Consider the following 57,671-nt stretch of genomic DNA (forward strand, 5'->3'; position numbering starts at 1 on the left):
CTTCTCTTCAACGTCTAATTAGATTAAATAAATTTTAATTATTCGATTGGTGATTAATTTACACTTTCCCGTTTACTTTGTCAAACATCTTTGGAAAATAATTTAATCCTTATTGGTATTACTTGGTCCATTAATGACTTCCCATGTGACGGTTCCTGTGTATTTTCCAGCTTGATTGTTGGCAGCAGTTGGTTTTAACAAAAGACCAGTTTCATCGGTCCAATTCTTAGCTAATTGTGAGGTTGTAACGTCGTCATATGAATTGCTATCGGAATCAATTTCCTGAGGTGTATTGGATAAGGTTAAAGGATTATCAGTAGCATTTTTCTTATAGATTAAATCGCCATTGAACTTAGATCCAGTACCATTGAGGTACATTCCATTGGTAGATGCTTGTAAAATCCAAGGTGATTTGAGACTAGTTACATTTAAAGTAAATGGGGTTGCTCGGTGAATCAGAGGATTAGTGACTTGATAATTAATATTCTGAAATGCTAAATCATTTGAAACTTCCAACTGCAATTGCTGATTGTTTCCAGAAGTATTATCAATGTAAAATTTTGGCGAACTGGTTGATTCAATGGCATTAGAACCAGTGAAAACAGAAGATTTAGGATCAACTGTGATCAAGGTGTCGGTCTTATTAACGGCTGTGCCGTCAAAATTAATATCAGCACTAGTGTATTGATTAGGATTATTAGTTGCATCAACGAAAGTACCTAAAGAATGAGCTAGTTTATGTTGTAATTGATCCTTATCTTCAGTTTGCCAATCGAGTGGGATTGTTTCGGTTTTATCGTCACTTTGTCCGGCATTGGTATGATACGTGATTGTTCCAGGCTGGGTAAAGTTAATATCGGCATTTGGTAAATCTATTTTAGAAACAATATCATTCCAATTTTGGTGACTGGAATCAGGATCAAATTTTAAATTATAATTGAAAGTTAATTTATCATCGTTAAAAACGATACTGTTAGGAACAGTTGTAGTGTCTTTGTCATCAGTAATAATTTGGTCATTTAAACTATGATCGACTATTCGAGAGCTAACTGTAGCTGTGGCTAAAGCGGGAATAGATTCGAAAATGGCCATCTTACTGTAAACACTATCATTGTCACTATTAGCGCCGGTTAGTCCCCAATATACTTTAGTATTACCACCGGTCAGATTAAATTGGGTTGGGTCCACTGGGATTGAATCATCAACTTCGGAATAATAGGAAGAAGCTGATGTATTGGTTGAACCATCAGGCATTTTATCGTTAAATTTATAGTTGATTGAGGCTGGAGTACCTCCTGTGACAGGCATACCATCTTTAGTAGGTACTCCATTAGCATCACGAGCGGGATCCCAAACGAAAGTTACATGGTGCCAATAGATTGGTTTATTGTTACTATACGATCCATCGACTAGACTGGCAGCCTTGGCATATGCTTGTACAGCAGCCATCGCTTTTTTACCACTGGAGAAATAGGAATAATCTCCATTCTTGGAACTAAGCAGTCCAAGTTGATAGGTTAACGGATTACCAGGATAAGTTGTTGAAATCATTCCATAGCCATAACCACCACTGTTACCTTGACGTAAAGAGTATTGTCCTAAGGGCCTTTGCGCAATTAAATCATTATAACCTGGGTAGTCTTTTGAAATATTTCTACCGAAGGGATCAGATGTATCAACAGTGTCGAATCCGTTAAGCGTATAATCAGTGACACCTGTGGCGGTACCCGAAAAATTATAATCAGGACTTGTTTGGAAGAGATTAATGGGGCTGTTTAATGAACTTCCGGAATCAGTATCATTACGTTGCGTATCAAAATCTAAAGCAATACTATTTTGAATGGCAGTTTTAGCAACGCCGTCGGGAGAGGGCAACTTTGCGGATTTATAGGTTTTCGTTAGGCCATACAATCTATAAATATATGGAACAGTAGATTGGTCATATCCTAATGAACCCAAAGCTTGATATCCAGCACCTAAAGCACGACTTTGATTAGACGAATTCTTGCGGTTGTCGTTGTGAAGTACCAATGAGATACCCTCACCATTTATTGTAGGGTCAGCAATATTTCCCGAACCAAAATAAAGCCAGGTGGAAATGGTCTGCTTTTTTGAAATATCAATATAATTGTCTTTATTCATTTCTGACCAGACAGCACCATACATACCGTCTTTGACATCAGTATCACGCTTGGTACCTTGTGCTAAAACAACAATATCCGAATTGTCTGAAGAGATCTTTGCAGAATTATGCATAAAAGGATAATTTTCATCTGCTGAAGCTGGTTTCATAGGGTCAAGGATAGAAAAATATTGACCGACAGGAACACCATCGGGGGCTTGAGCCATAGCTGCTGAGTCATCAGAATCGGCAAAAACAATCAATGAATTAGAGGATGATAAAACCATTAATGTAACAAATGATATGATGATGGAATAAAAAATATTATAATTAATATGTTTTCTCATTATAATTCACCTCTTAAAAGTAATACTGATTGTATCTTTCAAGAATAAATTATAATACGATAAAAGGATGATTTAAATCTAATATCAAAAGAATAATTATTAAATAGTGATATTTATTGAACTGCGATATTAACTAATTCCATATAATTGTTAAATAAATATCACTTATCATTAATTAAATATTCTGTATACAATATTAAATTGGCCATATATCAAATTAGTTATAAAAAAGCTCAGAATAACTTAAAAGTCATTCTGAGCTTTTGAAAATTAGTTTTAATCGACTGTAATATCCACTGGATATTTAGGGGTTTTACCTTCCAACATATTTAAATTATCAGTCAATGAATCAAAAATCATGTTGTGAACGGCAGTTGTCGTATAGAAAGCAGTATGTGGTGTGATAATGACATTATCACGATTAATCAAAGCTTTAAATTGAGGATCCTTAACATCGTCAATACTAGTAAATTTCTTTTGGAAGACGTCGTTTTCACTTTCCAAAACATCTAGCCCAGCGCCACCAATTTTGCCACTATCCAATCCAGCAATCAGAGCGTCTGTATCAACTAGGCCACCACGAGCAGCATTGATAAAGATAACCCCATCTTTCATTTTAGCGATGGCAGCAGTATCAATCATATGAACATCCTTTTTAGCCAATGGTGTGTGCAGTGTTAAGATGTCTGCTTGTTTCAAAACTTCATCTACAGAGTTAACATAGATTCCCAAATTTTCGAGGAAGGGATTAGGTTTAATATCGTAGGCAACTACTTTGGCACCCATCGCCATCATGATACGGGCAACGACGGAACCGATATGACCAGTACCAATGATACCAACAGTTTTACCATTGATTTCTTCACCAATAGTAGGGAACCATCTGAAATCAGCATTGTCGAATTTTTTATCGAATTCTGGTACACGGCGGAGCAAACGTAACATCAAGCTAGTCGTGTGTTCAGCAATCGCATTAGGTGAATAAACAGGAACGTTAGTCAATGAAAATCCCAAATCGCGGAGATCCTTAAAATCAAAGCCGTCCAATCCAACATTACGCACTGAGATTTTGGTGATGCCAAAATCTTGGAGCTTTTGTAATGATGTACGTGAATAAGGTTGTGTTTGAAGTAATACAACGCCGTTATACCCCTTGGCCAACTCAACTGTTTCATCGTTAAATATTTGATCAGTATAGTCAATTTCGACATCGGAATGAATGTTACTCCATTCTTTTAAATAACCTTTTTCGTCTTCTCGCACTCCGTATAAGTAAATCTTCATAACAATCCCTCTTTCTGATTTATTAGAAAATAGTTAGAAATATTAGTTTTCTCTAATAAAATGATTGATATTAAGTTTAACGCAATTCTGAATAAAAGAAAGGGGTATTTTTTAAAATGGAAAAATAAAAAGGGTAGGACGATTAAACGTCCTACCTCCTACCCTTTACGAATTTAAGTTAATCTGTATCATATTTATTTAGCACATAGATCGCCATGACAACAATGATTGCACCAATAACTTCTGCGAAGTTAACAGCATAATGTAAGAAAATAATACTCAAAATCAAAGTTGTAGCGGGCTGAACCGCATCAGTAATACTGATAATTGCAGCAGTTGTATATTTAGTACTCATAACCATCAATAAGAAGGCCATGACAGTACCAAGTAAAATGACGGTTCCGATACCTAAGATACTAGTAGTAGTCATCTTAGGTGGATTGACCCAGATGGGACTGAAAAAGTTGGAAATAATTCCAGCAATCAACATACCCCAACCGGTAATAAGAATCCCATGATATTTAGCAATCAAAGTTTGTGGAATCGTAACATAAAGTGCTGCGGTTAAACCACTACCAACACCCCAAAGAACTGAAACAAGTGGAATCGATAAGTGACCGATATCCCCACGAGTAATCATTAAAACCACTCCGATAAGAGCTAAGATAAATGAAATTACGTCAACTCGTGAAGTTTTCTTCTTTGTGAACATGATGGCACCGACCATAATGAAAAGCGGTGATAGATACTGTAGAATCGTAGCTGTTGACGAATTACCAGTTTTGATAGCGTGAAAGAAAGTGAACATATTAGCTAACAAACCAAAAATAGCGAAACAAACTAAAGTTAATAAATCCTTCCAATTTTTAAAAACCGCGAAAAACTCTTTGGTTGGCAAGATAATCAAGCCAACGACTAATAGAATAATTCCGGCAAAAGTAGTTCTTGTAGCAATGAACCACATCGCTGGAATGTTCAGATTTTTAGCAACAATTTGTAAAACTGTACCTGAAATTCCCCAGAGAGCAGAAGCACAAAATGCTAACCAGAAACCTCGATTAAGAGTTTTCTTGGCTAACTGCTTACCTTCATCCATTAAATATATCCTCCTAAAAACCAATAGCATTATTATACCCGTCAGTATTTAGTTTTGATATTATTTTTTTTAACTTATGGAAAACATATACTAATGGTATGGAAATAAGTTTGGGTTGTTACTACATTTGCATCCATTGGTATATACCATATTTAAATAATTATGAACGGTCTATTTTGATGATTTTGACTTGATAGGAACCATCCGGAGAAGTGACAGTGACAATATCATTAACTTGATGATCGTCTAAAGCTTTACCGATCGGTGAAGTGAAAGAAATTTTCTGTTGGTCAAGGTTAGCCTCTTGTTTTCCTACCAATTGATAAGTTAGTTGTTCATGGTCATCCATAAATTCAATCGTGACAAATTTACCAATATCCAATTTGTCATTGTCAGCTGGTTTGACGACATCGGAATAGTGTAATTGTTTTTGTAAATAACGTAGCCGACTATTCAAACGACCTAACTCTTGTTTGGCGGTGGTATATTCAGCATTTTCAGAGCGGTCACCAAGGGCCGCTGCTGCTGCTAAGTTTTTTATTTTGCTAGGACGGATTTTTTTTAAATCTTTTATTTCCTGCTCAATGGCTTGGTAACCAGCAGGTGTCATTTTATTAAAAAATGGTTCCATATAATAAAACCTCGAATAATTGAATTTGGTAATAGTATTTAGTATAAATCTAATTTAGAAATAAAAGGAGTGGTTGATGTTTGGTTATATGGTTCACTGCCATCTTCCACAAAAAAGCTGATTGGGCTGGAACATAGTGGGCACGACTTGAAGCCTCTTTTCAAGAGTCTTCAAGTTCGGCCTTTCACGTAAGTTAGCAAAGTACGCTAACTAAGTGAAATTTCACTATTTAGCCCATCAGCTTTTTTGCTCCAGATTAGGGTATTAGTAATTTAATATTCGTTATCAATATGATCTGCAAAATAATCTTTAGCAACCATTATAATTAGAAGTTTGATAGACTGTTATTTATGGTACTTACGAACAACAGACATAATATTTCTAAAAAAGATAAAATATTATAGTAGAAACTAGTCTGGAGCAAAAATTAGGATTGGCTCAGTGGTGAATGTATTTTGACTGAAACGGCATTCTTAAATACCAAATAAAATAAAATTAAAAAAACGTCTATCAATCAAAATATGATTGGTAGGCGTTTTAAGGTTAATAATCAAAACTGATTATAGGTTTTCATCCATATTGAATGTAAGTTTAGAAATGTTAATACCCTTTGTATAAAGGTCAGCAAATAATTGGTGAGCCTTGTCTTGCATTTCTTTAACAACTTTTTGGTTACGGTCAGTTAAGAACTCAACTAATTCGTCACCAGAGTAGTTCTTAGCAAGTTTATCAGTTTCGGCAACTGCCATGCGAAGATCTTGACGAACTTCTGTTAGGTAGTCAACATCGTCTTGAATGAACTCTGTGTAGTTAGATTCAACAAGAACTGATAAAGCATTATACATCCAGTAAGCATCCTTGAAGTTGAATGATAATGAAGCATCGTTATAACTGTCATCAGTAGCATTCATGTTTGTGTAGAATGGAATATATGGTGTAAATGTAGGGAAACCAATACATAGCCACATAATAGCAGCAAATTCTTCAGGAACGTCGTTTCTGATTTGAAGAACATGTGAGTTTTGAGTTCTGTTCAAACCGATTGGACGATAACGGTGTTTGTCTTCATCTGAAGCATATGGGCTATATGGATCGTAAGGTGTTTCGTTGTAGTGTGAACCTAGAACGTATTCAATATCGTCAACAGAGATCTTGTGGTTAGTTGTTCTGATAAATGGAATATCAACATCTTCTGGATCTTGGTCGATTTCTGGATTGAAGTATTTTTGACCGAACCAAACACGTGGTGTGTTGTAGTGACGATCTTTTAAGTTGTCTGAACCAAAGATATGTCTGAAATCAAAACCAGTTTTATCAGTGTTCAAGTGGTTGGCTTCAACAAATTCTTGGATGCCTTCCGACCACATGAATTGTGATGGGTCATTGAAGTCAACTTGTTGGATAGAAACACGGTTAGCACAAACGGCATAACTGTCATCAGGAATTCTTTGAGCTACCCAGTGGTGACCAGTAACGATTTCCATGTACCAAACATCGTCTTTGTCACTGAATAGGACAGAGTTACCAGCAGGTGAACCAAATTTTTTGATTAATTCACCAGTACGTTCAACCGCACCCTTAGCTGAATCAACGAAAGGTAGAACCATACGAACGATAACATCTTCGTCCATACCATCTTTTTCGTATGGATCACAAGCAAGCGCACGTTCGTTACCGTAAGTACTTTCAGTAGCTGACATGGCAACGTTCTTTCCATTAATACCACTTTCGTCGTAGTAACCGAATTTCTTGTAATCAACGTTAGGAACAGCTGGCCATTTGTAGCCATTTTCGGGGATTTCAGATTCAAAGCCATTCAACCATGACTTAACCTTGCGGCCCTTTTCACCCTTAACAGCGGGGTTCAATACGAAACTATGTGGGGCAACAGCAAAGAATGTATCGTCATTTCTGGCGATCATTGTTGAGCCGTCTAAACTGGCGTTTTTACCAACTAAAATAGTAGTACAAGCGTCATCCAAATGATTTTTATTCATCTCTTAGAATTCCTCCTATTTGTATTAAGTCCATTTTAGCATATCTAAACTTTTGAGTTACTCAAACTTGACCATTAATAACTTTCATAAAAAATGCTATAATTTTCTAAACAACAGGAGGGGCAATAATGGATCTTGATACAAACAATAAAAGCGATTCTTTCATGAAGAATTTGCTATTAGGATTTCAGCATTTATTAGCCATGTATTCAGGAGATATTTTAATACCGATTTTAATCGGTGCATCCCTTGGTTTCAGCGCTAAAGAAATGACTTACTTAATTTCAGTCGATATTTTTATGTGTGGGGTCGCTACACTCTTACAGATTAAGCGGACACCACTCACTGGGATAGGCTTGCCAGTTGTTCTAGGGTCAGCTGTCGAGTATGTAACGCCGTTACAAAATATTGGACATCATTTTGGGATAGCCTATATGTATGGCGCTATTATCGCTGCTGGTGTTTTCATTATGTTAATTTCAAAAATCTTTGCTAATTTAAAACGATTTTTTCCAACTGTCGTTACAGGTTCATTGATTACATTGATTGGATTCACTTTGATTCCGGTTGCTTTTCAAAATATTGGTGGTGGTAATGTAGCTGCTAAAAGTTTTGGTGATCCAACTAATTTGATTCTAGGATTTTCAACGGCTTTGATAATTGTCATTATTAGTATTTGGGGTCGAGGCTTCATTAAACAAATTGCGATTTTAATTGGTATTGTTGCAGGATATTTGATGGGAATCGGAATGGGACAGATCGGTTTCAAAACCGTTGGATCAGCACATTGGTTCCAAATTCCGCAACCATTTTACTTTGCTACGCCAAAATTCGAATGGTCTTCAATCTTAATCATGTTGTTGGCTGCAATTACTTGTATGATCGAATCGACTGGGGTTTATTATGCTTTAGCAGAATTAACCGGTGATGATTTGGATGAGAACGACTTGCAACGTGGTTATGCTTCAGAAGGTTTAGCGGCTATCTTGGGTGGTATCTTTAATACTTTCCCATACTCAACTTTCTCGCAAAATGTAGCTGTTGTTCAATTGTCTGGCATCAAAAAGAATAAGCCTGTTTACTTCTCAGCGTTTCTCTTGATCATCTTAGGTTTGATTCCTAAGGTTGGAGCAGTAGCTGAGTTGATTCCTAATGCCGTTTTAGGTGGTGCCATGTTAATTATGTTTGGTACTGTTGGTATTGAAGGTATCAAGATGTTGTCGAAGGTTGAAATGAACAACAATAACATTATGATCATGGCTGTTTCAATCAGTCTAGGTCTTGGTGTAACTGTTCAACCAACTTTACTTCATTTCTTACCATCAACTATTCAAACTATTTTAAATAATGGTTTAGTTGTCGGAAGTTTTTCAGCAATTATTCTTAATTTACTACTTAATCCTAATAAAAAAACAGCTTAATAGTTTTCACAAACTTTGGTCATATTTTCATCACATTTAGTACGTATACTTATCGATAAATTAGATAAGCGTACGTATTTTTTTTAGACAAAGGAGTGAAAAATATGACTGAATATAAATATATAAGCATTATCGTCAACAAGTTTGAGCAACCATTTGAAATAAAACTAGCAACACCTAATCCTGACTTGATTGACCAACGTGTTATCGACGATGCCGTTGCTAAGATTTCTGGGAATATTAAAGAATATGATGATGTTTTTTCGTTAGAGAATAACAATTCATTATTAGCTAAATTTCAAGATGGTGAAGAAACTGCATTGATGATTTCAAAGACTTTCCAAGAAGTCTATGAACAAACAATCATGGCTGAACAAATGACCCATCATTACTTTAGTTCGTACTTTAATGGAAAGTACGATCCAATCGGGTTATTGAATGGTTGGATGATCGATAAAATTTTTAATAAATATCTTTTGTCACTATTAAGTGTCGAAGGAATCGATGGTGTTTCGCTACGTTGTGGTGAAGATGTCCGTTTGGCCAGTCGTCCCAATATTGATTTTAGATGGAGAGTTGCAATTAAAGATCCCCAAAATTTGGATATATTATTAGCTACTTATTTCTTGCAAAATGGTGCCGTTTCAACTTCAAATGAGATGCGGAGTTTAAGAAAAGAAAAAAGTAATATAGAGCAGGTTACAATTGTTAGTAATAGTGCTTTGGATGCTAATATTTGGTCTTCAGCCGGAATTTCTGCAGGAACAGCTAAGTTTCCTGAGTTCATTTCTAAATATCATTTAACTGGTATGATTGTTGACAAGTATGCCGGAATGGAAAACTTTCGGGACGGTTTCTCAGATAAAATAGCGATGCCTAAGTGAGGTGCATAACGATGTTATGCATCTCATTTTTTTGTGTTGATTTTTCGCAGTTTAGTCATAAATAATTCAAATATTATCTTTATACTCGTATGTATAATAAAAGCAAATTAATAAAACAAAATATTAAATGAGGCCCATTATGATGCAAATTAAAAAATACTTATTTCCTAGTACAACGATTAACCAAATGAATATGAATTTTAAAATAGAAATTGCAACGACAAATCCTGATTCATCAATAATGGAACAATTAAATTCGGCCAGTGATGGTATTGCGGAAATGTTGGCTGAAGTTGATCGTGATTTTTCATTATTTAAATATGATTCATTGGTCTCAAGATTTCAACGTGGCGATAATGAACCTTTAAGAACATCAAATGATTTCAAACTGATTTACGATTCCGCCATTTTGGCTGAGCAAATGACTGCCGGATTATATATGCCATATTTTGCTGGTAAATATGATCCTAGCGATTTAGTTAAGGGCTGGGCAATTGAGCGAGCTTTTGAAGAATATCTGGAGCCATTATTGAAAAATCAAAATATTGATGGAATTTGGTTAAGTGGTGGTGGTCAAATTAAAGTCGCAACCAAGTCAGGTTCTGACTTTAGATGGTCAATAGATATTCGCGATTCAGAAAAAGAGAATGAAATTGTAACGACATATTATTTAAAGAATGGTGTGATTTCTTTACAAGAAAATATAATTGATGGTAGTTTGCATAAAAATCAGAGTGGTGTAAAACAGGCCATCATTGTTGGAACTAATTTAGTTGAAACAGCTATTTGGGCATTAGTAGCTACATCCAATAAAGCAGAGAAGTTTTTGCCATTTGTGGAACGCTATAATTTAAGCGGCATTTTGATCGATAAAGTAAATGAACCATTGAATTTCAGTAAAGGTTTAGTTGTTAGTTCTAAAGAGAAACTTTCATAGAGATAAACAAAAAACGAAACAATGCGTAGTGTCTTCCGTCCCAAAATAATAACCACGGTAATCAGTATTTTGATTACCGTGGTTATTATTTTGGGCGAAAGCTGAACATGTTTGTCCTGCTTTCTTATTAGAACTTAATTATGATTTATTAGTCTTTCCAATCTTCAACGGAATCTTTGTAACCATCGGGGTTACCACTCCAGAAGAAGTCACCATACCAGAGACTACGTTTGTCAGTATCTAAACCATTAATTTCTTCAATGTCATCTTCATTGAGTTCGAAGTCATAGACATCAGCATTTTGAACGATTCTTTCTTCGTGAACTGACTTAGGAATTGTGATAATTCCACGTTGTAAGTCCCAACGAAGGATAACTTGGGCAACTGATTTGTTGTACTTGTCAGCAATTTGTTGAAGACGTGGGTCTTTCAAGACTGATCCACCACCAAGTGGAGACCATGCTTCAAGATAAATATCATGCTCGTCACAGAAGTTTTTGATATCGACTTCTTGGCATAAGGGATGGAATTCCATTTGGTTCACAGCCGGTTTGATAGAACCATGTTTGAGAATATCTTGTAGTCTTTCAATGTTAAAGTTTGAAACACCAATAGCACGAGCCTTACCTGATTTGTAGATAGTTTCAAGGGCACGCCATGTATCCAAATAAGTACCATCAACTGGCCAATGGATCAACAAGAGATCAACATAGTCAGTTTGTAAATCTTTTAATTGACCTTCAAAGTTATCAAGAACCGATTGATAGCCTTGGTCACCATTAAAGATTTTAGTTGTCAGAAAAATATCTTCACGTTTAAGACCGTTGTCAGCGAAACCTTGTTGTAATCCTTTACCAACACCGGGTTCGTTACCATATTGTTTAGCAGTATCAATGGCCTTATAACCGTGTTTTAAAGCCCATTCAACGGATTGAGCAGCTCCAGAATTATTGACCTTCCAGACACCCATACCGAGTTGGGGCATTTTAACACCATTGTTCAAAGTTACAGTAGAATCTAATTTTAAATTCATTGTCTAACTCCTCCTATATAACTATAATTTTAACTCAAATATAATTGTGATACTTGGAAAAAAACTCGTCATTTGGTATAGTTCAATTGTATCCGCTGTCATTAAAGGCAGTTTCACGTACTCGGGGAAGGTATATCGCATAATAATGGAAAATGAACTTACAAATATTAATGAAATTAAAACAAAAATTGTCAATCTATCGGCAACACTAAGTCTACCTAAAGGTACGGAAGCTTTTATTAGCGATATCCATGGAAATAATGATAATTATTTAAATATTATTCGCAGTGGGGCTGGAAATATCAGTCGTAAAGTTGAAGAGTTATTTAATGGTCGCCTGACGACCCTAAATCAGAAAAAATTGGTCTGTTTAATTTATTATCCAGAAGAAATTTTAAATAAGAATAATCAGGAAATTACAGATCAGGATGAATTTGAACAGTGGCATATGGACACAATCAATAGTCTGATTGAAGTTCTGCGTTATGTGTCTAATAAGTATCCTAAGGACATTGTCGAAAAGGCTTTGGATACTAAGTTCAGAGATGTTATTGGGGAATTATCCTCCGCTGATTTGAAGGCTGAAGATAAGCAGGCCTATTATCGTGAAATGATTAAAAGTATTGTTAAGTTAAAAATGGGTGATAGTTTTATTATCGCTATTTGCCACGCTATTCAAAAATTAGCTATCGAACGAATTCATATACTGGGTGATGTTTATGATCGAGGATCACAACCAGATAAAATTATTCAACATTTGAATGAAAGTTGGCAAAATTTTGATTTTGAATGGGGTAATCACGACATACTATGGATGGGAAGTTTAGCTGGTTCTAAATTATGTATGTTAAATTTAATAAGAATCAGTGCTCGTTATCATAACCTTGATTTGCTGAAAGAGGCCTATGACATTGATTTAACGTCAATGATGAAATTTGCCAGCCATAGTTATGTTCCATTAAGTAATTTTGAATCAAAAGTAAATATTGCTGGATCAACTAATGAAGCACAGAATTTAGATAATTGTATTCAACAAGCTGCGGCCATTATGCAGTTTAAACTTGAGGGGCAGGCTATTAAACGTCGACCAGAGTTTGAAATGGATGATCGTTTGATGTTGGACAAATTGAGTTTAGATAAGAAAACCATCACTATTGATAATAAAACTTATCCAATAAAAAATGGTTGTTTTCAATCGATCAATCCCGCTAATCCGTATCAAATAACTCATAGTGAACAGACGGTTATCATTGATCTGATCAATCAATTTACCCATTCTAATAAGTTGAATGAGCATATGTGGTTTATGTTGGATAATGGTTCAATGTATTTGAAACATAATGGTAATTTGTTGTTTCATGGTTGTATTCCAGTAGATTCCAAGGGCAATTTTAGCAAGTGGCAGATGGACGGACGTGAATATTCGGGTAAAAGTCTATGTGATTATTTTGAATATATTTTAAAAGACGGTCTGAGACATCCGACAACTGGTGATTGCTTTAATTCTGATTTGATCTGGTATCTTTGGTCAGGAAAAAATTCACCATTATTTGGCAAAGATAAAATGGCGACTTTTGAACGCTATTTTATTGATGATTCTAAGGTGCAGCAGGAACAAATGAACCCATTCTTTGAATTGAGTAAAGAGGAATGGTTTGCGGATAAAGTTTTAAAAGAGTTTGGTCTGAACAGTCGAGGACATGTGATTAATGGTCATACCCTTGATGCGGATATTTTACCGATTAGGGCAAATAAAAAAATGGTAACGGTTAATGGTTTAGCTGAAAATAATGATATTGGTGGTTATACATTATTATTTGATTCCTATGGGATGTGGCTAGTAACATTAAAGTCATTTATATCACGGCAAAAGGTAATTGAAAATATGTCGGACGTTGTTTTGGATAAACAGATTGTGGAGCATTCATCTGAAAGAAAAACTGTCAGCGATACCGATTATGGTAAGAAAATAAAAAAGCAGATAGATAAACTATCTGCTCAATTGAATTTATAAATTATGAGGAGACCGTGGGGTCTCCTTTTTTTTGTAAAAATATTATTTGGCTTCTTTATCTTTTTTCCAATCATCCTTTTTTTCATCCCAATTTTCGGATAAAGCATACTTGGGCAAGATTAGATTGAGAATAATACCAACGACTGTGGCAACACCAACACCGGTAAATTGGAAAGTTCCAACTTGAAGATAAGCATTACCGATACCGATAACCAAAATAACTGAGGCAATCATTAAATTACGTTTTTCATTAAAATCAACTTTGTTGTCAACTAAGATTCTCAAACCACTGGAAGAGATAACTCCGAAGAGGACAAAACTGATACCACCAATAACGGGTCCAGGGACTGTTTGAATCAGAGCACTCAATTTACCAACGAATCCGAAGAGGGCAGCAAAGACTGCAGCACCCAGAACAACATAGACACTGAATATCTTATTAACAGCCATAACACCGATATTTTCACCGTATGATGTGATAGGAGGACCACCAAGGAAAGCGGCCACGATTGAAGCTGTACCATCACCAGCTAGAGTTTTGTGAAGACCGGGATCTTTGAAGAAATCACGGTGAGTTAATTCATCTAGCACCATGATGTGACCCAAATGCTCAGCCATTGTAACAAAGGCAATTGGCGCAAAACTCAGAATCGCTCCCCAATAAATTTGTTTAGGCATGTAGTTAACAAACATTAAATCGAAAGCGGGTAATTTTAACCAAGGGGTTGAAATTACTTTTGAAAAATCAACGATACCAAGGAAAACAGAAAGGACATATCCACCGATGATACCAAGAAGGATAGCGATATTACTCCAGAAACCTCTTAGATACATATTCAATAATACGGTTAGAAAGAGGGTGAACATGGCAACTCCAAAATATTTAAGATCATAGTGCGAACCGTTCATCATGGCATTGTTGGCAGCACTTCCGGCTACTGACATACCAATAACGATAACGATAGGTCCAACAACGATTGGTGGCAAAGCTTTATCGATCCAATCGGAACCGACAAATCCAACAATCAATGAAACGATTAGGTACACACAACCAACCGCAATAGTACCTTGAGCGACACCAGCGTAACCAACGGTCTTCATCAAAGCGACCATCGGTACAATAAATGAAAAACTGGAACTCATATAGGCTGGAATTTTTCTGTGGGTGATTAGAATATGAATAATTGTTCCGACACCAGAACTGAATAGTGCAATACTAGGATCGAGTCCAACAAGTAATGGCACTAAAACGGTGGCTCCGAACATTGAGAATAAGTGCTGTAATGATAAGAAAGCCCACATACTTAGTGGTGGTTTTTCGTAGACATCCAAGACTGCGTCTGGATTACGATAATCTTTGCTATTTGGATCCAAAGAAAACATCTCCCTCAATTAATTTTTTGCAAAAAAATAGTCCTCTATCCCGTGTATGCGAAATAAAAGACTGAACGTGTTTCCTTATTAGCCTCACGGGACCAATGTTTAAAGGATCATATTTGATTACTTTCAATATAATTGAGTTGCAATGCAAAGTCAATAATGAAATACTAAAAGATGTAAATTTAAAGCGCTAACAAAGAGGAGATTTCTATGGTCGAACTATATATTGTAAGACATGGTGAAACGGATACCAACTATGAGGGACGTATCAATGGTATGTCTACTGACAAGCCGTTAAATGCCAAAGGTATTGCTCAAGTTGAAGAATTAGAAAAACATATTGATGTGAATAAATTTGATGAAATTTATTCAAGTCCTATGAAACGTGCCATGCAAACAGCTGAAATTTTAAATCAAGGTGTTCACGAAGTTCACCAAGATAAACGTCTTTATGAAGCTGATTATGGGACTTGGGATGGTCTTAAAGAAGAAGATCTGCGTGATAAATATCCTGATGCTTTTGACGAAAATCGTTATTTATTACCTAACTATACTAAGTATGCCAAAAATGCTGAAGAATACGACGATGTTTACAAACGTGTTGAGGACTTCATGGATGACATGGCAAAAAAGGGTGATAAGAAGATCATGGTCGTTTGTCATGGCTTTATCAGTCGTTCATTTGTCAAAGGAGTAACTGGTGCACAAAATATTTCTAACATTATCCAACCAGATAATGCTGGAGTTTCAAAATATGTAATTTCAAATAGTGGTACTAAATATTTAATTTATTATGGACGTTTAAATAACATCGATTAAGAGGTGTAATCTATGGGACTAACTAATAAAGTACCAGAAGAAGATGTCCAAACGACCTTCAATAATATTGCTGGCAATTATGATAAATTGAATTCAATTATGAGTTTAGGTACGCATCAAAAATGGCGTCAAGCTGCAACTGATCGAATCAGTGTTAATCCTGATAAGATTTTGGATCTATGCTGTGGGACAGCTGATTGGACCATTATGTTGGCTAAACAATACTCTCATACTAAAATTATTGGGATGGATTTTAGTCAGGAGATGCTCAAGCACGCTCAACATAAAGTCAGTGAAGCAGGAGTGCACAATGTTGTTTTAGAATCTGGGGATGCGATGAAGTTACGCTATCCAGACAATAGTTTTGATGTGGTGACGATTGGCTTTGGCTTGAGAAATGTTCCTGATGCAAATAAAGCTTTAGCAGAAATCTATCGAGTTTTAAAACCTGCTGGACAATTGATTTGTTTGGAAGCTTTTAAAGTCGAAACACCGATTATTAAAATTGGCTGGAAACTTTATTTCAATCAACTAATGCCACTCATGGGTAAGGTATTTGCTAGAAGCAAAACTGAATATCAGTATCTTGATGATTCAGTAAATAAATTTGTCAGCATCAAGAAGTTGGCTAAGATGATGCAACAGACAGGTTTTAGAGATATTGAAGTTGATGGATTAATGTTTAAAGCGGCCGCTATTCATTCAGCTGTAAAATAGGACAACAAAAAAGAACACCCGGGGAAGGTGTTCTTTTAATTTTTAGGGGATTAAATATATATGTTATAGGGGGATGAGATGAGATTTCTTATCTCTCATCTACAAGTAATACTATACTGGATAAGTGTGAATCATTTATATTGAAAATGTGAAGAAATTATGAATTTTGATTTTTTTCATAAAAAGACTAATATTTTTAGATGTAGCAAGCTAACAATTAAAAGCAGGAGTGATAAAAATGTCTAATATCAGAGATGTTGCCAAACTTTCCGGTCATTCGGTTTCAACCGTGTCTCGAGTAATCAATAATCGTAGTTATGTTGCTGAAGATACTAAAACCGATATTTTAAATGCTATGAGGGAATTGGACTACCATCCCAATGATGTTGCACGGGCTCTTAGTACAGGGCAAACCTTTACGGTAGGAGTTGTTTTGCCATATATAAATGTTCCTTACTTTCAAAAATTGATTTCAGCAATTACCAAAGTGGCATTTAAAGAAAACTATCAAGTAATGCTTTTGCCATCAGATTATGATGTTAAAAGTGAAATTAAATATTTAGAAATGCTTAAGCACCATGCCTTTGATGGATTGATTTTTACGTCACGGGCCATATCATTTGATAAAATCCTTGAATATAAACAATACGGTACGATTACTTGTTGTGAAGATACCCTTGATTATCCGATTTCTTGCGCTTATACCAATCGAGAAGAATCATTTATAAATATATTTGAAATTTTAAAAAAATTGAATTTTAAGCATATCGGCGTTACAACTAGTCGGAGTGATCAGACTAGTCAATCAACTAAATTAGCTAAAAGTTCATATCAGAAAGTTTTTGGAACTGAGATTGATACAGAACATTTGTATATGGGAGCACCAGCTTTTAGTGATGGAATAAAAGCAGCCAAATATCTTGTAGAGTCTGATCCAAAACTAGAAGTGATTTTTACTAACAGTGATCAAGTGGCTGCGGGAGTGATTCGACAATTGATGATTATGAATTTAGATATTCAGGTAATTGGACAAGAAAATCTAGATTATAGTCGCTTGATGGATTTTTCAACAATTGATCACAAACTGACTGAAATTGGAGAATATGCTTTTTGGTCTACATTTGAGAAAAAGATTGTAAAAAAATTAGTTCCTTCAGAATTAATCTTACGAGGAGAACTCAAAAAATTAAATTAAACAATAAAAAAAGCATCCTTGGGGAAGGATGCTTTTTTATAGGGGTGTGTTTAGGGGGGATGAGAAGAGAGTATTGGCTCTGATCTACGTTTTATAGATTACAGGCTTATCAGGATGTTATTATTTTTTAATTATAAAAATTAAGCTAAGATAGCCCGTTTTGATAAGTCATTTTATATTTTATAAATTCTTTGTCCTTTTGTAGCAAAAAAAAGATGCTACATCCCAGCAGAATAAAAAAATCACTCTGCATTTCTTAGTATAGCTTATTTTCTAACGAACTACTACCGGCAGGTGCTTAAAAAGCATAAAAAAACACCTCGGGGAAAGGTGTTTTTATTTAGGGGATTAAATATATATATGTTATAGGGGGGTGAGAAAAGGGATTACTTGTATCTCTCATCTACAAGTTATATATTACTGGAACTTTATGAAGGATATATTCACAAAATGTGAAGATTTTGTGAAAAAAAACAAAATAATTCCAATTCTTACTCAAGTTCGGTTAAAGCATAAATTAACGAAAGTATTATTATACTGCCGTCTTCCGCTCGGCAATATCAGGTCTGGAACGCCATGGGCATCGTTTGAAACCAACTCAAGTTCGGAGTTGTTTCCAAATCGAGCCTTATTCTAAGTTGGCAAAATACGCCAGCTAAGAATAATCTCATGGCTGAGACCTGATATTGCTGTCGCTGCAGACTAGATGATATTTATTTATTCAATTCCATATCAAAACAGCAGAGCAGGACAACAATTTTATATTAACTCAATTGTAATTATAAACTCAGGTCAATATAATTTTTGGAGGACTTAAAAATATTGTTTGAATTAAAATATTCAGGAAATACTTTAGTCTGGAATAAAAATTGGAAATAGGTTCAGCCGCGATATTATTCTTAGTCAGCGATTTGTGCTGGATTAGAATAAGACCGAGCTTGGAGACTCTTGGTACAAGAGTCTTCAAGTCGTGTCCGCAGCGTTCCAACCTATTTCCAATTTTTATGGAAGACGGAAATACAAGTATACTTCCGCTTTAACCGAACTTGAGTGAGAACCAAACTGATTAATGAGATATTTTTATAACAAATAAAAAGCTAACCCTTAAATCGGATTAGCTTTATTAACTAAAATTGAACTTCTTTATTTTAAATATTGAGATTAATCAATATCAACATGATGTCCTGAATCAAGCTTGTTTTCCAATTTTGGAAGGTCAACTTTCAAGACACCCTTATCATAAGTTGCTTTGATAGCTTTAGTATCAACGGATGGTAAGCGATATTGTCTCATAAAACGACCACTTGAGCGTTCGCTCATAATCATATCGCCTTTATTATCATTGTGATCGTTAAAACTATCACGGTGACCACTGACTGTCAAAACATCATTTTCATAATTAATGTCGATATCCCTTTTGTCAAAAGCGGGCATATCAACGTGAACCTCGTATTTTTTATCTGATTCTTTAATATCAGTTTTGAGAGTTGAATCATCTGGGAAATTGTTGTCAAATATGGATGGAATATTGTTCATCCAAGAATCATTGTTGAACCAATTTTTCATTAAGTTATTACGATCCATAATTTCATTTGCCATACTAATGTTACTTCCTTTCCCTTCATTACAAATACAGTATAGGTCGTCTCTGGAGGTAAATTCAAGAAATTAGCACTCTAATCTGTCGAGTGCTAATATTTGCAAAAAATAAACAAAAAATAACCATAATTCATGTGCTACAATTATATTGATAAAAAGAGGATTGGTTAGAATGACAGAACTAATTTTAAAACGTATCTATGATAAACAATTGCCCGAAGGTTACCGGGTGTTAGTAGACCGGCTTTGGCCACGTGGAATTTCAAAAATTAGGGCCGCATTAGACTTATGGGCAAAACAAATTGCCCCATCAACTGAACTAAGAAAATGGTTCGGACATGATCCTGAAAAATATACGGAATTTAAAACAAAATATTTAATCGAAATTGATAATAATCCATATACTAAAGAATTTTTAGCTGCGATAAAAACAGCTTTAAAGACTGAAAATGTTCTTATATTATATAGTGCCAAAGATGAAGAACATAATGACGCGGTAGTCCTAATGGAATATCTAAATACAAAAGTTTAAATATTGTAGATTGGTTGGCTAATAATTATGGAAGAATTTGATTTACAGTCTTTATTATCTAGCAGCGAAAAAATGTTGATTCACTTGTTACAATCCTATGCACAAACAAATGACATTGCCATTTTTGTTTTAGGTAATGATGATCATTTGCAGGCAGGTATATTTGGTGAACTGTCAAAGGGTACGCGATTGGCCCAGATGAACCAAATGACTGATTTGTCCAAATTAAGTGTCAATAAGTATAAATATAATCTGGAATATGCTGATGCTCCCTTGCGCATTGCTTCAATAAATCAACGGGTGGGAAAAATCTGTGTAGCGAAAGATATTGAACATAGTTCGGGCCTAGATCATCTGCAAGTTATGCAGCAATTGCAAAAACAGGCAGCTTATTTAAAATATTTGGTGGAAAATGTTTCTAAATTAATTATTAAAGATCGAGGAATCGATAATTTTGTAATTAGATATTCCTTAGATGTAAATGATGCTATCGACGAGTTAAAGGATAGTGAAGGCGAAGCTTTACAACAGATCAAAGTGATGTCGACTTCCAATAGTTCCATCATCTCGGCCATTGAGTATATCGATAGTAATTTGGATAAACGTTTAACTCTGGATCAAGTATCTAGCAAAGTTTATCTATCTGACTATTATTTCAGTAAATTATTTAAACGTGAAACTGGTTTGAGTTTTTCAGTTTATTTGAATGCTCGTAAGATTCAAAAGGCGATGATTCTTTTAAAAGAATCGGATAAAAGTATTAATGATATATCAGCTAATTTGGGATTCACAAGGCTCAGTTACTTTAGCCAAACATTTAAAAAGTATACTGGTTATGCACCAACTAAATATCGTACGGAAGGTAATAAATAAACAATTTGAGATAAGTTCTAAGTGAAGATCAAACTTTTTACTTAGAACTTTTTTGCTGTAAATTTTAATGCTAAAACAGGTATAGTTCAAAATTATTTATCCATTTGTAAAGGTAAATTGAACATTTGTATATTAATACTATACAAAATATCTTTTTTCATGAAAAAAATTGTAGTAAAATAAAGACTTAATATATTTGTTTTTTATGAGATTTTAAGGAGAGATTTTTATGAAAAATGTCTTTAAAAAGGAATCTGTTGGTACTTATTTAAAGGCTGACTCAAAATTGGTAAAGAGTTTGGGAGCGAGAGATCTCTTAGCTTTAGGAATTGGGGCAGTAATTGGTACAGGTATTTTTATCTTACCAGGTCATGAAGCAGCATTACATGCTGGCCCTGCAGTAGCAATTGCATTTCTGATTGCGGCTTTAGTGTCTGGGGTCGTTGGAATGGCTTATGCCGAATTTTCTTCAGCGATGCCCGTTGCTGGTTCAGCGTATTCATTCGGGGCAGTTATCTATGGTGAAATTGTTGGTTGGGTTCTTGGCTGGGCATTAATATTGGAGTATTTTTTAACCGTTTCGGCTGAGGCAGTTGGATTCGCGTCGTATTTTAATAATAATATTCTTGGAGCTTTTGGAATCACGTTACCCAAATTTTTATCCGCGGGACCATTGGAAGGTGGGGGAATTAATATTTCAGCAACTTTGATTGTGCTGTTGATTGCGGTAATAATTTCTCATGGTGCTAGTCTTTCCAAAAAGGTTGAAAATGTCGCCGTTCTGATAAAAGTAGCTATTATTGTGCTATTTATTATAGTTGGTATTTTTTATATAAAGACAAGCAATTATGTACCATTTTATCCTAAAGAATTTCATACCTCACCATTTGGTCTAGGTGGAATCTCTACCGCAGCAGCCACAGTCTTCTTTGCTTTCGTTGGTTTTGATGCTTTAGCAGCCAATTCTGCGGAAACAATTAATCCTAAAAAGGATATGGTTAAAGGTATTTTAGGAACTGTGATCGTTGCAGTTATTCTATATGTTGGCTTTTCACTCGTTTTAACTGGGATCGTTAACTACAAAAAATTAAATGTTGATGATCCTGCCGCCTATGCTTTGAAAGCAATTCATTTAAATACTTGGAATAAATTGATCACAGTTGGAGCCTTAGTGGGAATTTTTACGTCATTATTAACGATGTTCTTTGGTGGTTCACGATTAGTTTATGCTTTGGGCCGTGATGGATTATTGCCAGAAAAAATGGGTGAAGTTGATGAAAAATTCTTTGTACCCAAGAATGCCATTCTTGTTGCGACTGTTGTGCAAGCATTTTTTGCCGGTATGGTACCTCTGACAGAATTAACTTCGTTGATTAATGCCGGAACACTTTTGGCCTTTATTTTCATCTCATTTGGAATTATTCCACTACGTCATCGGAAGGATATTCCTAACACTGGTTTCAAAATGCCTTGGTATCCTTTCTTACCAGTCTTTGCTGGACTAGCAAGTATGTATTTTTTGTTCATGTTGCCAGCCATTTCAAAATGGAGTGTAGGTATCTGGATTGCTATTGGGGTAGTTGTATACTTAACTTATGGATTGAAACATTCTAAATTACAAAATAATACTCGAAACAAAAAGAAGTAACCGTCAGGTTACTTCTTTTTTGATTTGGGAGCCTTATTGTTATGAATTTGATGAATAATCAATGTAACAACAATTGAACCAAGTAGAACCCCAACGAAGACTAAATTAGGAATCTCAATGTCAATTGCGGGAATTGATAGGAAGAGCTTGATAGAAATGAAGAGAATCAAGAAGTAAGCCATTCCGTTAAGCTCTGGGATTTTACTCATTAATCCCATAATCATCTCGGCGATTCCACGCATGGCCAAGATACCGATCATACCACCGATCAAGACGATAACGGGATTAGTGGAAACGGCTAGTGAAGCTAAAACTGAATCAATCGAGAAAACAATATCCATCAATTCAATTGAGATAACTACTTGCCAAAATCTAGAAATGTGAAGATGTCTTTCCAAAGCGGAAGCCTTAGGCTTTTCAGTCGGTACTTCAACCTTTTTACGACCACTGATGAAGAAGTGATCAAGGAAGAGATAGAACAGATAACCAGCGCCAAGTACCTTGATCCACCAGAAATCGATTAGATAGACTCCCAGTCCGATGACGATGAATCTAAAGATATAAGCTCCGAAAAGTCCGTAGAATAACGACTTTTCCTGTTCAGTTTTGTTAGGTAAGGATTGTGTCTGAGCAGCCAAAACAACGGCATTATCAACAGACAACATACATTCCATAACTACCAAAGATAGAATAACTAACCAATCTTCCCCCGATTCAATAACGGTTGCCCAATTATGAAGATCAAAGAATGGACCATACATATTTACAAGTGCATTCAATCAATATTCCTTGCTTTCTATTTGATTTATTAGGGTAAATCATAACAGATACTGCTATGTATTTACAATTAGGACATGAAAATAATTAATTACTAATGTCACTTTGAACCTACATATGAAAATTACGGCTAAAAGGACTCAAAGTAGTGTCATATTCGGCAATTGTTTGGGCAATTATCTTCATGCCATTTTCAATTTGTTTTTGATCAACCTGTGAAATACTGATACGAATAATTGAACTGCTTTTTTGATAAGGTAAAAACATATGATCAACGTCATCAACTAAGACATTTTTGGCGGCTAATTTTTGAGTTAAAATCGTTGCATTGATGTTACGAGGCAAGATTAGTGACGTATAAAATCCCGAACGAGGATCATTTAATTGAACATTATCAGGTAAGTATTTGTGACCATAAGAAACTAAATCAGCCATTTTTTGAGTGTAAATTTTTTTTATCTGTTTAAGATGAACTTTGAACATGCCATTGGCCATGAAGGTGGCGAGAACTTCTTGCGAAATAGTTGATGTATAAGAATCCAAATAGGATTTGTATTCTAAAAAAGTGTCGATAAAATTAGTAGGAACGATAACTGCTGCTAAACGTAAGCTAGGCAGGAAAACCTTGGAAAAACTCTTCAAATAAATTACTCTACCCGAAGGAACAGCCGAAAATAAGGGATCACGTTTTTTGTCAGGATCTAAGTCACCTAAGAAATCATCCTCAACAATATAAACATCATATTTATTAGCCAGAGCAACGATTTTTTGTTGCTCTTTTTTAGTATAAGAATGACCTAACGGGTTTTGAAAACGGGGCATGACATAGAAAAACTTAATAGAATTGTTTTTGAAGAGATATTCCAATCGTTGAAAATCAATCGAATTTTGACTGATATCAATACCTAAAATAGTACGATTAGTCAGTTTGGCAGCCTGAAGAATACCTGAATAAGTTGGCTGTTCAACCAGGATGTTTTCACGACCATTGGGAAAAGGCATGTTCATCAAGATATTGATAGCCTGTTGCGCACCGGAAGTAATCATGATTCGCTCTAAACTGGTAAAAACTTGGTTATCTTGAAAGTAATTTAGAATTTGTTTTCGCAGTGAAGTCATTCCTTGCGGTTGTCCATAGGAAAGAATTTCCTTTTGATGATTTGCCAGAATTTGATTGGAGCAATGGGTCAAATTATCAAAACTAAAGAAAGACAAATCAGGCCCCGCGGTAAGAAAATCAATCTTGTTAGATTTGATTTTCTGAGGTTGAGAATCTTCAGTGACAAAGTAACCCTTCTGAGGAATTGAGTAGACAATATGGTTCTTTTCTAATTCATTCATGGCTTTAATAACGGTATTTTTACTGTACGAAAATTTAGTAGCCAAATTACGGACAGATGGTAGTTTATCACCGGCATTAAGGGAATTAGTGACAATCTCTTTGAGCAAGTAATCCTGTAAATTTTGGTATTTCATGACGTACTCCTTCATAAAGTGTACTGGTACAGTTAACAAATTATCACATTTACAACTAGTTCTAGTATACATAATATTGAAATTGGTTAGTTGAAGTATACCGCTCGTAATATCATCTGGTTGAGAATTATCAACTAAAGATATTAAATCAAAATTTAAAGGGAGTTTTCTTATGAAAGTAACTGGAACAGAAATTGTTAAACGTGGTATGGCGCAAATGCAAAAGGGTGGCGTAATTATGGACGTCGCTAATGTTGAACAAGCCAAGGTTGCTGAAGCAGCTGGTGCTGTAGCTGTTATGGCTTTGGAAAAAGTCCCCTCAGATATTCGAGCTGAAGGTGGCGTGGCTAGAATGTCTGATCCCGCTATGATTGAAGCTATTATGGGAGCTGTCTCAATTCCGGTTATGGCCAAATGTCGTATCGGTCATTTTGCTGAAGCTCGGATACTAGAAAGTTTAGGCGTTGATTACATTGATGAGAGTGAAGTTTTGACACCAGCTGATGACAATTATCATATTGATAAGAGCCAATACAAAGTACCTTTTGTCTGTGGTTGCCGTGATTTGGGTGAAGCCTTACGTCGTATTGGTGAAGGTGCTTCAATGTTGAGAACTAAAGGTGAACCGGGAACTGGTGATATTATCGAAGCCGTTCGTCATATGCAAAAGGTCAATCAACAAATTCGTCAAATTTCTGTTGAGAAACCTGAGAATTTAATGGCAATTGCCCGTGATTTGCGCGCTCCTTATGAATTAGTTCAAGAAGTTCATGCCAATGGTAAATTACCAGTTGTTAACTTTGCTGCCGGTGGTGTTTCCACTCCAGCTGATGCAGCCTTGATGATGAACTTGGGTGCCGATGGTATCTTTGTTGGTTCTGGTATTTTTAAGTCAGAACATCCTGAAAAATTTGCCAAAGCAATCGTTACGGCAACGGCACATCCAACTGACTATCATTTGATTGCTGAAGTTTCTAAAAATCTTGGTAGTCCTATGAAAGGAATCGATGTTGCTACTTTAGCTGATGCTGACAAGATGGCACCTCGTGGGATGGAATAGGGGTAAAGACAATGACAATTGGAATCTTAGCTTTACAAGGTGCTGTGGCTGAACATCAGAATATGTTAGAACAATGCCAAGTTGAAAGTAAGCTAGTTCGCACTAGACAGGACTTGGAAGGCTTAGCAGGTTTGATAATTCCTGGTGGTGAAAGTACAGCTATCAAGAAATTATTGGTTCGTGAAGAAATGTTATTACCATTAAAAGAAATGGTTAAAGCTGGTTTTCCGGTTTTTGGAACTTGTGCAGGACTGGTTTTATTGTCACAAACTGACAGTTTGGCTGGTTTTGATGGTCAAGTAGTCCGGAATGGTTTTGGTCGTCAACAAGATAGTTTTGAAGAATCATTGTCTGTAGTTGGCTTAGATGAACCATTCTTAGGCATCTTTATTCGGGCACCATATTTGGAATCAGTGGGATCAGAGGTCAAAATTTTGGCTAAAACTGATGATGGAAGAATCGTTGCTGCAAGTCAAAAGAATGTATTAGTGACGGCTTTTCATCCAGAATTAACGGCCGATCCGAGAATTCATGAACTATTCATTAACGAAATTGTAAATAAAAAGTAAAAAATTCTAATAATTAGCGGATCCTTATTCAACCTTGGTTAGAGCGGGAGTCAACGAAGTTGTCCTTATACTGCCGTCTTCCACAAAAATTGAATTTGGCTGGAACGTAGTGGGCACGACTTGGAGCCAACGAAAACTATGTTGTCTTCAAGCTCGGCCTTGTTCTAAGTGGGTTCCCCACTAAGAACAACTTCACTACTGAGCCAATTTCAATTTTTGTTCCAGACTAGATAGTTGTTTCTATTTTTAGTTACTTAAATTAATTTAATGGTTTCTAGTTTTATTGATATATCAACGACAAAATAGTCCATATTATCTGACATTATAATCAGTTAATGTGGACTATTTGTATTTAAAATATTATGTTAAATCAATCAATGAGAAATTATTCTTACTCTAACTGGATTTCAAGAAGGAACCATTAATTTGTCAGAATTTTTTACTAGGCTGTCGGTACGAATGTTGTATAGATCAACCAAATATTTAGAATAGTTAGCACAATAGCTACGAAGTAACCGATGTAAGTAACTATTTTGTTATTAGCAAATTCTCCCATTAGTTCTTTGCTACTAGTGAACTTAATCAATGGGAAGATCGAGAATGGTAAAGCGACACTCAAGAATACTTGTGAAAGTGTCAAGAGTGATTCAATCTTGGCTTCATTACCGTGATAAACGATAGCAAAGGTGATAACAGGAAGAATTGAGAGTAAACGAGTAATTACACGTCTAACCCAAAGTTTCATCTTCATGTGGACGAAACCTTCCATAACGATCTGACCAGATAAAGTACCAGTAATAGTTGAGTTTTGACCTGATGCCAATAGGGCAACAGCGAACAAAATACTCAAGACTGGACTGGCAACAGCCCCAGCCACTTTAGGATCTTGTAAAGCATTGAATAGATCAACGAACCGACCTAAATCACTCTTAGTACCGAAGAATAAAGCAGCACCAAGTAGCAATAGTAAAGTATTAACAATGAATGCTAAAGTTAATTGAATATTTGAGTCCCAAGTTGAGAAACGAACCGCTTGGTGAACACTCTTGGAATCACTACGGTCGTATTTACGTGCTTGAGAAATTGATGAATGTAAGTACAAGTTATGTGGCATAACAGTTGCACCCACGATACCTAGTGATAGATAAAGCATGCTTTGATTTTGGAGAATCTTAGGATCGGGTACAAATCCGACCATCATTTGACCAACATCAGGTTTAGCTAGAACAACTTCATATAGGAAGACTAATAAGATGACCATGATCAGTGTTGCCACAATAGCTTCGATCTTACGGAAGCCTAGTTTCATCAAGACCAATAATAGTAGAACATCAAAGGCTGTGATGATAACACCCCAAAGGACTGGGATGCCAAATAGTAATTTTAACGCAATCGCGGAACCAATAATTTCGGCAATATCGGTCGCCATAATGGCTAATTCAGTAATTATCCAGAGGATAAAACCGCCGACTTTCGAAGTTCTATCTCTGGTTAGCTGTGCTAAATCTCGTCCAGTCACAATCCCTAGTTTAGCTGCCATGTATTGTAAAAGCATCGCAATCAAACTAGAAATCAAGATAACAGATAGTAATTTGTATTTAAATTGTGCCCCACCGGCAATTGATGTTACCCAATTACCTGGATCCATGTAACCTACGGCTACCAATGCTCCCGGACCACTGTATGCTAATAGGGTTTTAAAGAAACCGGCATCAGTTGGAACCTCAACGGTATCATTAATTTCTTCCAAGGAAGGACCGTTAGCATATTGAATCAAACTCTCGTGTTTTTTGTTTTTATCACTCAAGTTGTTCGCCCCCTTTTTTATCTCAACATATAATATCATGTTAGAGACCGGCTTTAAAGAACAATAAACATAATAATTAGGTTATCTTAACAAAAATGTTTCAATAACTGTGGCAGAGGGCTTTAGAAGCGTCTTTTGATGAATAAAATTATCTTAAACTATCAATATTTATAAGCAAAATTATGCAAATACTTAATTTTTATCATTGACCAGTTCATCTTCATGATTTTGACACATGATTACGATACAATATAAGTAGTAAAATAGTTTGAATAACGAATAGACTTGATTATAATTACTAGAAAAGGGATTGAGTTAAATGAGTGTAATACTACTAATAGTTGATATCATCTTTTTTCTTGGTGCTGCCTTTAATGTTTATTGGCAATCACAAATTGAAATAAGATCGATTTATAAAGTTTCATCATTAATTTTTGCAGGTTTCATTGGTGCTTGGTTGTTGGTTTCACCAACGGGTGAGTTGTCATATATCATCATGGTTGCTTTGTTTATGTTGCTCAACATTATGAATGGTGTTGGTGGCGTGGGTAATAAAAAAATCGTCCTCAACGGATTCTACTCTGGCGTTTTGGATTATGCCCAGGTGGTTCATGTGACCCTGATCCCCATTGAGATTCAAGGCCGCAAACCAAAAGTGGCGGTAATTTTTAATACGAAACGACCACAACAAGTTGAAATGAATTTTAATATTTCATATAAAGAAATGGAAAAGTACCTTCAAAAGAAATTATCTAATGAAGCTTCAGTTGAAGTTGGACAAATATAGAAAGTTATTTGTTACTGTTTCAATTTCTAAGCTTGCACTAAATTAACTATATAAATATGGATATACAAAAAATTCTTCATACTGACTTTTAATAGTCGGTATGGAGAATTTTTTTGATTGCTGACACAATCTCAGTATTATAACGTTATATCAGCTGTCAATTTACTTGTTTTATAAGGAAAATGTGTTTCTGAAATTTCGAATGGTTGTCCATCATCTAAATAACTCAATTGATTGATAGCTAAGATTGGTTCACCTATTTTAGAAGCAATTTTGGTTTCAACGTCAATTTTATCAGCGGTCATTGCACGAACGATTCGATGTGATCCCGCAATATTTAGCCCTTTACCTTGTAGATACCCATAAATTGAACCCGCAACAATCTCCTCGGTTAAAGTTGTTACGGAGGTGGGCATAATTGTATGTTCGTATGCAAATATTTCCCCATTAACATAACGGACACGTTTAATAATATAAACTGGTTCAGTTGGTTGGATAATCAACTTATCAGCTTCTTCTTTTGTGGGAATTCTAGCGGACAGCTCGATTATTTTACTGGTGACTTTTTTTCCTTGGTTGGTATACGTTGCCCCAAGTGGTTTATCAATAGGCGAGATCTTACCATAATTAGCGTCATGTTCATTATAAGCATAGTCTTTGCGGACGTATGTTCCTGAACCACGTTTAGAATAGACCATTCCTTCAACCATTAATAATTGAAGAGCTTTATGGACTGTAATACGAGTGGTACTGAAGTCTTTGGCAATTTGATTTTGATCGGGAATAAGGTCTCCAGGGGCGTATTTTCCTGTTCTGATCTGTTCTCTTAATTCGTCAGCTACTGCCCGGTATTTATAGGCCATAATTTGATAATCCCCCTCGTTATTCTATAAGATATTTTATCATATATTTAATTAAAACGTTTATTCCTCCATACAAAAGTATATACATTTTTAATATTAAACATTTACATTGAATAAAAAAGATGTATACTGAAAGCGTATTCAAAATCATCGAATGAAAGAGAGGAAGGTGTATATGACAAAGCAATTACCAAAGAATTTTGCTTGGGGTAACTCAACTTCTAGCATGCAAACAGAGGGTGCTTGGAATATTGGGGGTAAAGGCAAATCGGTTTATGATGATCGGCTTGCAACTGATGATTCATCGAATTGGCATGATGCTATAGATGAATATCATCGTTACAATGAGGATTTTGATTTAATGGCTGAACAGGGAATGAACTTCTATCGTTTTCAAATTTCCTGGAGTCGTGTGAATCCAACCGGTGATGGTGAATTTAATGAAGAAGGAATTAAATTTTATAGCGATTTGATTGATGCTTTATTGAAGAGAAATATCACTCCAATGATTTGCCTATATCATTTTGATATGCCATTACATTTAGCCGAAAAGTATAACGGATTCTTATCACGTCATGTTGTTGATGCATTTGTCCGTTATGGTGAAGAAATGGTTAAACGTTTTGGAGACCGTGTTAAATATTGGATTACTTTTAATGAACAGAATCTTTATCACATGAGTGAATCATTTAGGATTGCCGGTTATTTAAAGGGTGATCGAACAGACGATGAACTATATCAAATCAGTCATCATGTAATGTTGGCTCATGCTGGTATTGCTAACTATATTCACGAACAATCTGATTGTAAAATTGGTGGTATGTTGGCTTACAGTGAGGTTTATCCGGCTTCACCAAATCCAAAGGATATTCTTTATGCCAGACAGATCAATGAGTTTTTGAATAACGACTTATTGGATGTATTTGTTTATGGGCAATATTCAAATGAAGTGATGACTTATGTTAAGAATCACAACATTAATATGGACTACCAACCAGAAGACGATGATGTGCTTATCAAAGTTGCATCTGATTTTATTGCATTTAGCTATTATAGAAGTGACACAATTAGTGCCGAACTTGTACCAGAGGGAACAATACCTAATTATTACTTAGATAAAGGTGTCAAAAAGAACCCGTATCTAAAGGCTTCCGAGTTTGGTTGGCAAGTGGATCCGTTAGGATTCAGAGATATATTGACAAAAGTTTATAACGAATATGATGTACCTATGTTTCCAATCGAAAATGGGATTGGTTTACGTGAGGAATTCGAGGGTAGTGAAATTCAAGACGATGAACGAATTGAATACCATCGAGAACATATTCAAGCTATGAAGGATGCCATTTTTGAAGATGGCGTTGAAGTTATTGGTTACCTAGGATGGGGATTGATTGATATTCCAAGTTCTAGTGGAAATATGGATAAGCGCTATGGAACTGTATATGTTAATCGCACTAATCATGATCTCAAAGATATGAAACGAGTACCAAAGAAGAGCTACTGGTGGCTTCAACATGTTATTGAGACTAATGGTGCAGATTTATCCGATTTGAAATAAATAATTAATACACTTTGGGGGCGAGGTAGTATGTCTTTACAGAATTCTAAAGCTGCAAATAAATTCGCAGAGTTTGCCGCAAAACTAGGTGGTCAGATTCATTTACGTTCATTGCGTGATGCCTTTGCTACAATCATGCCATTATATATTTTGGCTGGTTTGGCAGTTTTGCTAAATAATACAGTATTCGCATGGATTTTTAAGGGTAAGACCTTATTACAAGTTCAATATTGGGGAACATTATTGACCAATGCGACTTTGAATATTTCAGGTATTTTAATTGCTGCTATGATTGGCTATTGTTTAGCCAAGAACCGTAGATTTAATAATCCAATTGCTGCGGCATTAGTTTCGATTGCAGCTTTAGTTACAATGATGCCAAATACTGTTTCATTGATTCCAGATGGAGCTAAAAAAGCAGTCAACGTTTCAGCAGTTTTGCCATTTACTAATTTAGGTACTGGGGCAATGTTTGCCGGTATTATTGTAGGTTTGATTGCTACTGAAATTTTTATTCGTGTATCTAACATTAAACGTCTACAAGTTCACTTGGGTGAAAATGTTCCACCTGCAGTTGGACAATCATTTGATGTTTTAATTCCTATTATTATTGTTTTGGCAGGGTTCGCTGTCGTTTCAACTCTACTTAACAACTTGGCAGGAATGAATTTAATCAACTTAATTACGACAGTTATTCAAGAACCATTACGTCACATTGGGACAAGTATTTGGGGAGTTATTATCCTTTATACATTGGGTAATCTCCTTTGGCTCTTTGGTATTCACCAATCAGTCATTTACAGTTCTATCCTAGAACCACTTTTGATTATTAATATTACAGAAAACATTGCCGCATATGCTGCTGGCAAGACAATTCCAAATATTATTAACGTTTCTCAAGTAACTTCATTTGGTTTATTAGGTGGTTCAGGATCAACGCTCTGTTTGTTGGTTGCTACATTCTTAGTTGGCCGCAATGCTGTAACTAAAAACGTTGCCAAACTTTCAATTGCACCTGGTATCTTTAACATTAATGAACCTGTAATTTTCGGTTATCCAATTGTTTATAACATCTCTTTGGCAATTCCTTTCGTTCTAGTTCCTGTAATGGGAATTGTAATCAGTTATGTAGCCACAGTTCTTGGTTGGATGAGCCCATGTGTCACTATGGTTCCATGGACTACACCAGTCGGAATCAGTGCCTTTCTTGCTACGGCAGGAGATTGGCGTGCCGTTGTTGTTCAATTATTGATCTTTGTTCTTGGAATCCTTGTTTATATTCCATTCGTTATGATCAATGATAAGGTACTTGGAAAAGAAGCATCACAAACTATGGAAACTCCAGAATCTGCAGAAGCTTAATTAAAAAATGCTTATAACTCGGGTATAGTCGGTATTACTTCGGAAATACTCTTGAACGAGATTATCAAGATGGAGTACATATCACTGAATTTGGATATGCAAAAGTAGTTAATTGTTTGAAACAACAAAAATAGTTTTTACATTATGAAGCATTATCTGTAATCCGATGAGGGTCTGGGTAATGCTTTTATAATGTATTGAAAGTTATATCAAAAACTGAAGAGTTGTATCTAACCCATAAGTTAGATGATTTTATAAATGAATAAATGTGTAGCTTGACTGTCACTAGATCAACAGTTTTTCTTTGAAAACGTTTTCTTAGTTGATGATGCGTATTATACTGACATTAGATAAAAGATACTTTAGAATATGGAGGATTATGGGATGGTTATGCTTCGAAGTATTTTTGAGCTGATACCTAATACTTGGGAAATTCAATTTGCTAGTCAAGAGGTGGCACACGCTGATTTTGATGCAACTTTTGTTAAATATGATCAGAAAAAATTTGGGGCTATTACTGTATTTGGAAATAGTTGGTATATTGGTACCAAGTTAACTGATTCTGAATTTGAAAATGACTTGAGTACCTTTTTGACCGAAGAAAATATTCCAACAACTGCTTATTCTATGAACAAGACTACGATTGGGAAACATTGGATGCCATATTAAGAATCTAACTGACAAACGAAGCATGTGATTTTAGTAGAAATCAGTTCGCTTTTTGCATTGTTATTACGTTCATGATACTAAAATGTACGTTCAAGATTTTTTTGCCCAATATCATGAAATAATGAGATGATTTAATAGTTAAATCTAAAGGGCTAAGAGTGATAATTATGGCAGAGGAAAATAAAAAACAAGAAGATCTATTAGAATTAATGTATGACTTTGTTTTGAATCCTAATATTTCGACAAATGAACGTAAAATTGGTTTATTGGCTAAGACTGATTTAGAAAAAGGTCGGTATCAAATTGCGGTACTTAATCAAATAGTTTCTAGTTTTCAGATGTTGGCGGTCGCAAACAAGGGGTTAACTCCAGAGTCAGGTGCCTTTTATAAAAAAATCTATGCATTCTTAGTAAAGAATAAATCATTTGGCACCAATATTGGTTATGTGGGTGCACAGGCAAGTTATTTGGATTAATAAGATGAAATTAATTGACTAAATACTCGATAATTTCATTCATTATTATTAAGGATAGAATACGAATGGCCCCTCATTTTTAGAGAAATGAATGAAGTGACCCCCTTAGGTTGGAGAAATCCAACTAGGGGTTTTTTCTATGGTCAAATATAATATTGAAACAAAAATAGAAGCGATCAGACTTTATAAAAGTGGTATTGGAAGTACCACAATTGCTAGAAAGCTACGAATATCTGAGGAATCTACAGTCCTTAATGGGGTAAGATTATGGGAAAAACATGGTTTGTCCGGTATTGTCAGATCAAAGACATTGCCAAGCTACTTTTCTTCCTTCAAAATGAAAGTAATTACTTGGTTGGTGAAACACAGGACTTCATATTCTGAGACCGCGGCTCATTTTGATGCACATAAGAGAAATTATGATTCTCAATATGATTCAGATCTATCAATCATTAAAGATATTAAATCCATACGTGATGAAGATAGTTAGGCCGAAATCCTTGGCCATCGCCCACTAATTCGGATGGTCAATTCAATAAGAAACTCTTGTGGAGAAGAAACTGTGAATCATAAAAGAGTTCTACGAGTAATAAAGCAGAATGATCTCCTAAGCCATTTGTAATGAAAAAAACAGCTAAATATAACAGCCATGAAGGCAGTAAAGGTGAAGAACACAAGAACTATATCAACCCAAGATTCATGACAGACCGTCCTTTACAGAAAATTGGAACTGACGTGACTGACGAAAGGTAAGGATTTGAGACCATTGATAAAAGACTCTATCTTTCAATCTTCACTGATTTTATTAGCCACTTCTAAAAATGACCAGGGATACTGGCTATTTAACGACAATATATTCAGATTAAGGAACCCAATACCAACGCATATTGAGAAGAAACCAAGTTAGATAAAGCATATCTCGCAATTCGTTGCTTGCGACAACAGCCTGATCCGGAGCTGTACTGAACCACAAATACGTGGCACAGAGACAATTAGAGGAAACAATATCCAAATGAATCAGACTTTATAACAACAACGAATTTGACAATCAAACAAATGGCTAACGCCAAATGAAATGAGAAATAAATATCAAAAAAAATATGCCTGAGCACATTTCTGTGATCAGACATATTAATGAAATTCACTCCAATTATTGGGATGTTCACTTCATTGGATACCTTTTTTACTACTTATCAAAGAGTGCAAAATAAATTGCCCCTAGTCCTAGTACAAGACTAATAATATTTATTACCGCATTAATTGAAACAACGGGGCCTTTGAAGATTCCGATTGCCTCATAGACTAAAGATAGTCCAACCCAGAATCCAAATCTCTTGTAGAATTTTTTATTTATTTTCATTGCCATAAATATTAGACCTTTTTATTATTTGCCCCTTAAATGCCTAAGTCTACTTTGTGTAAGGGCGGTGTTAGACCAAGCTTGCATGCCAATTCCGGTTCCATATGCATGCCATATTTTTACGAGGATAGATCCACCACGAACGCTGTTTAGTTCTGTGTTGTCTAAATCTTTTTTAATCATTTTATCTCTTTCCCTTCCCCATGTTGATGCCATCGTTGATTCCTGACATTATATCTTTTCTGTGGTTCCATCCATTCGCAACAATTTTCCATGTCCAAGGTACCTTGATACCCCAGCCACCACTAATTGACTTTAATTCTGATAAATTTAGTTTTCTGCTTTTCATAATGTGTTTATTTCCTTATATATTTTTAGTTTAAAAATGTTTACGGATCCAAGATCCAATAGTTGCTCCATCGGAATAATTCCAAATATTTTTACCACCGATAATGTTTTTTAAATTAGTATTCTTTAAAGTTTTATATTTTTTCATATTATTAAGTCCTTAATTTTAATGTTTGTGGTGACGTCCGGTAAAACCATCTATAAAACCATTAACAAATTGTCCAAACGAACCACCTTTAATATTTTCTAAATCATTATTTTCAATTGTTTTAAATCCATTTTTTACTTTCATCGTTATCATCTTCCTTATAGTTGTTACTTTTTGATTTTTAAATTAAAAAGTATATTAATAATAATTACCGGCCGGTTATTATTTAATACATGCAATATTATAAAATTAGAATTGAAATTTATGCTGGAAATAATATTAACGTTTAAATTTTTGGTATTATCGTAAAGTTACGTGCAAATGACATATATTTAAGTTTGTTTTGAATTGTGGTTATTTAATTGGGAATACGATTATCGGAACTTTTCTAACGATAATAAATTTTGAGAAATTAATAGCGAGAATCTAATATAATTATTGATGAAGTATATATATAATAATATGAGAATCATTTTAATGTATCAGATGATATTTTTGTTAAAGTGATCAGTATATTTAGGAGGATTAAAAATGGAAAAATTGATTTCAGAAAAAAAATTAAAAAACATTTCTGGTGGAAGAGCAAATAACTTAACTATGGGATTTGGAAAAAATAAATTGGTTAAAACCATATCTAATTGGTTTAAACATTAAAAAATGGTTGGTGTATATCCTGAATTGGAATTTACGTCAAATTGTTTGATAATCCTTTTCACTCTGTTTCTGTATTACCATTTTATTTTTGAACACATTTATAAACATATAGTAATAATTATTATTAGCTCTCTTTTTTGGGGAAGCATGGGCATGTTAGTGTATGATTTTAGTTATTTATTTCTTTTATTTTATTTGATTGTTTTTGAAATGATTAAACAGAGGACTATCAAATTTGAAAAGAATGAATTAAATCCCTTGATGCTGATGTTGATTTTGGAATTAATTATTTTTATATTTAGTGGGTTGATAGGAAAAATGTTAGAATATTTCTTTACAAAAGGAATATTGGGAATGCATTATAACAATTTGATGCTTATATTAAGCTTGATTATTAATGGATTAATAGTAGCTATTTTGATAAATATAATTAAAATCAAAAAAAATAAAATTAAAAATATAACATCCAAAGTTAAATCATTGAATCTTGGTAATAGAATATTTTGGATGCTTTTTTCATTGTTTTTATCTTTTGAAATAATATTATTTGTTAGTGATATTGAAGGAGTAACTTCTTTTATTAAGGGGACCATTCTAGTGATTTTCGTATCTTTGTTGTTCTTCATGATTTGGCAAATGGCAGATTTAATCCAGTCCTTTGCTAATAAACAAAAGATGATTGATACATTTCAACAAAATAAGCAATTAAATGATTATTTAAAAAGTGTTCAAGAACAATATGATGATCTACGAAAATTCAAACATGATTTTAAAAATATTGTTCTATCAATGCATATGGAACCAAATGATTTGGTAAGCAAAAATTATGAACAATTGTACCGAGAATTAACGCAACAGAAAGAATTTACCTCTGATTTAGATGGTAAGATCATTGTGGAGTATAAAAAAATTGTCAATGAACCATTGAGAGGATTGGTTATTCAAGAATTCTTTAAAGCTAAATCGAGCGGAATTAATTTAAATGTTGAAATTGCTGATAATTATATTCAATTAGACGATGATATTTTAAATGTTGTTAGAATAGTCGGAATTTTACTTGATAATGCTATTGAGGAAACAACCGTTGGCGTTAAAAAGAATATTGATTTGGCATTTATAAAAAATGATGATGTGCTAGAGATTTCAATTGAAAATCCTTTAAATCATTCGGTTGATGTTAGGGATATTTTTAAACAAGGATATTCGACTAAAGGAAACGGACATGGAACTGGACTTGCAAATGTATCTGAGTTAATAGATAAAGATAGTAATCTCTATTTGGATACAGAAATTATTAGTAATAAGTTAAGAATTACACTAATGATTCTTAAAGGTGGATAATGATGTTTTCAATTTATTTATTAGAGGATGATGAACAACAGAGAGCGTATTATCGAGAAATTATTGATAATTCAATAATGATCAATAACTACACAATCGAAGTGGCAGAATTAAATGATGTAGAATCATTTTATAATGCTTTTTCTAAAGAACAATTTGGACTGTTCTTTTTAGATATGGAAATTAATGGTGATATTAAAGCAGGTGTAAAAATCGCTGAATTTGTCAGAAATAGTATGCCTGATGCCAAAATTGTTTTTGTTACGACACATGAAGAACTTGCTTTTTTGACTTTGGAAAGAAAAATATCTCCCTTGGATTATATTTTGAAGGACAATGATAAAGAAGAGATAGGAAACAAAATAAGCAAAGATATTAGTTTATCGCAAGAGTACTATCGGAATTCAATTTATGAGAAGGAAAATATTTTCGGATATAAAATCGGATCTAAATATTTTTCGATACCCATGAAGGAATTGATTCGAGTATATACGGAAAAGGAATCTCCAGGACGTGTACATCTGGAATCAGATAGCAGAGAGATGTCTTTTCCAGGGAATTTGAATTCATTGGAAGACAAATATAATAATTTAATTAGAGTTGATAAGAGCTCATTGGTTAATATTGATCGAGTGTCCTCATATGATGTTCATAAACGGATACTCTATTTGGATAATGATTATCAATGTGATGTTTCATATAGGAAGTCAGCAAAAGTCAGTCGCCTGTTTTAAAAAAATAAGATGATTAGCCCTTGGGTAATCATCTTATTTTTTTGTTTAATTGTTAACTTGGTAAAAACAGGGCTTGTAGTCTCTTTTTACGTTAATACTGGAATAGGGGACATTAATAATTAATTGATTCATATATTATCAGAAAAAGTACAATTATTAATGTAATCGAGATTATAAATATTAATTAAGGAGAATTTTGAGAAATGGAAACTTTGAACAAGTTTAATACTATTGATAATAATAGATTGATTAAGGTTTATGGTGGGAAGCAACATGGATTTACATTTAACATTACTTTAAAGGGAAATATCCATTTTGGGAGAAAACGTTAGGAGAAATTAAAAATGTTATCAAAGTATAGTACTCTAAATAATAAACAATTAGGAATAATTACCGGTGGTAGAGGTATACATATTTGGGGATGGATTAAAGCAAAGATTAGTGGAAGCTGGTATTAAAAAAGGAGTCTATGGATATTTATTCATAGACTCGTTTTAATTTGGAAAGGGAGTTGGTAGTATGATCGAAAAAAAATTTAAAATTTTCACTGTGATTTTTTTGTATTTTTTATTAGTTGAATTTGCATTAAATTTCTTTAATTCGGTTTTTAATGCGACAAATTCTAGCCTATTATTTTTTACAATACAATCTGTGCTTTGCCTTGTTATCATTTCTCTTTTAAAAACAAATTTTAGAAACGATATTGATAAAATACACACAAATTTAAAAAAGTTATGGTTAATTCCGTTATTCGTTATTTTAGATTTAGTAGTTCAAGTTGTAATACAAAATGTTTTGCCGATTAATTCTACTAATCAATCGGGAATAGAAAATGGAATTCAAAGCAGCAGCTCAATGGGAAACTTTTTTATAATGATTATTGTGGTATTTATTGGTCCGATAATGGAAGAAGTGATTTTTCAGTATTTTATTCAAAAGGTTATATTAAAAAATAATTTTGCTAAATTTATAAATAATAAAAAAATGATTTCTATTCTAAGTGTTATAATTGTCACCGTTTTATTTATGGCATTTCATATTCAGAGCTTTAAAGATATATATGATTTGTCATTTTTAGAATATTTGGATTTGAGTATGTTTGCAATAATATATGAGTTAACAGATGAGAATTTGTTATATCCAATTTTTACACACATCTGTTTAAATCTAATTGCCTTTATTTCTGTGATCGTTGCATAGAAATTTAATATTAATAGTATTAAATTGCGTTAATCTTGATTAGCCTTACGTTTATAATTGAAATCTATTTGATCAGAATAATGATGAGAAAATATTATTTAGATATTTTTATATGGGAGAATTTTTATCATTGATAGTCAATAAAAACATATATATACCTCAAGTGGACGAAAGCGATTGTGGGGTAGCAGCGTTAGCTATGATTTTAAAGAACTATGGTTCAAGATATTCCATCGCCAGATTACGTAACCTTGCTAAAACAGACAAAGAAGGAACAACTGCCCTTGGTTTAGTAAAAACCGCTCAAAAATTGGATTTTGAAATCCAAGCAATTCAAGCTGATATGAGTCTCTTTAAAGAAAAAGATATTCCATATCCCTTTATTGCTCATGTTGTGAAAAATGGGACGCTTGAGCATTATTACGTGGTCTTAGGTTGTACTAGAGATCAAATCATCATTGCTGACCCTGATCCTAGCGTTAAAGTAATCAAAATGTCGAATAAAAGATTCACTTCAGAATGGACTGGAGTAGCACTATTTTTTGCACCTACTTCTCAATATAGACCGAAAAAAGTAGATAAGAAGGAATCGCTATTCTCATTTGTGCCAATCTTATTTAAGCAGGAACGTCTTGTGATTAATATTATTTTGGCCGCCATTCTAATTACGATCATTAGTATTTTGGGTTCATATTTCTTACAAACGGTCATTGATACTTATATACCAAATAATATGAACAATACTTTGGGTATTATTTCACTTGGTTTGATTGTTCTTTATATTTTTCAATCGATATTTACTTATGCTAGAGATTTTTTGTTGGCGGTCCTTGGACAACGTTTGGCAATTGATATCATCTTAGGCTATATTAAACATATTTTTGAATTGCCGATGGAATTCTTTGCTACCAGAAAAACGGGTGAAATTGTTTCTCGATTTAATGATGCTAATAAGATTATCGATGCTTTAGCAAGTACGATTATTTCGATATTTCTTGACGTCGGAATAGTTATTATTATGGGTACTGTTTTGGTAATTCAAAACAGTACGTTATTTTTTATTACATTAATCTCTTTGCCAGTATACGTAATAATAATTTGGATCTTTGCCAAGCCATTCGAAAAATTGAATCAAAAGGAGATGGAAAGTGGCTCGGTTCTTAATTCATCAATTATTGAGGATATCCACGGAATTGAAACCATCAAGGCATTGACTAGTGAAAATCAACGTTATGCCAAGATTGATAGTGAGTTCGTTGATTATCTAAAGAAAAGTTTGAACTATTTGAAGACAGATACTTTGCAGCAAGCGATAAAACTATTCTTGCAACTGATTCTTAGCGTTATCGTTCTGTGGGTCGGAGCCATCATGGTAACTAAGAATCAATTATCTGTTGGTCAATTGATGACTTACAACGCATTATTAACGTATTTCATAAATCCGCTTCAGAATATTATTAATCTTCAATCTAAGTTACAGTCCGCAAAGGTGGCTAACAATCGATTGAACGAAGTTTACTTGGTTGATTCAGAGTTCAGTGAGAACAGAACAATCAGTAATGATGCGCAATTAAGTGGTGACATTAAACTTGAAAATGTCGATTATAGTTATGGTTATGGTGACAATGTTTTGAACAAAATCAACTTGTCGATCAGAGCTGGTGAGAAATTAACGATTGTGGGAATGAGTGGTTCTGGTAAATCAACTTTGGTCAAATTATTGGTGGACTTTTTTAAACCTAATGTTGGTAAAATTTATATTAATGAGAATGATCTTCAAACTGTTGATAAGCACGTATTACGTCAATTTGTTAATTATATTCCGCAAAGTCCATATGTTTTCTCAGGAACAATACTTGAGAATTTGACACTTGGAAATAGAAAAGATGTTACAAATAAGGATATTGTTGAAGCATGTAGGATAGCCATGATTGATAAGGATATTGAAAGAATGCCATTGCAGTTTGAAACCGTGTTGGATGAGAATGGTAATACGCTATCTGGGGGTCAGAAACAAAGAATTACGATTGCTAGAGCTTTGTTGTCCCCAGCCAAAGTATTGATATTCGATGAATCCACTAGTGGGCTCGATTCCATTACGGAAAATCGGATTATGAATGAATTGATGAAATTACGTAATTTAACAGTTATCTTCATTGCCCATCGACTTTCGATTGCTAAAAAGACTGATGATATTGTTGTTTTGGATAAAGGGAGCATTGTAGAAAAGGGTACACATATTGAATTAGTAAATAAAAAAGGTTATTACTATAACCTTTTGAATAATTAGGGGAATTATTAATATGGACAAAAAATTTTTAGAAAGTAGCGAATTTTATAATAAACGATTTAATAATTTTTCAACGCTATTGATAATTCCTATAACGATTCTATTTCTGGCGATAGTATTCTTCTCATGCTTTATGAAACGCGAGGTTACCATCGAGTCATTCGGTACTTTGGGTAGTAAAAATAATATTCCAATTGTGCAATCGTCATCGAATAGTGCCATCAAGAATAATTATTTACGAGAAGGAAAATATGTCAAAAAGGATGACACTCTTGTTACGTACACCAATACAAATAATCAAATCAAATTGGATTCTCTAAAAGAGCATAAGAATAATTTGGATAATCAAATTAGCGGATTAGTTACCTTTCAAAAGGGTGTCGAAGCAAATCAGGATACTTTTTCAGAGGACGATGCTTTTGGTTATCGTAATTTGCTCAAGAGCTATTTGAATCAGAGAAATATTTATAGTATTGAGAATCAAATGTTGAATGATAAGTCAGCATTTTCAGATGATAAAATAAAACAACTTAGTAATTTGTATGGCGATACGATCAAACAAAAGACAGACAGTCTTCAAGCCTATCAGAATATATTTAATGCCATTAAAAATGGTAAAACGTATTCATCTAGCGCTACTTACGGTTATATTTATGATGGTTATGTATCTGAATTGAAGAATTCGGATGATTCTAATAGTAAAGCAGCGGTAAAAGAGGGTTATTTAAAGGATATTCAGCAACAAATAGATAGTACTAATGATGAAATTAAAAGTTCAGAAGGACAAAAGGATTCACTAAAAGATTTCAATGATACGAAATATAATATTGATTCTAATAATAAAAAATTAGAATCGCTTCAAAATGACCAATTAAAGAGTATTTCAACAGAGTTAATTAAAGATAATTCTGATTCTAAAGATTTAGACACTAATATTAAGGAATATAAGGAATTATCCAAAGAATCATATGTTAAAGCTAAAGTTTCTGGAATGATTCATATGAATAATGATGCTTTAAAAGGTGCAAAATATGTCGGTTCAGGATCAGAAATGGCTGAGATATATCCGAACTTGAAGAAAAACGATACAATCAAATTACAAAGCTACGTTTCTTCTAGAGATATTTCATCCATCAAAAAAGGTCAGCATTTGAGATTAGAAATAACTAGGAACGTTCCTAGACCTATTATAATTGATGGAAAAATCAGTGTCGCACCAGTGCCGGTTGATAAAGGAACGTACTACGTTATAACGGCAGAGTCGAAATACAATTCTAATATAAGCTTGCAGATTCATTATGGTATGAGCGGTAAGACTAATATTATTACGGGGAAAGAAACATTCTTTAAGTATTATAAGGATAAGTTGTTAGATAAGAATTAAATTTTGTTGTTCCAGACTAGATAGCTGGTTGATTATTATTAATTTAAAATAAAAATCACACTATATTATTGTGAATCTCTTAATTGAGGATTCATAAATAATATAATGTGATTTATTTATTTGAAAATGTATTCTATTTAATAACTGAACTTGAGTAAGAACCTAATTTTAAATTGATATAGAATCTTTTTTGAATTTAAAGTTTTTTTAAGGGCACAAGGAGATCAGGCTGCAGTCTTATTTTAACCTTTCAAATCCCCTAATAACCATAACGAATATAAGATAAACTAGTTAATTGTTTCATCAGGTCCGATTGTTGTGGAGATAAAGTGATACCATTCTTACTCATAATATTGGAAATCGCGATATTCATGCGACTTAGAATATATGGGATTGAAGATTCTTGTTTTTCTAATTCATCTTTATAATCAATTAAAACTTTTTGTAAGGGCTCAGTTTTGACATCGCCATTTAGATTAGCCAGTAAATCAGTTATAATTTCGGTCGCACTATTACTCCGTGAGACACCACTAGAAAACCATTTTAGTTTGTTCATAAGTATTTCATCTCCTTGATACTAATATAACCTATGTAAAATTATTTATATAGAAACATCTTGAATGACGATTTATTCATTCTTGAAACTAAAAATAGCGACTTGAGAATGATTTTTCATCCACAAGGCGCTATCTTAAATTAATTTAATTCACGACGTTCTTCGCGTTTACGTAACCATGGCATAACGAAGCCAAGTCCGAATAACACGATAACAGTAATAAAGTTCAATAATAATTGATGATTGAAAGCACCAGTACCGAACTTAGCTTCTTGAGGAATGAATCCCAAAGTAGCACAGACGAAGGTGAAGGCTAGACACCAACCACCGACAATCAAAGCACCGGTTTTACTCTTGATGAAAGTATAATCAGAATGGAATTTTTCTTGATGCAATCTCATCGCAACAAAGGCGAAGAAGACCCAACAAGTCTTATATGGTGAGATGATTCCGTTGATGTTCAATAACCAGTTATAAATAGTATTGATATTTGGCAGAGTACCTGTCAAAAGTAATAGGAACAAACTCAAGGCAGTCGTCATAGTGTAACTGTGAATTGGACGGCCTTTTTTGTTGGTTTTAGTTAACCATTTAGGCATGAATTTGTCAGCGACATCACCGGCAAAGACCCGACTTGAGGCATCCAATAATACGGCCAATTGTGCCATCATAAAGATAGCTTGAACAACGGCAAAGATGTACATCAATAATTTACCTACTCCCAAACTGTTACCTAATAGTTGGAAAGCATAGTAAGGACCATTCATCTTGAAATCATGTGGAATATGGTTGGCATTGAAGAACATTGCCAAGGCCAAAGTACCAAAGATAGTTAAGAATCCAGTCATGATGGCTAATAGCCACATAGCTTTAGGAAATTCATGTTTAGGATCACGCATCTGGACAACGTATGGAGCAGCTAATTCAGCACCAGACATGGCAAAAATCAATAGTCCGGTAGTTGAGAAGTATTTCAAACTAAAAGATGGTTTGAAAGCTCCCCAGTTGAATGGTTGGGTAGCGATATGGTGACCATGTAAAACGGCGTAACCAGCTAAAAGTACGAATAAGAATGACATGATAAACATGGCACCCCCACCGATCAAGGAAAGAATTTCGAGTGAATTCTTGATCACGTTCTCTAACAAAATGAAAAGTAAAATAATGATAAAGGTTAAAATACCGAACCAGAAGGTCGACATTCTTTTGTCTAAAGTATTGTTTCCTAAGAACATCCAACTGAATGAAACGATAACTGAGTTGGAAACATCGACAATGTAAGGGACACTTTGAACCCAGTACATCCATGAAGTCCAGTATCCTAAAGTATCATTACTAGAGTGTCGTACCCATGAAGCAAGCCCCCCGGCCTGATTGTCAAAGGTTAAACTCATTTGACTGGAAATTAGTGCATAAGGAATAACGTAAGAAAAGAGTAGGAAAATCCATGAGATAACCACGGATAGTCCTTGGTTTTGAAATGGATAGAAGATATTTTCAAAACTGATGATGGTAACAAAGTCGATCAGAGCGATGACCTGCCATCTCATATAATGCTTATTTGGTGTTGGTTCAAGTGTTTCCAATTTATTTTCCCCCGAATTATGTCTATAAAAGTCTTGCTAGAAAAGACTTTCAAACTTCGGTGGTTTTAGCGTAAGCAGAGAACTGTTTATTTTCACTTGTGTGTGACCTCGATATGTATATATAATCAATGCGGTAATATTTATTCATAAAATTGAATTGTAAATATATAAAAAAAACACACCCAGAAAAGTATAGGTATTTATATATATCATTTGCAATACCTTTTGTGAAAAAAGTTAAAAATAGGGGGAAAACATGAACTTTCTGAAAATTGCTATTGGTAATGATGTAAAATTAAACGATTTGAACGAATGGTCAGTAGTACCATTTACCGACAAGATCGATATTGCTGAATTAGCAGCGGTTGTTCTGAATGAGAACGATCAGACTAATTTAGAAATTGCTAAAAATCTACAAAAAACATCAGGTCTAGGTATCCCTATCATCAAAGTAACTGGTACTGAAACTGCCGGTGAAGTAAAAACAGCAATAACAAAAAGGGCTAGTGACTATACAGCTGAAATGGTGCCAGGTTTTTTGACTGACCTAGTGAACTTTGCTGAAGATCGTCCTATTAGTTTTACTACGCCGGGCCATCACAATGGTCAATATTATGAAAAACATCCGGCTGGGGTGGTTTTTAATCGCTTCTTTGGTAAGAACTTCATGTTCGCCGATACCAGCGATACGGTCGATGAATTGGGTGATACGATGACCCATGGAGGGACTCCTTTGACGGCCGAACAGAAAGCTGCTCAAACATATAAGGCTGATAAAGTTTATTTTTGTACTAATGGAACAACTAGTGCCAACTCCATCTGTGCCAGTGCCTTATTGTCCGAAGATGATTTAGTGTTATTTGATCGTAATAATCACAAGTCACTTTATAACAGTGCTTTAGTTATGAGTGGGGCTAAACCAGTTTATATTCCAACTGACCGTAACCCGTTAGGCTTGATTGGTGAGATGAATCCAGCAGCTTTGGATGAAAAAAATATTCGAGCTGAAATTGCCAAAGTCGATCCTGAGAAGGCTAAAGCCAAACGGCCCTTCCGATTAGCTATCGTACAATTGGAAACTTACGATGGAGTTTTCTACGATGCCAAATGGATGCTTGATAAAATAGGTAAGCTTTGCGATTACATTCTGTTCGATTGTGCTTGGGGTGGGTTTGAACAATTTGTGCCAATTATGAAACACCTTTCACCATTGGAACTTACTTATGGACCAGATGATCCCGGTATTTTGGTAACCCAATCACTACATAAACAACAAGCCGGCTTAGCTCAGACTTCACAGATTTTGAAAAAAGATGCCCATATTAAGGGACAAGATCGTTACGTTGACCATAAACATTTTAATAATGCTTATTTGAAATTCGTGACTTCCAGTTATTCGTATCCAATTTATGCGTCATTAACAGTTAATGCCTACCTAACAGCCGGTCAAGGGAACAAGAATTGGTGGGATGAAACGCTCAGAATGGGAATTGAATGGCGAAAAGAATTATTGAAACGTTCCCAATTATTTAGACCATTTGTACCAGATGATTTTGCTGACATTAGTACGAATGAATTGGCTACCCAGAGTAAGTATTGGGAATTAAACAGTCATGATAAGTGGCATGGCTTCAATGAAATGGATGATGGACAGGCAATGATCGATCCTTTGAAAATCACCGTTATAACGCCTGGTATCGATGTGAAAAAAGCTCAATATCAGGACAATGGTATCCCTGGTCCAGTAGTGGCTGAGTTTTTGATGGAAAAACGTATTATTCGGGCGAAGGATGATTTGAACTCACTATTATTCCTATTAACTCCTGGTGATACTAAAGAAGAATTAAACGTTTTATTAGATGCTTTCTTGGAATTTGAAAAATTATACTTTGAGGATGCACCGTTAACAAAAGTTTTACCAAAGTTAGCTGAAATATATCCAGAACGTTATCGGAATTATACTTTGAAACAGTTATGCCAAGAAATGCATGACTATTATCGTCAGAATAAAACTTTTACTTTGCAAAAGGAATTGTTTGCTAAAAAGAATATGCAAGGATACAAAATGACACCAGCTAAGGCTGATCAGTTATTCATGCGTAATCAAAGCGAATTGATTAATTTGAAAGATATTCTTGGTCGAACGGCTGTGGAAGGGGCTTTACCATATCCACCGGGAGTATTTATTGTTGCTCCAGGTGAAAAATGGGCCCAAATTGATCAACATTATTTTGAAGTTCTTGTAGGAGCAATTGAACGTTTTCCTGGTTTCGTGCCAGAAATTCAAGGTGTATATTGGGATAAGCAAGCGGACGGAACAATTTCAGTTCAAGCCGAAGTTTTGAAGAAAAATTAAAACATTTTATTAGAGGAGAATACTTATGGTTTTATCATGGAAAGACGGTTTACCAGAGGAATTAAGTCAGAAAATTACTAAGGTTGAAAAGTTGATTGCACCTAGATTAGCTGAGATTGACCAACAAGTGCTTTATAATCAACAACGTGTTTTGGAATTATTTAGAAAACACCGTGTTGGGGAAGAAGATTTAGTTCCTTCAACTGGTTATGGTTATGATGATATTGGTCGTGACAAGATTGAGGAAATTTATGCTGACTACTTTAAAGTTGATGATGCTTTAGTTCGTCCGCAATTTGCTTCAGGGACTCATGCAATTTCAACTGCGTTGTTCAGTATGCTTCGTCCGGGTAACACGCTTTATTATTTGACTGGAACACCTTACGATACCATTCAAGAAGTTATTGGTTTAGCCGGGGACCAACCTGGTAATATGCACGAATATGGTATCAATTTCAAAACTACTGAATTATTAGACGATGGTTCCGTTGATTATGAAAATGCTGAAACAGCTTTGAAAAATGATGATTCAATCAAAGTAGTAGCTATTCAACGTTCTCGCGGTTATGCGGTGCGTGATAGTTTTACGGTTGAAAAGATTGCCAAAATGATCAAATTTGTGAAGTCAATTCGCCCTGATGTCAATATCTTCATCGATAACTGTTATGGTGAATTTTCAGAGATGGAAGAACCTACTTTCTATGGTGCTGACATTATGGCTGGTTCATTATACAAAAATGCTGGTGCCGGAATTGTTAAGAGTGGTGCCTATCTTGTTGGTCGAAAGGATTTAATTGAAGGTGCTGGTTCACGTTTGACTGTTCCTGGTGCTGGTAAAGGTGAGGGCGCTACTTGGGGCTACTTACGTGACTTCTATCAAGGATTCTTTATGGCTGCTCATACAACAGGTGAAGCTCTCAAGGGAATGATTTATACTTCGGCTTTATGTGAAGAGATGGGTATGAATGTGTCACCTAAATGGGATGCTCCCAGAACTGACATTGTCCAAACAGTTACTTTCGGTAAGCCTGATCCAATGATCAGTTTTTGTGCCGCAATTCAACATTATTCACCAATGAATTCATTCGTTGATCCAATTCCTAGTCACCAAGATGGTTATGAAGATGATGTTGTTATGGCATCAGGAAGTTTCGTTGAAGGTTCAACAATTGAATTGTCATCCGATGGTCCTTTACGTGCTCCATATTCACTTTATATTCAGGGTGGTTTGTCATATGCCCATGCTAAAATTGCGATTACCCAAGCTGTTAATGAAACATTTTATAAATAATTTGAGTTATGTTTAATTTTTGATAAAAGTATTTTGAAATTAAATAATCCGCTGTCTTAATTGGTTGGAAATATCTCCAATTAAGATAGAGGATTATTTTTTTACGATATTATGGGACGTTAAGTAGGGTAATCGGAGTTGATAGTCGTCAAAGAAATCACTTTTAAGTTTACCGAATTCATCAATCAGAGCATGTAGTTCCTCGGCCTGCTTCGAGGTGAATTTGAAATCATGTTCAACAGCATTTTTAAGTTGAATATAGGTAGGTTTATCAGTAAAAGTATGAAGTTTAGTAAAAAGCTTCATCGAGTAATTATCGGAAACAAAAGTTGGCCGATGAAAGTAGTAAAGTAACAGAACATCTGCCGTTTCATTACCGATTCCCTTCATAGCAATTAATTTTTTCCGTAAGAGATTGGTAGGAAGTTTTTCCCATTCATCAAAGTTGTTTTGATAAGCTGTTAAGAGCGAACGTAAATAAATAGCTTTGTTACGAAAAAAACCACTGGGTTGAATTAATTCTTGCAAGTCTTCTATTGATAATGCCAAAATCTTATCAGCATCAAATCCAGTGCTAGACTTGATATTCATTAGTGAACGGTCAGCATTTTTCCAGTTGGTATTTTGGATTAAGATCATCCCACAGAGCATATTGGTATCATTCTCGGCAGGCCACCAATTCTGCGTTCCAAGTTTATTTGATAAAATTTCTAATAGGCCATAAATAGTAATTTGTTTGTACAATATGAAAATCCCCCTAAAGTCAATTATCCAATAGAATTCAATAAAAGTGTTGGAATATTTCTTGGAGACGTTTTCAAAGCCTTTTTAGTTTATTTCAGAAAATTAATTGTGATAGTATGGAATACGCTGAATTAATTATGGGGGTGTAATTATATGTTAGGGATTATTTTTGTATTTGGTTCCATGACCTCCTTGATCCTTGAGAAATATGTATTAGCAAATAATGCACATAAGTGGTTAGGGGCAATTGTACCATTGTTATCAATTATTTTTATCATTGGTTTGATGGTCGCCAACTTAATGCCATTTGATGTGCTAAATATTGTTTTGGCCGTTGTTTACGTGTCACTAAGCTTTATTTTTTGGGGACAAGGAAACGATTTGTATCATCAAAGAGTCGTTAGTAAGATGTATGAATAAATGTAAGAATTGATTTTTAGATTCATATTATAAAAAAATCACACTATATTAATGTTTAGGAATCCTAATTAAGGGACCTACTGCAATAATATAGCGTGATTTTTTGTTATGCTTTTAAGATTTGTTAATTTAAGGAGCCTCCGATAATTTTAATATCGGCGTGACCGTCATATTTTATAATTGCAGAAATGGCGGCAGTGATACCGATAATATCATCAGCTAATGACAAACTAGGTGTGTTGGGGCGATGAATAACTTGGCTCGGCAAGAAGGGAATGTGCATGAAACCCGCTTTTAAGTCAGGGAATTCTTTATCGATCATATATTGTACTTGATACATAATATGATTGCAGACAAAGGTACCAGCGGTGGTTGAAATTGAACTAGGAATACCTTTCTGAATAATGGCTTGTGCCATTGCTTTGATTGGTAATTGGGTAAAATAGGCGGATTGACCATCGGTTTGAATTGATTGTGAACATGGTTGAAAACCTGCATTGTCAGCAATACGGCCATCGTTTAAATTAATAGCGACTAGTTCGGGGGTCAAACCAAAGCGACCACCAGCTTGTCCAATATTTAAAACATAATCTGGCTTTTGTTCAAGGACAGCTCGATGAACGACCTCAGCACATTGATTAAAAACCGTAGGAATTTCCAGCTTAATGATCTGAGCATTGATAATAGTATCTGGTAATTGTTTTACGGCCTCAATAGCGGGATTGATTTTGTCAGAACCAAAAGGATCAAAACCAGTTACAAGTATTTTCATAATATTCTCCTTTTAAAAAAGAGGGCTGAGAATAAAATCTCGGTCCTCTTTTCGTGGTGCATTAAAGAATTGGTGATAATAATCTTGAAAAGCGTTGTTTGAAATGTAACCACATACCTTGTTCCTTGATCATTTCAGGTGTCAAAATCAATGAATCAGTCATATCTTTTTCGAATTGACGAGCTAGTTGATGCGAAATTTTAGCATCATAGATAAAAGCATTAGCTTCAAAGTTTAGTGAATAACTTCTGAAATCATGATTCATTGAACCAACTGAACAAATTTTGCCATCAAAGACCGATGTTTTGGCATGTAAAAAGCCTTTCTGATAGCTATAAATTTTAATGCCATAAGTTGTAAGTAAGTTAGCGTAATATTGCGTAGCACGGTAAATGAAGGGGTGATCAGGCATACAGGGAATCATGATCCTGACATCAACTCCAGAACGTGCGGCAATTGTTAAAGCAGTAAACATAGAATCATCAGGAACTAAATAAGGTGATTGAATCCAAACACTTTTCTTAGCACTGACAATCATATCAATAAAGCCATCTTTAAGAACTTCTTCACGGCTATCTGGTCCATCAGAAATTATTTGAATCGGTAAATTAGCTTCAGAATCAAATTTGTCAGATGGGAAATACTTTTCCAAGAAGGCTAATGGTTTGGCTCCACGATCAAGTGAAGCATTCCAATCACGGAAAAACCTTTCTTGTAATAACAAGGTGGCGGCACCAAAGATTCTTGAATGAGTGTCACGCCAGTAACCAAATTTATCAGTTACATTGACATATTGATCACCAACGTTAAAACCACCGATCCAACCAGTTGTACCATCGATTACAACGATTTTACGATGCAAGTGATAATTCAACCGAGTCTTGGCAATCGTATTCTTGGAAGTGATGAAGGGCAGAACCTCTCCACCAGCAGCCTGAAATTCTTTAAAGTAGCGGGGTTTAGTACCACCAGAACCCCAAGGATCATATAGGACACGGACTTCCAGACCTTCTTTGGCCTTTTGAGTCAAAAGTTTCAGAAACTTATCCCCGATATCACTTTTGATAAAGGCATAATATTCGACATGAACAGTATCTGTAGCCTGACGGATGTCTTCAAACATAGCTTTGAATTTTTCTTGACCATCAAAGTATAGCTTGATGTCGTTGTGTCGTGTTAAAGGGGCCTCTTCAGCCTCATTAAAGAAACTAATGATATGTTCAGCATAACGAGTCTCATCATAACGAGAAGCGTTCTGTGGACGTTTTTGAGCAGCTATGGCCATTCTCTTCAGTTGACTTAAACTGTAATGTTCCTGTTTGCTGATATTAAAGATTTTTTCTTGAGCAATTCCACGTCCTAAAAAGGCATAGATCAGGAATCCAACGATTGGTAATAAGACCAAGACCAAAATCCAGGCCCAAGTGGTAACGATATTACGTGGTCTATGGAAAACAGTAATAAGTGCTGAAATCGTATTTAGTACTAAGATAATGAGAATTAGCCAGATGATCCAAGTATCAATCATAAAATAAATTCCCCTCTACTATTCTTACTAAAAAGTTTACTTCAAAATAGTAATAAAATCTAATTTAATAAGCTAATAAAGAAAAATTTCAGTTCTTTTTTAAATTAGGTTAATATAGGGATTTATTTCTTATTTTAAACTGATTTTTTGATATATTTAATCCATAAAAAGTGACTATATCAACTGAATTGAGATTCTTACTTATGATTGGTTAAAGAATAGGTATACTTAGCTTCCCGTCTTCCATAAAAATTGGAATAGGCTGGAACGCTGGGGACATCGTTTGAAGCCAACTCAAGTTCAGAGTTGTCTCCAAATCGAGTCTTCTTCTAAATTGGCCGAGTACGCCAATCAAGAAGAATCTCCCGGCTGAGCCTATTCCAATTTTTACTCCAGACTAAATAATATTTTAATTGTTTTGTTAATTATGAATAATCTGTTATTGAATGATTTGCTTTAAATGATTTTTTTAACACAAAGAGCCCCTATTAGCTGATGTAATAATGTCAACTAATAGGGGCTCTTTGTATTATTGATATTAATTTGAGTGAATAAGCATTCATTAAAGTGATCTAGTCTGGAACAAAAACTGAAATTGGCTAAGATGTGAAATTCTACTTAGTCAGCGGACCTTGCTGATTTAGTAGAAGGCCGAGTTTTGAAACAGTTTGAACTTCAACTGGTTCAAAATCGTGCCCACATCGTTCCAGCCAAATTCAGTTTTTGTGGAAGACGGCAACGTAATAAGACTTACGTTTTAACCAATCATAAGTAAAAACCAAATTGAAATTGATATAGCTCTTTTTAATTAGTTACGATTATCTCCGAAAATAATAATCAAACGTAATAGTTGTAGAGCAGTTGAGATTGCAGCAGCAACATATGTTAAAGCTGCTGCGAGTAAGACCTGCTTAACCATTGGGACTTCATCACTATCAAGTAAATCGCCAGAACTAAGAATTTTGACGGCTCGACCAGAAGCATTAAATTCAACTGGTAAAGTGACAACTTGGAAAAGGACAACTAAAGCGAATAACCAAATACCGATGGTGATCAAGAAATGATTCATTCCTAACAGGGCACCAACGATAATGATAGGAAATGAGGCGTTGGAACCAAGATTAACAGCAGGTACCAATGCAGCTCTGACACGCATAGGTATGTAATTCTTTTGATCTTGAATTGCATGTCCACACTCATGAGCAGCAACCCCAATGGCAGCAACTGAAGTAGAATCATAAGTCGAGTCTGACAGATTCAAAGTTTTATTACCAGGATTGTAATTATCAGTTAAATTACCACTGACTTTTAAAATCTGGACGTTTTGTAGCCCAGCATTATCCAAAATAAATCTGGCAGCTTCAGCACCACTAGTACCATGGTGACTAATATATTGATCATATTTTTTGAAATTATGATTGACATACCATGAGGCCCACATAGTGATAATAAGTCCAACTATTATCAAAAGATAACTAGAGCCAAAACCGTATCCGTAACCATATCCGAACATAATGTTAACTCCTCTTTAATATATTGTTATTAGAAGTAGTATAACCATCATTTATGAAGTTTTCTTGAACTATATGATCTAAATCATTTATTAAAATTGTTTTCAAGGAAATTTGATCTCGGAGGAAGATCAGTAATCGTTCTGAAATTTCTTTTTTTTCAGTGGTAGTTAAGTTTTTAAAGGTAATCATTAAAGCGGCCTGATGATTTTTTAAATCGAGGTCACTCAAGGAGATCAAGGCAACTAACTCGTGTGTGTGTTTCCGTTGCAGCAGCCAATAGATGCCATCATTTCGCATGATAGTTTTGGCACTGTTAGAAATATATTGAGTTGTTGGGTCGATATCCATGCCTAAGAATTCGCTGACTTCTTTTAAATTGAAGTGAGTTGGAAAATCCCAAAGGAAATTCTCAGTGATGAAAGGTCGATAAGATTTCATTTTTATTTCGGTCATTAAAATACTTTCTCCCTTTTAAACAAGATTATTCGATGATCATACTCTTCTTAGCACTCTTGTGTAGTTTATGCATAAATGGTTTGATTTTTTCAGTAGTCAATAAACCAAGTAGATAGAAGACTACACCAAAGGCTACTAATATAATAATATCTTTGGATGCATTAGGCCAATATATTCCACCGACGGCTTCACGAATCAGATTGACCGCATAAGTAAATGGCAAATATGGATTAATGAATCTAAAGAATCCATCAGATAGGACAACCGGGAAGTTACCACCAGCACCAGAAATTGATAGTACCAGAATGATGATTCCTAGACCTTTACCGACTGTACCAAACATTTGAACCAGCGAGTACAGAATCGATATGAAGACGAAACTTACCAGCATACAGAAGAGTACCAGATAAACTTTTTCCTTTGTATAGGCATGAAGGATAAATAAGTTACCAAGTGCCGCTGCAATAGCCTGTAATTGGTTCAAGAAACCGAAAGTTAAATAACGGCCGTTAAATCTTTGTTTAAAGCTATAACGATACTTTTGACGATCATTTAATTGGAAGTGAACTGTGAAGACACTTGATAGTAGCAAGGCACCAACCCAGATACACAAAGCCAAGTAGAATGGAGCACTGGCAGAACCATAGGTAGGAACATCGTAAAGGTTAACTTGCTTTAACTTAACTGGATTAGAGAAGAAATCAGATTCAGTATTAGCATCAGACTTCATCAATTTGATCAAGGCACCTAAATCAACGTTCTTTTGGCCCTTACGTAAGAGTTTAGCTGAATGATGGACATCTTTCTTCAACTGAGGCCAATCGTTAGCAGCAAAGTCGTTAGCAGCCGATAATGATTGTTCCAGTTCGGGAGTTTTAGAGTTAACTAAGTTAAGAGTAGTAGTTAACTCATTTTCAATTTGTGGTAATTGATATTGAACAAAGAAAGTAGCAGTTGATAATTTCTTCTTCAAATTAGGGTAGTCATTAGCATAAAAATCGTTGACTAGGTTAATACCAGTCGTGATGTTACCCATATTACCGTTCAATAATTGATTGGCATCGTGAATCTCGTTACCAACAGCAGGTAATTGTTTTTGATACTTTTGTAAGTATGTCAAAGCAGTTTCGAGCACACCTTTAGTGTTATTCAAAAGTCCTGGAATAGCAGGGATGATATTGTTGTTAACTTGGCTCAAGGTAGTTCCAGCATCTTTAAGGAAGTTACTGATATCTGTGATAGTGCTTGAAACGCTATCCATAATATTGAGCGCCTTAATAGCTGTTACGCCGTCAGCAATTTTGTCAGCTTGTGATGAAAGATCGGAGATCTTGTCTTGAAGTTGAGTTGTATCGAGTGTGTCGTAATTATTCAAGATATCGTTAGCCTTGTCAGCTAAGGTATCATTCAAATCAGCTAAATCGTTGAGATGTTGAATAGGTGTGTCAAAGATAGTTGTCTTATCACGGCCTAATTGTTCAGCTAAACGGTTAAAGAAGTTTTGAAGGTCGGTTAATGATGAAGCAACTTGACGACTGATCTTGGATAATTGAGCAGCATCTGTAGCGATGTTTTGAAGAACAGTCTTGAGTTGTTCTTTTAATTGTTGATTCTTAGGATCATTCTTGATCTTGTCGATCAAAGCGTTGACGTTACTCATTGAAGTACTGATTTGCTTAGCAATATTAAAGACCATTGAGAGACCAGTATCGACAGTTGTTTTGATAACAGGCAAGGCTTGTTGGATCTTAGGAATCAATTCATTATTAGCTTTGTTAGTAGCATTTTGAGCATCTTCACCAAGTTTTTGAATGTCAGGAACGACTGCTTGAACTTTGTCGATCACCTGGAGACCATTTTGAACTTGGTTGATACTAGTAGTCATCAAATCAGAAATTTTACCAAAGTCAGAATCGACTTCATTGATTTGAGTACCGGCATTTTGAATTTCGGGAATTTTATTTTGTAATTGTTTAGCAGCTCCACCACCAGCATCAGCTAGAGGTAAGAAGTTATTTAAGTTAACGATTTTTTGAGCATCCTGATTTAACAAGGGGATATAACCATACATGTCGTTAGCTTGTTGTAATTTCTGATTCAAGTTAGGCACGATAGTATTGGCCTTTTGAACCTTATCCATGATGTCTTGTAATTCAGGTAAATTGTCATCAGTTGTGATCAGTAAAGTTGAAAGTCTTCTCAACATAGGAAGATTCTTTTGAAGATCACCACCAGATTTGTTTAACACCTTGGTAACAGTCTTACTGATTGTTCCGATAAATTCATCTGAAACGGTATTTTGTAACGTTGTGGCCCCCGACTCGGTTAACTTCGGGGCGACCGCATTTATTTTTTGGTTAACCGAGAATACCAAAGTAGGTTTCTTGATAGTACCAGATAAGAAACTGACGATATCCTTTGAGAAAGTTTTTGGTACGTAGATACCAGCATAGTAAGAACCATCTTTAACACCTTGGTCCAATTGCTTCTTAGAATCTACAAAAGTCCAACCTAATTTTTTGTTCTTTTTAAGATTGGCAATCAACTGATCACCAATTTCTATTTTTTGACCCTCAAGTTCAACTGCTTGATCATCTGAATAAACAGCAACTTTTAGACCACCGGTATTGGAATAAGGATCCCATAGAGCCCAAACGTTAAACCAACAGTATAAACATGGTAAGATAATCAAAGCCAGCATCAACAATGTTGCGGGTTTTGACTGTAATGTCCTCTTTAAATCTAATCTAAATAGCTCCCAAGCTTTGATAGAAATCCCCTCCAAATCTCTTTTAAAAACTGATTGACGTAATGTCATTATATAACGTTATGATAACGGATTGTAGTAAATGAACCCGTTGACCATGTCTAAAATCTCAGAATCATCATGTAACATTGAATGCTCAGCGTTAGAGCCCTTGATTAAATACTCGGTATATTCCTTAACATGGGGTTTTAAAATATATGAGATTGATTTGGCTGATGTAACGGAGATGTATTTATCACTGTTTGATTGATCGCCGACGTTGCCATAAATATTTAGGACGCGTAAATCA

The 57,671-nt window shown here is 34.7% G+C and carries 53 protein-coding genes (1 of these 53 running past the window's edge); 28 read left to right on the forward strand and 25 right to left on the reverse strand.

Annotation, left to right across the window (positions count from 1 at the left end; all coding sequences use genetic code 11):
* Positions 1-102 precede the first annotated feature (102 nt).
* The 5 genes from IV57_RS06040 to IV57_RS06060 all read right to left on the reverse strand — a co-directional run bounded on the left by IV57_RS06040 (position 103) and on the right by IV57_RS06060 (position 7,477).
* Positions 103-2,469, reverse strand: coding sequence for a hypothetical protein (locus tag IV57_RS06040; RefSeq protein ID WP_057880609.1), 2,367 nt, complete (start codon positions 2,467-2,469; stop codon positions 103-105).
* A 276-nt stretch (positions 2,470-2,745) separates the two neighbouring features.
* Positions 2,746-3,753, reverse strand: coding sequence for a D-2-hydroxyacid dehydrogenase (locus IV57_RS06045; protein WP_057880610.1), 1,008 nt, complete (start codon positions 3,751-3,753; stop codon positions 2,746-2,748).
* A gap of 178 nt (positions 3,754-3,931) precedes the next feature.
* Entirely contained in the window at positions 3,932-4,849 is a 918-nt protein-coding gene (locus IV57_RS06050) for a DMT family transporter (RefSeq protein WP_057880611.1), read from the reverse strand.
* Positions 4,850-5,009: 160 nt separating this feature from the next.
* Positions 5,010-5,480: a transcription elongation factor GreA gene (gene greA / locus IV57_RS06055; protein WP_057880612.1), complete on the reverse strand. Its 471-nt coding sequence runs from the start codon at positions 5,478-5,480 to the stop codon at positions 5,010-5,012.
* Positions 5,481-6,040: 560 nt separating this feature from the next.
* Positions 6,041-7,477 carry a C69 family dipeptidase gene (locus IV57_RS06060; RefSeq protein WP_057880613.1) on the reverse strand — a complete coding sequence of 479 codons (1,437 nt, stop codon included), beginning with the start codon at positions 7,475-7,477 and terminating at the stop codon, positions 6,041-6,043.
* Positions 7,478-7,605: 128 nt separating this feature from the next.
* Here IV57_RS06060 and IV57_RS06065 point away from each other — a divergent pair, with 128 nt between their 5' ends.
* From IV57_RS06065 to IV57_RS06075, 3 genes are all read left to right on the forward strand, one after another.
* The gene (locus tag IV57_RS06065; RefSeq protein WP_057880614.1) at positions 7,606-8,898 is read left to right on the forward strand and encodes a nucleobase:cation symporter-2 family protein; all 1,293 of its coding nucleotides are present in this window, start codon (positions 7,606-7,608) and stop codon (positions 8,896-8,898) included.
* Between the two features lie 104 nt (positions 8,899-9,002).
* On the forward strand, positions 9,003-9,782 hold the full coding sequence (locus IV57_RS06070) for an FAD:protein FMN transferase (protein WP_057880615.1): 780 nt from the start codon (positions 9,003-9,005) through the stop codon (positions 9,780-9,782).
* A 139-nt stretch (positions 9,783-9,921) separates the two neighbouring features.
* Positions 9,922-10,719, forward strand: coding sequence for a hypothetical protein (locus IV57_RS06075; RefSeq protein WP_157051917.1), 798 nt, complete (start codon positions 9,922-9,924; stop codon positions 10,717-10,719).
* 148 nt (positions 10,720-10,867) lie between these two features.
* Here IV57_RS06075 and IV57_RS06080 read toward each other — a convergent pair whose 3' ends face one another.
* Positions 10,868-11,752 carry an aldo/keto reductase gene (locus tag IV57_RS06080; protein ID WP_057880617.1) on the reverse strand — a complete coding sequence of 295 codons (885 nt, stop codon included), beginning with the start codon at positions 11,750-11,752 and terminating at the stop codon, positions 10,868-10,870.
* Positions 11,753-11,897: 145 nt separating this feature from the next.
* On the opposite strand from IV57_RS06080, the gene IV57_RS06085 reads away from it, so the two are divergent.
* Positions 11,898-13,766, forward strand: coding sequence for a fructose-bisphosphatase class III (locus IV57_RS06085; RefSeq protein WP_057880618.1), 1,869 nt, complete (start codon positions 11,898-11,900; stop codon positions 13,764-13,766).
* Between the two features lie 42 nt (positions 13,767-13,808).
* On the opposite strand, the gene IV57_RS06090 is transcribed toward IV57_RS06085, so the two are convergent.
* Entirely contained in the window at positions 13,809-15,068 is a 1,260-nt protein-coding gene (locus IV57_RS06090) for a solute carrier family 23 protein (protein ID WP_236704328.1), read from the reverse strand.
* A gap of 288 nt (positions 15,069-15,356) precedes the next feature.
* On the opposite strand from IV57_RS06090, the gene IV57_RS06095 reads away from it, so the two are divergent.
* The 3 genes from IV57_RS06095 to IV57_RS06105 all read left to right on the forward strand — a co-directional run bounded on the left by IV57_RS06095 (position 15,357) and on the right by IV57_RS06105 (position 17,877).
* Positions 15,357-15,965, forward strand: a complete 609-nt coding sequence (locus IV57_RS06095) for a histidine phosphatase family protein (RefSeq protein ID WP_057880620.1) — start codon at positions 15,357-15,359, stop codon at positions 15,963-15,965.
* A gap of 12 nt (positions 15,966-15,977) precedes the next feature.
* Positions 15,978-16,682, forward strand: a complete 705-nt coding sequence (gene ubiE / locus IV57_RS06100; RefSeq protein ID WP_057880621.1) for a bifunctional demethylmenaquinone methyltransferase/2-methoxy-6-polyprenyl-1,4-benzoquinol methylase UbiE — start codon at positions 15,978-15,980, stop codon at positions 16,680-16,682.
* A 238-nt stretch (positions 16,683-16,920) separates the two neighbouring features.
* Positions 16,921-17,877 (forward strand): LacI family DNA-binding transcriptional regulator, encoded by a 957-nt coding sequence (locus IV57_RS06105; protein WP_057880622.1) that lies wholly within the window; start codon positions 16,921-16,923, stop codon positions 17,875-17,877.
* Positions 17,878-19,038: 1,161 nt separating this feature from the next.
* Here the strand turns inward: IV57_RS06105 and IV57_RS06110 are convergent.
* Complete coding sequence (locus IV57_RS06110) at positions 19,039-19,476, reverse strand: Hsp20/alpha crystallin family protein (RefSeq protein WP_057880623.1); 438 nt, start codon at positions 19,474-19,476, stop codon at positions 19,039-19,041.
* A gap of 172 nt (positions 19,477-19,648) precedes the next feature.
* Between IV57_RS06110 and IV57_RS06115 the strand changes: the two genes are divergently transcribed.
* From IV57_RS06115 to IV57_RS06125, 3 genes are all read left to right on the forward strand, one after another.
* Positions 19,649-20,008 (forward strand): DUF488 domain-containing protein, encoded by a 360-nt coding sequence (locus tag IV57_RS06115; RefSeq protein ID WP_057880624.1) that lies wholly within the window; start codon positions 19,649-19,651, stop codon positions 20,006-20,008.
* Positions 20,009-20,035: 27 nt separating this feature from the next.
* The gene (locus IV57_RS06120; RefSeq protein WP_236704326.1) at positions 20,036-20,881 is read left to right on the forward strand and encodes an AraC family transcriptional regulator; all 846 of its coding nucleotides are present in this window, start codon (positions 20,036-20,038) and stop codon (positions 20,879-20,881) included.
* Positions 20,882-21,110: 229 nt separating this feature from the next.
* Positions 21,111-22,529 carry an APC family permease gene (locus tag IV57_RS06125; RefSeq protein ID WP_057880625.1) on the forward strand — a complete coding sequence of 473 codons (1,419 nt, stop codon included), beginning with the start codon at positions 21,111-21,113 and terminating at the stop codon, positions 22,527-22,529.
* An 8-nt stretch (positions 22,530-22,537) separates the two neighbouring features.
* Here the strand turns inward: IV57_RS06125 and IV57_RS06130 are convergent, their stop codons facing one another.
* Together IV57_RS06130 and IV57_RS06135 are read right to left on the reverse strand one after the other, a co-directional pair.
* Entirely contained in the window at positions 22,538-23,308 is a 771-nt protein-coding gene (locus IV57_RS06130) for a TerC family protein (protein WP_057880626.1), read from the reverse strand.
* 109 nt (positions 23,309-23,417) lie between these two features.
* On the reverse strand, positions 23,418-24,782 hold the full coding sequence (locus IV57_RS06135) for an aminotransferase-like domain-containing protein (RefSeq protein ID WP_057880627.1): 1,365 nt from the start codon (positions 24,780-24,782) through the stop codon (positions 23,418-23,420).
* Positions 24,783-24,954: 172 nt separating this feature from the next.
* On the opposite strand from IV57_RS06135, the gene pdxS reads away from it, so the two are divergent.
* Positions 24,955-25,842, forward strand: a complete 888-nt coding sequence (gene pdxS / locus IV57_RS06140) for a pyridoxal 5'-phosphate synthase lyase subunit PdxS (RefSeq protein WP_057880628.1) — start codon at positions 24,955-24,957, stop codon at positions 25,840-25,842.
* A gap of 11 nt (positions 25,843-25,853) precedes the next feature.
* Positions 25,854-26,411: a pyridoxal 5'-phosphate synthase glutaminase subunit PdxT gene (gene pdxT, locus IV57_RS06145; RefSeq protein ID WP_057880629.1), complete on the forward strand. Its 558-nt coding sequence runs from the start codon at positions 25,854-25,856 to the stop codon at positions 26,409-26,411.
* A gap of 442 nt (positions 26,412-26,853) precedes the next feature.
* On the opposite strand, the gene IV57_RS06150 is transcribed toward pdxT, so the two are convergent.
* Positions 26,854-28,218 (reverse strand): Nramp family divalent metal transporter, encoded by a 1,365-nt coding sequence (locus IV57_RS06150; RefSeq protein WP_057880630.1) that lies wholly within the window; start codon positions 28,216-28,218, stop codon positions 26,854-26,856.
* 319 nt (positions 28,219-28,537) lie between these two features.
* Between IV57_RS06150 and IV57_RS06155 the strand changes: the two genes are divergently transcribed.
* Positions 28,538-29,005: a hypothetical protein gene (locus IV57_RS06155; protein ID WP_057880631.1), complete on the forward strand. Its 468-nt coding sequence runs from the start codon at positions 28,538-28,540 to the stop codon at positions 29,003-29,005.
* Positions 29,006-29,142: 137 nt separating this feature from the next.
* Here the strand turns inward: IV57_RS06155 and IV57_RS06160 are convergent, their stop codons facing one another.
* A complete protein-coding gene (locus tag IV57_RS06160) occupies positions 29,143-29,868 on the reverse strand; it encodes a GntR family transcriptional regulator (RefSeq protein ID WP_057880632.1) in 726 nt (241 codons plus the stop codon).
* 175 nt (positions 29,869-30,043) lie between these two features.
* Between IV57_RS06160 and IV57_RS06165 the strand changes: the two genes are divergently transcribed.
* The 6 genes from IV57_RS06165 to IV57_RS13445 all read left to right on the forward strand — a co-directional run bounded on the left by IV57_RS06165 (position 30,044) and on the right by IV57_RS13445 (position 34,686).
* Entirely contained in the window at positions 30,044-31,426 is a 1,383-nt protein-coding gene (locus IV57_RS06165) for a glycoside hydrolase family 1 protein (RefSeq protein ID WP_057880633.1), read from the forward strand.
* A gap of 30 nt (positions 31,427-31,456) precedes the next feature.
* A complete protein-coding gene (locus IV57_RS06170; protein WP_057880634.1) occupies positions 31,457-32,788 on the forward strand; it encodes a PTS sugar transporter subunit IIC in 1,332 nt (443 codons plus the stop codon).
* A gap of 384 nt (positions 32,789-33,172) precedes the next feature.
* The gene (locus IV57_RS06175) at positions 33,173-33,457 is read left to right on the forward strand and encodes a hypothetical protein (protein WP_057880635.1); all 285 of its coding nucleotides are present in this window, start codon (positions 33,173-33,175) and stop codon (positions 33,455-33,457) included.
* A gap of 167 nt (positions 33,458-33,624) precedes the next feature.
* Positions 33,625-33,933 carry a bacteriocin immunity family protein gene (locus IV57_RS06180; protein WP_057880636.1) on the forward strand — a complete coding sequence of 103 codons (309 nt, stop codon included), beginning with the start codon at positions 33,625-33,627 and terminating at the stop codon, positions 33,931-33,933.
* Between the two features lie 139 nt (positions 33,934-34,072).
* Positions 34,073-34,423: a helix-turn-helix domain-containing protein gene (locus IV57_RS06185; RefSeq protein WP_057880637.1), complete on the forward strand. Its 351-nt coding sequence runs from the start codon at positions 34,073-34,075 to the stop codon at positions 34,421-34,423.
* Positions 34,424-34,554: 131 nt separating this feature from the next.
* Positions 34,555-34,686 (forward strand): hypothetical protein, encoded by a 132-nt coding sequence (locus IV57_RS13445; RefSeq protein ID WP_269083222.1) that lies wholly within the window; start codon positions 34,555-34,557, stop codon positions 34,684-34,686.
* A 433-nt stretch (positions 34,687-35,119) separates the two neighbouring features.
* Here IV57_RS13445 and IV57_RS06190 read toward each other — a convergent pair whose 3' ends face one another.
* The 4 genes from IV57_RS06190 to IV57_RS13165 form a co-directional block, all read right to left on the reverse strand.
* Positions 35,120-35,299: a hypothetical protein gene (locus tag IV57_RS06190; RefSeq protein ID WP_057880638.1), complete on the reverse strand. Its 180-nt coding sequence runs from the start codon at positions 35,297-35,299 to the stop codon at positions 35,120-35,122.
* A 178-nt stretch (positions 35,300-35,477) separates the two neighbouring features.
* A complete protein-coding gene (locus tag IV57_RS13155; RefSeq protein WP_157051918.1) occupies positions 35,478-35,642 on the reverse strand; it encodes a hypothetical protein in 165 nt (54 codons plus the stop codon).
* 30 nt (positions 35,643-35,672) lie between these two features.
* Complete coding sequence (locus IV57_RS13160; RefSeq protein WP_157051919.1) at positions 35,673-35,789, reverse strand: bacteriocin; 117 nt, start codon at positions 35,787-35,789, stop codon at positions 35,673-35,675.
* Positions 35,790-35,807: 18 nt separating this feature from the next.
* A complete protein-coding gene (locus IV57_RS13165) occupies positions 35,808-35,933 on the reverse strand; it encodes a ComC/BlpC family leader-containing pheromone/bacteriocin (protein ID WP_162261215.1) in 126 nt (41 codons plus the stop codon).
* Between the two features lie 387 nt (positions 35,934-36,320).
* Between IV57_RS13165 and IV57_RS13170 the strand changes: the two genes are divergently transcribed.
* The 6 genes from IV57_RS13170 (at position 36,321) to IV57_RS06215 (ending at position 43,392) form a co-directional block, all read left to right on the forward strand.
* Complete coding sequence (locus IV57_RS13170) at positions 36,321-36,443, forward strand: bacteriocin (RefSeq protein ID WP_157051921.1); 123 nt, start codon at positions 36,321-36,323, stop codon at positions 36,441-36,443.
* 153 nt (positions 36,444-36,596) lie between these two features.
* On the forward strand, positions 36,597-37,784 hold the full coding sequence (locus tag IV57_RS06195) for a sensor histidine kinase (protein ID WP_057880639.1): 1,188 nt from the start codon (positions 36,597-36,599) through the stop codon (positions 37,782-37,784).
* Positions 37,785-37,786: 2 nt separating this feature from the next.
* Positions 37,787-38,518 (forward strand): response regulator transcription factor, encoded by a 732-nt coding sequence (locus tag IV57_RS06200; RefSeq protein ID WP_057880640.1) that lies wholly within the window; start codon positions 37,787-37,789, stop codon positions 38,516-38,518.
* Positions 38,519-39,037: 519 nt separating this feature from the next.
* Complete coding sequence (locus IV57_RS06205; protein WP_057880641.1) at positions 39,038-39,718, forward strand: CPBP family intramembrane glutamic endopeptidase; 681 nt, start codon at positions 39,038-39,040, stop codon at positions 39,716-39,718.
* A gap of 112 nt (positions 39,719-39,830) precedes the next feature.
* Positions 39,831-42,008, forward strand: coding sequence for a peptide cleavage/export ABC transporter (locus tag IV57_RS06210; RefSeq protein ID WP_057880642.1), 2,178 nt, complete (start codon positions 39,831-39,833; stop codon positions 42,006-42,008).
* Between the two features lie 13 nt (positions 42,009-42,021).
* Complete coding sequence (locus tag IV57_RS06215; protein WP_057880643.1) at positions 42,022-43,392, forward strand: bacteriocin secretion accessory protein; 1,371 nt, start codon at positions 42,022-42,024, stop codon at positions 43,390-43,392.
* Positions 43,393-43,651: 259 nt separating this feature from the next.
* Here the strand turns inward: IV57_RS06215 and IV57_RS06220 are convergent, their stop codons facing one another.
* Positions 43,652-43,948, reverse strand: coding sequence for a bacteriocin immunity protein (locus IV57_RS06220; RefSeq protein ID WP_057880644.1), 297 nt, complete (start codon positions 43,946-43,948; stop codon positions 43,652-43,654).
* Between the two features lie 140 nt (positions 43,949-44,088).
* A complete protein-coding gene (locus IV57_RS06225) occupies positions 44,089-45,498 on the reverse strand; it encodes an APC family permease (RefSeq protein ID WP_057880680.1) in 1,410 nt (469 codons plus the stop codon).
* A 292-nt stretch (positions 45,499-45,790) separates the two neighbouring features.
* Here IV57_RS06225 and IV57_RS06230 point away from each other — a divergent pair, with 292 nt between their 5' ends.
* Positions 45,791-47,890 carry a putative ornithine decarboxylase gene (locus IV57_RS06230; RefSeq protein WP_057880645.1) on the forward strand — a complete coding sequence of 700 codons (2,100 nt, stop codon included), beginning with the start codon at positions 45,791-45,793 and terminating at the stop codon, positions 47,888-47,890.
* 25 nt (positions 47,891-47,915) lie between these two features.
* Positions 47,916-49,181: a methionine gamma-lyase family protein gene (locus IV57_RS06235; protein ID WP_057880646.1), complete on the forward strand. Its 1,266-nt coding sequence runs from the start codon at positions 47,916-47,918 to the stop codon at positions 49,179-49,181.
* A gap of 93 nt (positions 49,182-49,274) precedes the next feature.
* Here IV57_RS06235 and IV57_RS06240 read toward each other — a convergent pair whose 3' ends face one another.
* Complete coding sequence (locus IV57_RS06240) at positions 49,275-49,925, reverse strand: endonuclease III domain-containing protein (protein WP_057880647.1); 651 nt, start codon at positions 49,923-49,925, stop codon at positions 49,275-49,277.
* A 153-nt stretch (positions 49,926-50,078) separates the two neighbouring features.
* On the opposite strand from IV57_RS06240, the gene IV57_RS06245 reads away from it, so the two are divergent.
* Complete coding sequence (locus IV57_RS06245) at positions 50,079-50,345, forward strand: hypothetical protein (protein ID WP_057880648.1); 267 nt, start codon at positions 50,079-50,081, stop codon at positions 50,343-50,345.
* A 124-nt stretch (positions 50,346-50,469) separates the two neighbouring features.
* Here IV57_RS06245 and pcp read toward each other — a convergent pair whose 3' ends face one another.
* The 6 genes from pcp to IV57_RS06275 form a co-directional block, all read right to left on the reverse strand.
* On the reverse strand, positions 50,470-51,117 hold the full coding sequence (gene pcp / locus IV57_RS06250) for a pyroglutamyl-peptidase I (RefSeq protein ID WP_057880649.1): 648 nt from the start codon (positions 51,115-51,117) through the stop codon (positions 50,470-50,472).
* Between the two features lie 61 nt (positions 51,118-51,178).
* Positions 51,179-52,645 carry a cardiolipin synthase gene (gene cls / locus IV57_RS06255; protein ID WP_057880650.1) on the reverse strand — a complete coding sequence of 489 codons (1,467 nt, stop codon included), beginning with the start codon at positions 52,643-52,645 and terminating at the stop codon, positions 51,179-51,181.
* 808 nt (positions 52,646-53,453) lie between these two features.
* Entirely contained in the window at positions 53,454-54,158 is a 705-nt protein-coding gene (locus IV57_RS06260; RefSeq protein WP_057880651.1) for a zinc metallopeptidase, read from the reverse strand.
* A 4-nt stretch (positions 54,159-54,162) separates the two neighbouring features.
* Positions 54,163-54,612, reverse strand: a complete 450-nt coding sequence (locus tag IV57_RS06265) for a hypothetical protein (RefSeq protein WP_057880652.1) — start codon at positions 54,610-54,612, stop codon at positions 54,163-54,165.
* Positions 54,613-54,640: 28 nt separating this feature from the next.
* On the reverse strand, positions 54,641-57,433 hold the full coding sequence (locus IV57_RS06270; RefSeq protein WP_083488915.1) for a YhgE/Pip domain-containing protein: 2,793 nt from the start codon (positions 57,431-57,433) through the stop codon (positions 54,641-54,643).
* Between the two features lie 9 nt (positions 57,434-57,442).
* A protein-coding gene (locus IV57_RS06275) for an alpha/beta hydrolase (protein ID WP_057880653.1) crosses the window boundary here: on the reverse strand, positions 57,443-57,671 show its 3' end. The gene runs 527 nt beyond the window's last position; only the last 229 of its 756 coding nucleotides appear in the window; its start codon lies off the right edge, out of view; it ends in the stop codon at positions 57,443-57,445.

Source organism: Companilactobacillus kimchiensis, assembly GCF_001438805.1.
In the GTDB taxonomy this organism is placed as follows: Bacteria; Bacillota; Bacilli; order Lactobacillales; family Lactobacillaceae; genus Companilactobacillus; species Companilactobacillus kimchiensis.

Excerpts from the sequence above, each read along its gene's own strand:
- IV57_RS06190 (WP_057880638.1), bottom strand. The coding sequence starts at position 35,299 with ATGGCAATGAAAATAAATAAAAAATTCTACAAGAGATTTGGATTCTGG.
- IV57_RS06060 (WP_057880613.1), bottom strand. The coding sequence starts at position 7,477 with ATGAATAAAAATCATTTGGATGACGCTTGTACTACTATTTTAGTTGGT.
- ubiE (WP_057880621.1), top strand. The coding sequence starts at position 15,978 with ATGGGACTAACTAATAAAGTACCAGAAGAAGATGTCCAAACGACCTTC.
- pdxS (WP_057880628.1), top strand. The coding sequence starts at position 24,955 with ATGAAAGTAACTGGAACAGAAATTGTTAAACGTGGTATGGCGCAAATG.
- IV57_RS06230 (WP_057880645.1), top strand. The coding sequence starts at position 45,791 with ATGAACTTTCTGAAAATTGCTATTGGTAATGATGTAAAATTAAACGAT.
- pdxT (WP_057880629.1), top strand. The coding sequence starts at position 25,854 with ATGACAATTGGAATCTTAGCTTTACAAGGTGCTGTGGCTGAACATCAG.
- cls (WP_057880650.1), bottom strand. The coding sequence starts at position 52,645 with ATGATTGATACTTGGATCATCTGGCTAATTCTCATTATCTTAGTACTA.
- IV57_RS06220 (WP_057880644.1), bottom strand. The coding sequence starts at position 43,948 with ATGAACAAACTAAAATGGTTTTCTAGTGGTGTCTCACGGAGTAATAGT.
- IV57_RS06120 (WP_236704326.1), top strand. The coding sequence starts at position 20,036 with ATGGAAGAATTTGATTTACAGTCTTTATTATCTAGCAGCGAAAAAATG.
- IV57_RS06095 (WP_057880620.1), top strand. The coding sequence starts at position 15,357 with ATGGTCGAACTATATATTGTAAGACATGGTGAAACGGATACCAACTAT.
- IV57_RS06225 (WP_057880680.1), bottom strand. The coding sequence starts at position 45,498 with ATGAGATGGCAGGTCATCGCTCTGATCGACTTTGTTACCATCATCAGT.
- IV57_RS06125 (WP_057880625.1), top strand. The coding sequence starts at position 21,111 with ATGAAAAATGTCTTTAAAAAGGAATCTGTTGGTACTTATTTAAAGGCT.
- IV57_RS06210 (WP_057880642.1), top strand. The coding sequence starts at position 39,831 with ATGGGAGAATTTTTATCATTGATAGTCAATAAAAACATATATATACCT.
- IV57_RS06050 (WP_057880611.1), bottom strand. The coding sequence starts at position 4,849 with ATGGATGAAGGTAAGCAGTTAGCCAAGAAAACTCTTAATCGAGGTTTC.
- IV57_RS06170 (WP_057880634.1), top strand. The coding sequence starts at position 31,457 with ATGTCTTTACAGAATTCTAAAGCTGCAAATAAATTCGCAGAGTTTGCC.
- greA (WP_057880612.1), bottom strand. The coding sequence starts at position 5,480 with ATGGAACCATTTTTTAATAAAATGACACCTGCTGGTTACCAAGCCATT.
- IV57_RS06245 (WP_057880648.1), top strand. The coding sequence starts at position 50,079 with ATGTTAGGGATTATTTTTGTATTTGGTTCCATGACCTCCTTGATCCTT.
- IV57_RS06265 (WP_057880652.1), bottom strand. The coding sequence starts at position 54,612 with ATGACCGAAATAAAAATGAAATCTTATCGACCTTTCATCACTGAGAAT.
- IV57_RS06115 (WP_057880624.1), top strand. The coding sequence starts at position 19,649 with ATGACAGAACTAATTTTAAAACGTATCTATGATAAACAATTGCCCGAA.
- IV57_RS06215 (WP_057880643.1), top strand. The coding sequence starts at position 42,022 with ATGGACAAAAAATTTTTAGAAAGTAGCGAATTTTATAATAAACGATTT.
- IV57_RS06175 (WP_057880635.1), top strand. The coding sequence starts at position 33,173 with ATGGTTATGCTTCGAAGTATTTTTGAGCTGATACCTAATACTTGGGAA.
- IV57_RS06185 (WP_057880637.1), top strand. The coding sequence starts at position 34,073 with ATGGTCAAATATAATATTGAAACAAAAATAGAAGCGATCAGACTTTAT.
- IV57_RS06065 (WP_057880614.1), top strand. The coding sequence starts at position 7,606 with ATGGATCTTGATACAAACAATAAAAGCGATTCTTTCATGAAGAATTTG.
- IV57_RS06110 (WP_057880623.1), bottom strand. The coding sequence starts at position 19,476 with ATGGCAAATGAAATTATGGATCGTAATAACTTAATGAAAAATTGGTTC.
- IV57_RS06155 (WP_057880631.1), top strand. The coding sequence starts at position 28,538 with ATGAGTGTAATACTACTAATAGTTGATATCATCTTTTTTCTTGGTGCT.
- IV57_RS06090 (WP_236704328.1), bottom strand. The coding sequence starts at position 15,068 with ATGTGGGCTTTCTTATCATTACAGCACTTATTCTCAATGTTCGGAGCC.
- IV57_RS06195 (WP_057880639.1), top strand. The coding sequence starts at position 36,597 with ATGTTAGTGTATGATTTTAGTTATTTATTTCTTTTATTTTATTTGATT.
- IV57_RS06200 (WP_057880640.1), top strand. The coding sequence starts at position 37,787 with ATGTTTTCAATTTATTTATTAGAGGATGATGAACAACAGAGAGCGTAT.
- IV57_RS06070 (WP_057880615.1), top strand. The coding sequence starts at position 9,003 with ATGACTGAATATAAATATATAAGCATTATCGTCAACAAGTTTGAGCAA.
- IV57_RS13165 (WP_162261215.1), bottom strand. The coding sequence starts at position 35,933 with ATGAAAGTAAAAAATGGATTTAAAACAATTGAAAATAATGATTTAGAA.
- pcp (WP_057880649.1), bottom strand. The coding sequence starts at position 51,117 with ATGAAAATACTTGTAACTGGTTTTGATCCTTTTGGTTCTGACAAAATC.
- IV57_RS06180 (WP_057880636.1), top strand. The coding sequence starts at position 33,625 with ATGGCAGAGGAAAATAAAAAACAAGAAGATCTATTAGAATTAATGTAT.
- IV57_RS13445 (WP_269083222.1), top strand. The coding sequence starts at position 34,555 with ATGAAAAAAACAGCTAAATATAACAGCCATGAAGGCAGTAAAGGTGAA.
- IV57_RS06040 (WP_057880609.1), bottom strand. The coding sequence starts at position 2,469 with ATGAGAAAACATATTAATTATAATATTTTTTATTCCATCATCATATCA.
- IV57_RS06235 (WP_057880646.1), top strand. The coding sequence starts at position 47,916 with ATGGTTTTATCATGGAAAGACGGTTTACCAGAGGAATTAAGTCAGAAA.
- IV57_RS06075 (WP_157051917.1), top strand. The coding sequence starts at position 9,922 with ATGATGCAAATTAAAAAATACTTATTTCCTAGTACAACGATTAACCAA.
- IV57_RS13170 (WP_157051921.1), top strand. The coding sequence starts at position 36,321 with ATGGAAAAATTGATTTCAGAAAAAAAATTAAAAAACATTTCTGGTGGA.
- IV57_RS13155 (WP_157051918.1), bottom strand. The coding sequence starts at position 35,642 with ATGAAAAGCAGAAAACTAAATTTATCAGAATTAAAGTCAATTAGTGGT.
- IV57_RS06165 (WP_057880633.1), top strand. The coding sequence starts at position 30,044 with ATGACAAAGCAATTACCAAAGAATTTTGCTTGGGGTAACTCAACTTCT.
- IV57_RS06105 (WP_057880622.1), top strand. The coding sequence starts at position 16,921 with ATGTCTAATATCAGAGATGTTGCCAAACTTTCCGGTCATTCGGTTTCA.
- IV57_RS06270 (WP_083488915.1), bottom strand. The coding sequence starts at position 57,433 with ATGACATTACGTCAATCAGTTTTTAAAAGAGATTTGGAGGGGATTTCT.
- IV57_RS06260 (WP_057880651.1), bottom strand. The coding sequence starts at position 54,158 with ATGTTCGGATATGGTTACGGATACGGTTTTGGCTCTAGTTATCTTTTG.
- IV57_RS13160 (WP_157051919.1), bottom strand. The coding sequence starts at position 35,789 with ATGAAAAAATATAAAACTTTAAAGAATACTAATTTAAAAAACATTATC.
- IV57_RS06160 (WP_057880632.1), bottom strand. The coding sequence starts at position 29,868 with ATGGCCTATAAATACCGGGCAGTAGCTGACGAATTAAGAGAACAGATC.
- IV57_RS06205 (WP_057880641.1), top strand. The coding sequence starts at position 39,038 with ATGATCGAAAAAAAATTTAAAATTTTCACTGTGATTTTTTTGTATTTT.
- IV57_RS06080 (WP_057880617.1), bottom strand. The coding sequence starts at position 11,752 with ATGAATTTAAAATTAGATTCTACTGTAACTTTGAACAATGGTGTTAAA.
- IV57_RS06045 (WP_057880610.1), bottom strand. The coding sequence starts at position 3,753 with ATGAAGATTTACTTATACGGAGTGCGAGAAGACGAAAAAGGTTATTTA.
- IV57_RS06135 (WP_057880627.1), bottom strand. The coding sequence starts at position 24,782 with ATGAAATACCAAAATTTACAGGATTACTTGCTCAAAGAGATTGTCACT.
- IV57_RS06085 (WP_057880618.1), top strand. The coding sequence starts at position 11,898 with ATGGAAAATGAACTTACAAATATTAATGAAATTAAAACAAAAATTGTC.